Annotated in this window: 43 protein-coding genes, 5 pseudogenes and 1 other annotated feature (1 of these 49 cut by a window edge); of the genes and pseudogenes, 20 read left to right on the top strand and 28 right to left on the bottom strand. The window is 41.2% G+C overall.

Annotated elements, in window-relative coordinates:
- From F907_RS19520 to F907_RS19440, 6 genes and pseudogenes are all read right to left on the bottom strand, one after another.
- A pseudogene (locus tag F907_RS19520) lies at positions 1 to 2,999 on the bottom strand (hypothetical protein); the annotation flags it as partial.
- Positions 3,000 to 3,359: 360 nt separating this feature from the next.
- Positions 3,360 to 4,579, bottom strand: a protein-coding gene (locus F907_RS12220) for an IS3-like element ISAba19 family transposase (protein ID WP_087486619.1) whose coding sequence is annotated in 2 segments (ribosomal slippage) — positions 3,360 to 4,303 and positions 4,303 to 4,579 — 1,221 coding nt in all. Because the reading frame shifts where the segments join, the coding sequence is not laid out codon by codon here.
- Positions 4,188 to 4,304: a sequence feature (AL1L pseudoknot), on the bottom strand. (Overlaps the previous gene by 117 nt.)
- A gap of 47 nt (positions 4,580 to 4,626) precedes the next feature.
- The gene (locus tag F907_RS0117920) at positions 4,627 to 4,731 is read right to left on the bottom strand and encodes an ESPR domain-containing protein (RefSeq protein ID WP_032861902.1); all 105 of its coding nucleotides are present in this window, start codon (positions 4,729 to 4,731) and stop codon (positions 4,627 to 4,629) included.
- 411 nt (positions 4,732 to 5,142) lie between these two features.
- Positions 5,143 to 5,934 (bottom strand): trimeric autotransporter adhesin/peptidogylcan-associated protein TpgA, encoded by a 792-nt coding sequence (gene tpgA / locus F907_RS12230; protein ID WP_016651715.1) that lies wholly within the window; start codon positions 5,932 to 5,934, stop codon positions 5,143 to 5,145.
- Between the two features lie 60 nt (positions 5,935 to 5,994).
- A pseudogene (locus tag F907_RS12235) lies at positions 5,995 to 9,477 on the bottom strand (YadA-like family protein); the annotation flags it as partial.
- Between the two features lie 7 nt (positions 9,478 to 9,484).
- Positions 9,485 to 9,967: pseudogene (locus F907_RS19440) on the bottom strand (ESPR-type extended signal peptide-containing protein); the annotation flags it as partial.
- 481 nt (positions 9,968 to 10,448) lie between these two features.
- On the opposite strand from F907_RS19440, the gene F907_RS12245 reads away from it, so the two are divergent.
- The 5 genes and pseudogenes from F907_RS12245 (at position 10,449) to F907_RS12270 (ending at position 16,571) form a co-directional block, all read left to right on the top strand.
- Positions 10,449 to 11,036, top strand: a complete 588-nt coding sequence (locus F907_RS12245; protein ID WP_032861984.1) for a 5-formyltetrahydrofolate cyclo-ligase — start codon at positions 10,449 to 10,451, stop codon at positions 11,034 to 11,036.
- A gap of 144 nt (positions 11,037 to 11,180) precedes the next feature.
- Positions 11,181 to 13,610 carry an endopeptidase La gene (gene lon, locus F907_RS12250; protein ID WP_016651711.1) on the top strand — a complete coding sequence of 810 codons (2,430 nt, stop codon included), beginning with the start codon at positions 11,181 to 11,183 and terminating at the stop codon, positions 13,608 to 13,610.
- Between the two features lie 318 nt (positions 13,611 to 13,928).
- Entirely contained in the window at positions 13,929 to 14,408 is a 480-nt protein-coding gene (gene rlmH, locus F907_RS12255; protein ID WP_005243309.1) for a 23S rRNA (pseudouridine(1915)-N(3))-methyltransferase RlmH, read from the top strand.
- Between the two features lie 99 nt (positions 14,409 to 14,507).
- Positions 14,508 to 15,281: a DODA-type extradiol aromatic ring-opening family dioxygenase gene (locus F907_RS12260; protein ID WP_005243310.1), complete on the top strand. Its 774-nt coding sequence runs from the start codon at positions 14,508 to 14,510 to the stop codon at positions 15,279 to 15,281.
- A 190-nt stretch (positions 15,282 to 15,471) separates the two neighbouring features.
- Positions 15,472 to 16,571 (top strand): annotated as a pseudogene (locus F907_RS12270) (META domain-containing protein).
- A gap of 88 nt (positions 16,572 to 16,659) precedes the next feature.
- Here the strand turns inward: F907_RS12270 and gdhA are convergent.
- Positions 16,660 to 18,006: an NADP-specific glutamate dehydrogenase gene (gene gdhA / locus F907_RS12275; RefSeq protein WP_016651708.1), complete on the bottom strand. Its 1,347-nt coding sequence runs from the start codon at positions 18,004 to 18,006 to the stop codon at positions 16,660 to 16,662.
- A 388-nt stretch (positions 18,007 to 18,394) separates the two neighbouring features.
- On the opposite strand from gdhA, the gene F907_RS12280 reads away from it, so the two are divergent.
- Together F907_RS12280 and nth are read left to right on the top strand one after the other, a co-directional pair.
- The gene (locus tag F907_RS12280; RefSeq protein ID WP_005243313.1) at positions 18,395 to 19,192 is read left to right on the top strand and encodes an RnfABCDGE type electron transport complex subunit B; all 798 of its coding nucleotides are present in this window, start codon (positions 18,395 to 18,397) and stop codon (positions 19,190 to 19,192) included.
- Complete coding sequence (gene nth / locus F907_RS12285) at positions 19,193 to 19,879, top strand: endonuclease III (RefSeq protein WP_016651707.1); 687 nt, start codon at positions 19,193 to 19,195, stop codon at positions 19,877 to 19,879. It begins immediately after the preceding gene.
- Here the strand turns inward: nth and F907_RS12290 are convergent.
- From F907_RS12290 to F907_RS12305, 4 genes are all read right to left on the bottom strand, one after another.
- Positions 19,876 to 20,061 (bottom strand): hypothetical protein, encoded by a 186-nt coding sequence (locus F907_RS12290; RefSeq protein ID WP_016651706.1) that lies wholly within the window; start codon positions 20,059 to 20,061, stop codon positions 19,876 to 19,878. The two genes, nth and F907_RS12290, sit on opposite strands and share 4 nt — an antisense overlap.
- Before the next feature lie 61 nt (positions 20,062 to 20,122).
- Positions 20,123 to 20,776, bottom strand: a complete 654-nt coding sequence (gene adk / locus F907_RS12295) for an adenylate kinase (RefSeq protein ID WP_004801251.1) — start codon at positions 20,774 to 20,776, stop codon at positions 20,123 to 20,125.
- Between the two features lie 83 nt (positions 20,777 to 20,859).
- Positions 20,860 to 22,173 (bottom strand): DUF445 domain-containing protein, encoded by a 1,314-nt coding sequence (locus tag F907_RS12300; RefSeq protein WP_016651705.1) that lies wholly within the window; start codon positions 22,171 to 22,173, stop codon positions 20,860 to 20,862.
- Between the two features lie 61 nt (positions 22,174 to 22,234).
- On the bottom strand, positions 22,235 to 22,753 hold the full coding sequence (locus tag F907_RS12305; protein WP_005269984.1) for a hypothetical protein: 519 nt from the start codon (positions 22,751 to 22,753) through the stop codon (positions 22,235 to 22,237).
- A 239-nt stretch (positions 22,754 to 22,992) separates the two neighbouring features.
- On the opposite strand from F907_RS12305, the gene mrdA reads away from it, so the two are divergent.
- Both mrdA and rsmD read left to right on the top strand, forming a co-directional pair.
- Positions 22,993 to 25,029, top strand: coding sequence for a penicillin-binding protein 2 (gene mrdA / locus F907_RS12310; RefSeq protein WP_016651704.1), 2,037 nt, complete (start codon positions 22,993 to 22,995; stop codon positions 25,027 to 25,029).
- Entirely contained in the window at positions 25,029 to 25,577 is a 549-nt protein-coding gene (gene rsmD / locus F907_RS12315; protein ID WP_016651703.1) for a 16S rRNA (guanine(966)-N(2))-methyltransferase RsmD, read from the top strand. Before mrdA ends, rsmD begins: the two co-directional genes overlap by 1 nt.
- Here the strand turns inward: rsmD and F907_RS12320 are convergent.
- Entirely contained in the window at positions 25,574 to 25,978 is a 405-nt protein-coding gene (locus F907_RS12320; protein ID WP_016651702.1) for a hypothetical protein, read from the bottom strand. The genes rsmD and F907_RS12320 overlap by 4 nt on opposite strands.
- Before the next feature lie 221 nt (positions 25,979 to 26,199).
- On the opposite strand from F907_RS12320, the gene F907_RS12325 reads away from it, so the two are divergent.
- Entirely contained in the window at positions 26,200 to 26,550 is a 351-nt protein-coding gene (locus tag F907_RS12325; protein ID WP_016651701.1) for a hypothetical protein, read from the top strand.
- Positions 26,551 to 26,588: 38 nt separating this feature from the next.
- A complete protein-coding gene (locus tag F907_RS12330; protein WP_016651700.1) occupies positions 26,589 to 27,227 on the top strand; it encodes a DUF2238 domain-containing protein in 639 nt (212 codons plus the stop codon).
- A gap of 21 nt (positions 27,228 to 27,248) precedes the next feature.
- Here F907_RS12330 and blp2 read toward each other — a convergent pair whose 3' ends face one another.
- The 6 genes from blp2 to F907_RS12360 form a co-directional block, all read right to left on the bottom strand.
- On the bottom strand, positions 27,249 to 29,381 hold the full coding sequence (gene blp2 / locus F907_RS12335) for an Ig-like repeat protein Blp2 (protein WP_016651699.1): 2,133 nt from the start codon (positions 29,379 to 29,381) through the stop codon (positions 27,249 to 27,251).
- A 240-nt stretch (positions 29,382 to 29,621) separates the two neighbouring features.
- Positions 29,622 to 30,584 carry a protease SohB gene (gene sohB / locus F907_RS12340; protein WP_016651698.1) on the bottom strand — a complete coding sequence of 321 codons (963 nt, stop codon included), beginning with the start codon at positions 30,582 to 30,584 and terminating at the stop codon, positions 29,622 to 29,624.
- Positions 30,585 to 30,744: 160 nt separating this feature from the next.
- Positions 30,745 to 31,659: a phosphate ABC transporter ATP-binding protein PstB gene (pstB, locus tag F907_RS12345; protein ID WP_005243335.1), complete on the bottom strand. Its 915-nt coding sequence runs from the start codon at positions 31,657 to 31,659 to the stop codon at positions 30,745 to 30,747.
- A 14-nt stretch (positions 31,660 to 31,673) separates the two neighbouring features.
- The gene (pstA, locus tag F907_RS12350) at positions 31,674 to 33,068 is read right to left on the bottom strand and encodes a phosphate ABC transporter permease PstA (protein WP_016651697.1); all 1,395 of its coding nucleotides are present in this window, start codon (positions 33,066 to 33,068) and stop codon (positions 31,674 to 31,676) included.
- Entirely contained in the window at positions 33,065 to 34,444 is a 1,380-nt protein-coding gene (gene pstC, locus F907_RS12355) for a phosphate ABC transporter permease subunit PstC (RefSeq protein ID WP_016651696.1), read from the bottom strand. Before pstC ends, pstA begins: the two co-directional genes overlap by 4 nt.
- Positions 34,445 to 34,543: 99 nt before the next feature.
- Positions 34,544 to 35,575 carry a substrate-binding domain-containing protein gene (locus F907_RS12360; RefSeq protein ID WP_005269964.1) on the bottom strand — a complete coding sequence of 344 codons (1,032 nt, stop codon included), beginning with the start codon at positions 35,573 to 35,575 and terminating at the stop codon, positions 34,544 to 34,546.
- A gap of 357 nt (positions 35,576 to 35,932) precedes the next feature.
- Here F907_RS12360 and F907_RS12365 point away from each other — a divergent pair, with 357 nt between their 5' ends.
- A complete protein-coding gene (locus tag F907_RS12365; RefSeq protein ID WP_016651695.1) occupies positions 35,933 to 36,382 on the top strand; it encodes an SRPBCC family protein in 450 nt (149 codons plus the stop codon).
- A gap of 51 nt (positions 36,383 to 36,433) precedes the next feature.
- Here the strand turns inward: F907_RS12365 and F907_RS12370 are convergent, their stop codons facing one another.
- Positions 36,434 to 37,816, bottom strand: a complete 1,383-nt coding sequence (locus F907_RS12370; RefSeq protein WP_016651694.1) for an amino acid permease — start codon at positions 37,814 to 37,816, stop codon at positions 36,434 to 36,436.
- A 138-nt stretch (positions 37,817 to 37,954) separates the two neighbouring features.
- A complete protein-coding gene (locus F907_RS12375; protein WP_016651693.1) occupies positions 37,955 to 39,676 on the bottom strand; it encodes an alpha-keto acid decarboxylase family protein in 1,722 nt (573 codons plus the stop codon).
- A gap of 135 nt (positions 39,677 to 39,811) precedes the next feature.
- Here F907_RS12375 and F907_RS12380 point away from each other — a divergent pair, with 135 nt between their 5' ends.
- Positions 39,812 to 40,297: an Lrp/AsnC family transcriptional regulator gene (locus F907_RS12380; RefSeq protein ID WP_016651692.1), complete on the top strand. Its 486-nt coding sequence runs from the start codon at positions 39,812 to 39,814 to the stop codon at positions 40,295 to 40,297.
- A 61-nt stretch (positions 40,298 to 40,358) separates the two neighbouring features.
- On the opposite strand, the gene F907_RS12385 is transcribed toward F907_RS12380, so the two are convergent.
- Entirely contained in the window at positions 40,359 to 41,789 is a 1,431-nt protein-coding gene (locus F907_RS12385; RefSeq protein WP_016651691.1) for an aldehyde dehydrogenase family protein, read from the bottom strand.
- Positions 41,790 to 42,205: 416 nt separating this feature from the next.
- Between F907_RS12385 and F907_RS12390 the strand changes: the two genes are divergently transcribed.
- Positions 42,206 to 43,261 carry an aromatic ring-hydroxylating oxygenase subunit alpha gene (locus tag F907_RS12390; protein WP_016651690.1) on the top strand — a complete coding sequence of 352 codons (1,056 nt, stop codon included), beginning with the start codon at positions 42,206 to 42,208 and terminating at the stop codon, positions 43,259 to 43,261.
- Between the two features lie 89 nt (positions 43,262 to 43,350).
- On the opposite strand, the gene F907_RS12395 is transcribed toward F907_RS12390, so the two are convergent.
- Complete coding sequence (locus F907_RS12395) at positions 43,351 to 44,883, bottom strand: pyridoxal phosphate-dependent decarboxylase family protein (protein WP_005269954.1); 1,533 nt, start codon at positions 44,881 to 44,883, stop codon at positions 43,351 to 43,353.
- A 3-nt stretch (positions 44,884 to 44,886) separates the two neighbouring features.
- The gene (locus F907_RS12400) at positions 44,887 to 46,257 is read right to left on the bottom strand and encodes a diaminobutyrate--2-oxoglutarate transaminase (RefSeq protein ID WP_004652118.1); all 1,371 of its coding nucleotides are present in this window, start codon (positions 46,255 to 46,257) and stop codon (positions 44,887 to 44,889) included.
- 465 nt (positions 46,258 to 46,722) lie between these two features.
- Between F907_RS12400 and F907_RS12405 the strand changes: the two genes are divergently transcribed.
- Positions 46,723 to 47,424, top strand: a complete 702-nt coding sequence (locus F907_RS12405; RefSeq protein ID WP_005269944.1) for an SIMPL domain-containing protein — start codon at positions 46,723 to 46,725, stop codon at positions 47,422 to 47,424.
- A 166-nt stretch (positions 47,425 to 47,590) separates the two neighbouring features.
- Positions 47,591 to 49,768, top strand: a complete 2,178-nt coding sequence (locus F907_RS12410; RefSeq protein WP_016651689.1) for a TonB-dependent receptor family protein — start codon at positions 47,591 to 47,593, stop codon at positions 49,766 to 49,768.
- Between the two features lie 50 nt (positions 49,769 to 49,818).
- Here F907_RS12410 and F907_RS19205 read toward each other — a convergent pair.
- Positions 49,819 to 49,969: pseudogene (locus F907_RS19205) on the bottom strand (GFA family protein); the annotation flags it as partial.
- Positions 49,970 to 50,629: a TetR/AcrR family transcriptional regulator gene (locus tag F907_RS12415; RefSeq protein ID WP_016651687.1), complete on the bottom strand. Its 660-nt coding sequence runs from the start codon at positions 50,627 to 50,629 to the stop codon at positions 49,970 to 49,972.
- 111 nt (positions 50,630 to 50,740) lie between these two features.
- Between F907_RS12415 and F907_RS12420 the strand changes: the two genes are divergently transcribed.
- Entirely contained in the window at positions 50,741 to 51,208 is a 468-nt protein-coding gene (locus F907_RS12420) for a hotdog fold domain-containing protein (RefSeq protein ID WP_016651686.1), read from the top strand.
- A gap of 52 nt (positions 51,209 to 51,260) precedes the next feature.
- Here the strand turns inward: F907_RS12420 and F907_RS12425 are convergent, their stop codons facing one another.
- Together F907_RS12425 and F907_RS12430 are read right to left on the bottom strand one after the other, a co-directional pair.
- Complete coding sequence (locus F907_RS12425) at positions 51,261 to 52,355, bottom strand: fatty acid desaturase family protein (protein WP_005269936.1); 1,095 nt, start codon at positions 52,353 to 52,355, stop codon at positions 51,261 to 51,263.
- 14 nt (positions 52,356 to 52,369) lie between these two features.
- Positions 52,370 to 53,437: a ferredoxin reductase gene (locus F907_RS12430; protein ID WP_016651685.1), complete on the bottom strand. Its 1,068-nt coding sequence runs from the start codon at positions 53,435 to 53,437 to the stop codon at positions 52,370 to 52,372.
- A 140-nt stretch (positions 53,438 to 53,577) separates the two neighbouring features.
- Here F907_RS12430 and fabR point away from each other — a divergent pair, with 140 nt between their 5' ends.
- The 3 genes from fabR (at position 53,578) to dps (ending at position 56,091) form a co-directional block, all read left to right on the top strand.
- Entirely contained in the window at positions 53,578 to 54,273 is a 696-nt protein-coding gene (fabR, locus tag F907_RS12435; RefSeq protein WP_005269933.1) for an HTH-type transcriptional repressor FabR, read from the top strand.
- A 90-nt stretch (positions 54,274 to 54,363) separates the two neighbouring features.
- Positions 54,364 to 55,380: an AI-2E family transporter gene (locus F907_RS12440; protein WP_005269931.1), complete on the top strand. Its 1,017-nt coding sequence runs from the start codon at positions 54,364 to 54,366 to the stop codon at positions 55,378 to 55,380.
- A gap of 216 nt (positions 55,381 to 55,596) precedes the next feature.
- Positions 55,597 to 56,091, top strand: coding sequence for a DNA starvation/stationary phase protection protein Dps (gene dps, locus F907_RS12445; protein WP_005269930.1), 495 nt, complete (start codon positions 55,597 to 55,599; stop codon positions 56,089 to 56,091).
- A gap of 62 nt (positions 56,092 to 56,153) precedes the next feature.
- Here dps and rapA read toward each other — a convergent pair whose 3' ends face one another.
- Positions 56,154 to 57,219: the 3' portion of an RNA polymerase-associated protein RapA gene (rapA, locus tag F907_RS12450; RefSeq protein ID WP_016651684.1), read on the bottom strand. 1,772 nt of this gene lie beyond the right edge of the window; only the last 1,066 of its 2,838 coding nucleotides appear in the window; its start codon lies beyond the right edge, outside the window; its stop codon occupies positions 56,154 to 56,156.

The following is a 57,219-nucleotide window of genomic DNA, read 5'->3' as shown; positions in this document are numbered from 1 at the left end:
GCACCATCAATGGTGTTCGATCCGGTGCCACCAATGTTACTTGTGGTGATCGCACCTGTGGTTGCATCAATCGTAGTTGAACCACCAATTGCATTCTTCACGCTGTCCGCGACACCGTGTAACTGGCTACCATTGATTGCATCGGTTGAAGTTGAATTGACTGCACCCGCTTTCACATTAGTCAAAGTTACTGGTGTGGTTGAACCTGCTCCACCTAAAGTCACTTTGTCTTTGGTCAATGGGTCATCGTATTTAACCGCTGCATCATCTGTTGCTTTTTGTGCATCGCTGACTGCTTGCAATTGATCTTCTGTCGCTGCTTGACCTGAGACTGCTGTACCGTTCCAAGTCTTGTTACTTAAACCGTTGATCGTATTGGTCGCTTTATCAACCACCACACTGCCTACAGTCACTTTATCGAAGTTCACGTCTTTTGCAGTCGCGACTTGATAGTTGCTTGAACCATCAGCATTGGTTGTTGGGGTGACAACCACGTTATCACCTGCTGTAACGGTTGTTTTCGCTTTGGTTGCGGCATCTTTAACGCTGGTGATTGCACCATCAATGGTGTTCGATCCGGTACCACCAATGTTGCTGGTGGTGATCGCACCTGTAGTTGCATCAATCGTGGTTGAGCCACCAATCGCATTCTTGACGCTATCCGCGACACCGTGTAACTGGCTGCCGTTGATTGCATCGGTTGAAGTAGCATTCACCGCACCCGCTTTAACATTAGTCAAGGTCACTGGTGTGGTAGAGCCTGCTCCACCCAAGGTTACTTTGTCTTTGGTTAATGGGTTGTCGTATTTAACTGCTGCATCATCTGTTGCTTTTTGTGCATCGCTGACTGCTTGCAATTGATCTTCTGTCGCTGCCTGACCTGAGACTGCTGTACCGTTCCAAGTCTTGTTACTTAAACCGTTGATCGTATTGGTCGCTTTATCAACCACCACACTGCCTACAGTGACTTTATCGAAGTTCACGTCTTTTGCAGTCGCGACTTGATAGTTGCTTGAACCATCAGCATTGGTTGTTGGGGTTACAACCACGTTGTCTCCAGCTGTAACAGTTGTTTTCGCTTTGGTTGCGGCATCTTTAACACTGGTGATCGCACCATCAATGGTGTTCGAGCTTGTGCCACCAATGTTACTTGTGGTGATTGCACCCGTCGTTGCATCAATGGTCGTGTTGCCGCCAATTGCGGTCTTAACACTATCCGCTACGCCTTGTAACTGACCACCATTCACCGCATCTTTAGAACCAGATGTTATCGCGCCATTCGCAACATTACTGATCTTATTGTTACCCGCATTGATGCCTGTCTTACTGATACTTGGACTATTGGTAACAGGTGTTGTTCCATCTGCCTGTACAAAACTCAAACCATTGTTGTTAATAACTGTACCACCAGCATTAACACTATCAAATTTTACAGAGTCTGCTGTTGCAACAGTAATGCTAGTTCCTGTCCGAGAAAGCTTAATATTTTTGCCATCAATAAATTTAACTTCTGCGTCTTTACCTACGACTGCAGCAGTATCCGAATTGGTGTTTAACTTCCATGTCTGATTTTCTAAGCTAGTTGTACGATTATCAATATTCGTAATAGCATCACCAACATTCGTTTTTGTAGTACCACCTACATTATAAGTTGGGGTTGTAACTGCCCCCGTCGTTGAATTATAAGTTGAACCACCACCTAAAGCAGCAGCAGTATCAGCACCTTGCTTATCTGTTATTACTTTGAATTGTTTTAATTGCGCAACTGTTACGCCATCAGAGTCTACGGCACCATCTGCCAAATTAGTTAGACGACGTTTAACATTGTTAGTGCCATCACCAACTGAAATTGTTCCTTGTGTTGTTGCCCCTACATTTGTTAAAAATGAAGAGCCTGTTTGTGCGGAAGCAACTGATTTTTGCCCTAATGCAATACTATTATCACCTGTGACTTTTGCCTCTGCTCCAATAGCAACACCTGACGTAACACTACTACCAGCTCCTCGCCCAATAGATACAGCATCCGTTTTTGTTGCAATAGAACCACTACCAATTGCAACAGAACCTTCTCCACTTGCTAACGATGTACTACCTATAGCCAAGGCATTATTTGCTAGTGCAGCTGTTGCAGTACCAATAGCAATCGCACGCTGTCCTAATGTGACTGACCCGCCGTGTCCTAAAGATTGATATAATGCATTCGCTTGTTCAGCGGTTAAAGTTTGTCCGTTGTATGATCCACCAGTAATCGCACCAACTGTACCTGTCGTTGCATTACCAGTTCCAGCAGCCTGATTAATTGTTATTGCAACACCATCCACTGTTCCAGTTAGCGTACCGGCAGTCCCTCCTAGGGTATCTTTTACTGTATTAGAACCATTAAAAACTCGAGAACCGACCGTTTTATTAGTTATTGTACCTTGCCCTAAAGACGTTGCTAATTGAATAGGTGCATTTGTACCGCTTGTAACATTCGTTGCACCATTACCAATAGATAAACTTTGTTGTCCCAATGCGGCACCACGGACACCAACCACTGCTGCACCTTGTTCTGTTGCACCAGAGAAGGCCCCTATAGTCATCCCTTCATCTTTTAACGATTGAGAACCACCACCAAAAGCAATTGCGTCCCGCCCAGATGCTTTCGTTTGCCCAACAGTTTGATATGCTGCCCCAGCTTGGCCAGCAACTACAGAAGCATTATCAATATCAGGTGAACCAATCGCAATACCACGATAACCTGTAGCTGTTGCTGAATGGCCAATAGCAAGAGCACCAGTTCCTGTTGCTGCAGCTACATTACCTATAGCTTGAGCATAATCTGCAGTTGCAGCAGATTGACGACCAATTGATAAAGATGTATTTCCTGTCGATAAAGCCGCGGCACCTATTGCTACTGCAGCAACATTATTTGCAGTTGCGTATGTCCCTATAGCAGTAGCTAATCCCTGATTTGCATTTCCAGCAGAAGCACCTGTACCAATCGCAGTATTACCACCAGATGTAGTATCAAAAGTTACTCTGCTGTTACTAGTACTAGTATTATATGGATTGGATCTATCCGCAATTACAGAGTCCTTTGCTCCAGCAATACTAGAACATCCTATTGCTACTCCATTTGTAGTAGTCGCAGATGCTGTACAAGTATTAATATTGGTAATATTAGACCCACTTTTAGTCGGGGTTCCACTAACCTCAGTACCTGCATAAACCCAATTAGGGGCAACAATAGTAATTACTGCTAATGATAAAGTCTTTAAATTTATTGTTTCGGAATGACTCTTCTCATTAGACTCTTCTACAGTCGAAATTCCCCCAACTGAACCGTACCGGGTTTGTCGGAGACTTTTTTATTTAAGTTAAGCCACCTGACCTAACGGGTTAATCTTATCATAGTACATTGCTTCAAACTCAAAAGGCGATACATAACCCAGTGCACTGTGTACACGCTTTTTATTGAACCAATCTACCCAGTTTAGTGTCGCAAGTTGTACATCTGCTAAACCTTGCCAATCTGCTTTTAAATATTCAATCACCTCTGTTTTGTATAAGCCATTCACCGTTTCAGCCAGAGCATTATCGTATGAATCACCCGTTGTACCGACTGATGCTCGTAAATTTGCTGCTTCTAAACGATTGGTATAGCGAATGGAAAGATATTGCACACCTCTGTCGGAATGATGAATCACATTCTTTGGCATGCCTCGATCATGCAATGCTTGCTCTAATGCATCAAGCACCATATCTGTATTCATCCGTGTAGATACTTTCCATCCAACAATTGCTCGTGAGAACACATCAATAACAAATGCGGTATATACCCAGCCTGAATGAGTTTGAATATACGTAAAGTCACCCACCCATAGTTGGTTTGGATGATCAGCATTAAAATTACGTTTCACTAAATCATCTGCCCGTTTTTGGTCATCTCGGTTACGGGTGGTTTGTTTATTCTTACCACGCCAAACACCTTGTATACCTAGCTTTTGCATCAATCGAGCAACTGTACAACGTGCAATAACATAACCCTCACGTTTCAATTTTTGCCAAACTTTACGTACACCATATCGACCTGAACTTTCTTTCCAAATTCGTTTAATTTGTTCAGCATGATACTCATCATGTAGATCTCGTTTCGCTCGATGTTCTGGATTGTCAGTGAGATCTAAAGTTCGGTAATAGGTTGAAGGTGCAATCGGTAAAATTCTACAAATCGCTTCAACACCATATCGATCTTTATTGTTATGGATAAAATCCACCATTATTTGTGTGGGCGGTCGAGCTCCGCCTGGGCGAAAAAAGCGGCTGCTTTACGTAGAATTTCATTGGCACGTTTTAATTCTTTAATTTCACGTTCCATTTGCTTCATTTTTTCTTGGTCAGATATCTGTTGTACTTTGGCAGGATTTAGTTGATCCAGATGCTTTAAATACCAAACACGCAATGTTTCAGGAGTACAACCGATTTTAGGAGCAATAGCTGTGATTGCTGCCCAAGTAGAAGGATAATCTTTTTCAGATTCAATTAGTAATTGAACCGCTCTTTCTCTAATTTCGGGGGTATAGTTTGGTTTTGTCATCGGGATAGTCTCTCAGAATATTGACTCTCCGACAAACCCGGTACGGTTCAAACCTTCCCGTTACTACCTTTTACTTTTCCCTTAGCAAGTTCCGAAACCGCTACCCAAGCACCCAATGAGGCGTTCCATACAACCTTATAAACCTTATTCATAATATTTTTCCAAACGCAGATAAAAGTTACAACGTGTTCACTTATGTGTACAAGTCTGTCTATTAAATAAAGAAATGTAATTTATTACTATTAAAATAACTTTTTTAAAATGAGATGTAAATCACATTAGTACATGTTGTACATCTATCAATTCACCAATTTAAATTAAAATTTTAATTTTTATTTCTAAAATTAAATATTACAAATCAATAGTTAATTTTTAACTACAAGTAAAAAGTAAATCGCATAATCTTCACATTATGCAAATTTATATACAAAAAAAGTCGATACATGACGTAAATTGACATTCTCCTCCTAAATTTATGTTCAAATTTCGCATTAATATTTGTATCTAAATGTCAAAAATAAAAAAAGCCAGCATAAATGCTGGCTTTTCTGATTTGAAAAATTTTACCAAGTCACATTAACGCGTCTATTCGGAGCTAAACAGCCAACCAATTGTGCATTTGCCTTATTACCTGTACATTGCTGATATATATCAGTTTGGCTATTGGCTTGAATTTGAATACGATTTGCATCAATACCTTCATTCACCAATAATTTTGCCACTGTATTGGCACGTTGTGATGAAAGTTGCTGATTATAAGCAAACTTACCTAATGGGTCAGCAAAACCTGCAACTAAAATTGGTCCAGTTGAATTACTTTGTTTGATACGCTGTGCAATTGAAGTTACAGAACTAGAACCTTGTTCGATCGCAGCAGTATTAAAACGGTCAAAAGCAAAGAATACACTTCCAGAACGTGTACCATTTACATTTGCATCATTTGGAACTTGGTTATTCGCACCCCAAGCCATTAAGCCCTCACATGCTTCACCTTTCCAAGACAATCTTTCCGAAAGATACTTCTTATCGAAATCGACACGTAATTGGCAACGTAAATAGTCTTGGCTATTTGGCTGACGAATATCTAAAACATAGTTCCAAGTTTTTACAAAGAATACGCCTTCGCTAAATTGAGGATGGCCCAAAATGTGACGAATTTGATCTTTGGTCAGACCTGTGTCTAAACGTGCAACATTATCATATTCATAACGCTGTACTTGTTTTAAATAACTTTTCTCAACCGCTGGAAATTTAATTTCTTCTTGCTGAGCCACAACTTCTTCTTGTGCAAAAGTAGTGGTTGTTGTTAAACCGACAAAAGTTGCCATCATCAAAATTTGAATATTCTTGTTCATTTCTTTACTCACAATATCTGTTGGATAAGGAGAGTCTAGGACTCTCCTTATTGAGGGCAATTAGTCAATAATTGTACTTACACCAATACGTACCAATGGGCTACCTTGGCTGCCTAAAGCAGCACCCGTTGTCAATGACCAGCGACCATTATCTGCAGTACGACGGAACGTCACACCCACTGCATTTTGATCGTTATAGTAAGCCGCGCCGACTGCCATAGTTAACTTACCTGGCACATAAGGTGCTTGCTCAAGTGCAGCTGTCGCAGCAATACCCGCAGACATTTTGTCTTCCAAATTGTCGATACGTTTGTTGGTGTCGTAGAACACTTGTTGTAACTGATCACCAAGGTTGTTGATCTTGTTACCCAACTCTTGATTTGATTGATTCAAAGTTCCAATCGCATCATTGATATTGTTCTTACCTGTACCACCGATATTGTTGGTCGTAATACTGCCATCTTGATTAACAACAGTCTCTCCACCAATGCTGTTCTTTATACTGTTCGAGATGTTATGGATCTGGCCACCATTCACGGCTTGGTTAGAACCCGCTTTGATTTCACCGTCCTTAACACCTTGCACCACACGATCACCATCTTTACCGGCCATATTGATACTTGTACCGCCTGTATCTTTACCAACGGTAATTTCACCATTTGGCGTCTGTTGCTGAACTAGGCCAGACTTACCATTGTTGATGTTATTGATGTTGTTATTGATGTTCTGAATATCATTTGAGTTTTTATCAACTTGCTTCTGAACATCCCATAACTGACCACCATTTACAGCATCTTTAGAGCCTTCTTCAACCTTACCATCAGCAACATTTTTCAGGTTTGTGCCTTTATCACCACCACCTAAAGTCACAGAGTTTTTATCAACATTGCCATCTTTGTCTTTGTCATACTTCACAGCGTTGTCTGACAAGTCACCGATTTCTTTGCCAATTTGATCTTTAACATCATTGATTTGCTTATCAAGCTGACCTTTATTGACCGCATCTTTTGCATCAACACCATCAGCGACATTGATAATTTTCTTACCACCTGCATCAATACCGTTAATTGTGATACTTGGACCACCCTTAATCGTTAAACCATTGTTATTAATAACGGTGTTGCCAGTCGTGATACTGTCGAACTTCGCATCTTTCAACAATTCAACTTTGATACCATCTGCTGTGGTACGGGTAATCACGTTTTCACCGCTGGTTTTGTCTTCTGCTGTTGCAGCATCAGCGCCACCAACAATGTTTAACTTCTCACCCAACTTACGATGAACATCTGCACCTGCATTACCTGCAAAGTTCAGACCTTTATTGGTCAGATCATTAACACCTGTAGTAACTTTGTCATCTACCGACTTGATTGCATCATTGATGTTGTCTTTACCAGTTCCACCAATGTTATTGGTCGTGATGCTACCGTCTTTATTAACAGTCGTATCACCACCAATGCTGTTCTTGATGCTGTCAGAAATATTCTGAATCTGACCGCCATTCACTGCATCTTTAGAACCTTTGGCAATTGAACCATCAGCAACATTGCTAATGACTTTATTACCTGCATCGATACCATCTTTGGTAATGCTCGGACCATCTTTAATGGTCAAACCATTATTGTTGATGACTGTATCACCAGTGGTGATGCTGTCTAACGTTAAGTCTTTTTTGGTCGAAACTTCGTAGTTGGTACTACCATCTTTATTGGTCGTTTCTTTAACGACAATGTTATCGCCTTCAGTTACTGTTGTTTTTGCTTTGGTTGCAGCATCTTTAACATCACTAATTGCATCATTGATGTTATTTTTACCCGTACCACCAATGTTATTGGTCGTAATGCTGCCATCTGGGTTTACAACCGTGTTTCCACCAATACTGTTCTTGATGCTGTCAGAGATATTTTGAATCTGACCACCATTCACTGCATCTTTAGAGCCTTTGGCAATTGAACCATCAGCAACATTGCTAATGACTTTATTACCTGCATCGATACCATCTTTGGTGATGCTTGGACCATCTTTAATGGTCACACCCTTGTCGTTTAATACCGTGTCGCCAGTGCTAATGCTGTCAAACTTCGCATCTTTCAACAATTCGATCTTGATACCATCTGCTGTAGTACGTGTGATCACGTTCTCACCGCTGGTCTTGTCTGCTGCTGTTGCAGCATCAGCACCACCCACGATGTTTAACTTCTCACCCAACTTACGATGAACATCTGCACCCGCATTACCTGCAAAGTTCAGACCTTTGTTTTCCAACTCAGTTTTGGTGTTGTCAATTTTGCTATTGAGTTCAGTTTTAGTGTTGTTGATCGTATTATTTAACTCAGTTTTCGTATCCGTAATCTGAGTTGTTAACTGATCTTTAGTGTCGTTTAACTTGTTGTTGGTATCCGTAATTTGGTTACCTAAGTCTTTCTTCGCATCGTCCAACTTAGTATTGGTATCAGTAATCTTGCCATCTAAACCGTCTTTTACTTTAGTTAACTGGTCAACATTAACTGCATCTTTACCATTTTTACCATCAGCAACATTGCTAACAACTTTATTACCCGCATCAATACCATCTTTAGTGATACTTGGACCATCTTTAATGGTCACACCCTTGTCGTTTAATACCGTATCGCCAGTGCTAATGCTGTCAAACTTCGCATCTTTCAACAATTCGATCTTGATACCATCTGCTGTAGTACGTGTGATCACGTTCTCACCGCTGGTTTTGTCTGCTGCTGTTGCAGCATCAGCACCACCCACGATATTTAACTTCTCACCCAACTTACGATGAACATCTGCACCCGCATTACCTGCAAAGTTCAGACCTTTATTTTCCAACTCAGTTTTGGTGTTGTCAATTTTGCTATTGAGTTCAGTTTTGGTGTTATTGATCGTGTTGTTGAGCTCAGTCTTGGTATCTGTGATCTGATTACCTAAGTCTTTCTTTGCATCGTCTAACTTGTTGTTGGTATCCGTGATTTGGTTACCCAAGTCTTTCTTCGCATCGTCTAACTTAGTATTGGTATCAGTAATCTTGCCATCTAAACCGTCTTTTACTTTAGTTAACTGGTCAACATTAACTGCATCTTTACCATTTTTACCATCAGCAACATTGCTAACAACTTTATTACCCGCATCAATACCATCTTTAGTGATACTTGGACCATCTTTAATGCTTAAGCCATTATTGTTGATGACTGTATCGCCAGTCGTGATGCTGTCTAACGTTAAGTCTTTTTTGGTCGACACTTCGTAGTTGCTACTACCGTCTTTATTAGTCGTTTCTTTAACAACAATGTTATCGCCTTCAGTTACTGTTGTTTTTGCTTTGGTTGCAGCATCTTTAACATCACTAATTGCATCATTAACGTTATTTTTTCCAGTCCCGCCAATATTGTTTGTTGTAATACTACCATCTGGATTAACAACAGTATTTCCACCAACCACATTTTTAATATTCTGCGTGTTCTGAGTGACACGACGATCAACATGCTTAAGCTGGCGTACAGTAACAGCATCTGAGTCAGCAGAACCATCTTCAACATTGGTAAGCCGCTGTACCAATGGCAACACCTGCAATATCTGTAGTTGTTGCATATGAACCAATCGCTGTACCAAAATTATTTTGAGTCGTAGCACCAGTGCCTAAACTAATCGAACCACCTTGTTTCTGCGCACCTTCAAATGCGCCCGTCGAATTGTTGTATGGGTTTTGACGATTCGCAATATTTGAAATCCCGGTACCTTGAGTCTGTGCACCACAACCAATTGCGATATCACGATTTCCAGATGTACTTGCTACGCCTTCACGACATTGCGTATTTGTTCCCGAAATTGACGTTCCAGATCCTGTCCCTCCATCTGTACCCTGCGCAGCAAATGCAGCAGAAGAAAAAGTGACTGCCCCAACCAAAACCGCAGCAGATAAATTGAGAACTTTTGATTTGGTTTTTGTTTTACTTTTTGCCAGTTCAGATGTTGCAACCCATGCGCCAATTGATGCATTCCAAACCACTTTATAGACTTTATTCATAAAAATTCTCAGATCATTACTACAGTTATTGATGGTCTAAAAATGCCAGAGAGCATTTTTAGTTTCGGTGCCAAAAAAAGAGTCGCGGATGCTAATAAAATCGAGTAAATTGGTAAAGATTCTGTAAATATTGATATTAAAAATATGAGACATATTTCTCATATTTGCAAAAAAATACATTTAACAAATATATGATTTAAATCACAAAAACCTAAAAATGTTTTATTTTGTTTTCGTTTTGTTTTATTTTATAAAGAATGTGAAAAATAGAGTAATAGCTCCATAAGTCATAATAAAATAGTAATCAATACCCAAAATTCTCATTAATTATTGGAATAAATCATTGAATGTTTATTTGTTAGAAAAAATATAAATAATACTGCGAATTTAAAATTTTACTTATAAATAACAGATTCTTTACTTTTAGAATTTACTGTGTAAATCAAGTATGATGGCTTTATCAAAACTAGTTTTTATCCTTATGAGCCATACATTAAACTCATTAAGAAAACAACTTCGCTCAGCAAGAAAGCAAGTTTCTCATTACCAACAAAAACAGGCTGAACAACAAGTTCTATTTCTACTTAGACAATCACCTAAATTTAAAGCCGCATCAAAAATTGGACTTTATTTACATGCCTTTGGAGAGCTACATACTGATAAATTGATAAAGCTTTGTTTTAAAAATAATAAACAGGTGTTTTTGCCCATGATTTGTAATATGAATCAGCATTTAGTTTGGGTAAGAGTGAGTTCTAGCCAATACTTAAATAGACGGTTTTCTCATCACCCATTCGGGATGAAAGAACCGATGGCGAGTCGCGGAAAAAATGTCTCTCATTTAGATCTACTCATCCTGCCGCTCTTGGCCTGTGACCATCTGGGAACGCGAATCGGTATGGGTGGAGGTTATTATGATCGAACGTTGGCGACGGCCAAACATCGCCCCTATCGACTCGGTCTTGCCCATGCCTTTCAATATGTAGATCAACCTTTATTAAGACAAAAATGGGATCAACCACTCAATGCTTTGCTTACCCCTAAAAAATTTCATTATTTCAAGCCTTAGCAGGTTATTTTTTCTTATTTCCGCAATGAATCTTGAGTAATTTAGTCTTTTTTTTATATTTTCTAACCCCACCCCCTTGTATTTTTTGAAATGCACATCACTATAAAAACATGGCAACACCGTTGTCACTCATTAGGAGTGCCCATGTCTGAATATATTTTAAATAATGAAACAAGCTTAGAGCCACAGGTTCCAAGTGTATTACCACTATTAGCGTTACGTGATGTTGTGGTGTATCCACACATGCAAATCGCGCTATTCGTGGGTCGTGAAAAATCGATCAATGCAGTGGATGTGGCTCGTAACAGTGACAATTTAGTATTTGTAGTTGCGCAAAAAGATTCGCTCACAGAAGAAATTGATCACGATAATCTCTATCAATATGGAACTGTGGCCAAAATCGTACAGGTTGTAAATCATGAAAATGATGAAAACTGCATTAAAGTACTGATTGAAGGTCTGCATCGTTCTAAACTTGAACGTATTATTGATGGCGAAGAATACCTAACAGCTGAACATCGTTTAAGCCCAATGACATTACCTTTGGATCAAGAGACCCAAGAGACTCGCTTAAATGAATTGCGTACCCTATTCGCTCAATATGCAGAAGCGAAACTACGTAATGCACGTGAACTCGTTGCAGCAGCAAATAAAATCGAAGACTTATTACAACTCATGTTCTTCGTTGCAACGCGTGTGCCTTTAAATATCGAAGTGAAACAAAAGTTTTTAGAACACGACGAATTTGAAGACCACTTGCAAGAGTTAATGAGCTATTTGATGAATCAATCTGCTGAACAGCAAATTGAGCAAACGCTGCATGACAGTGTAAAACGCCAAATGGAAAAGAACCAACGCGAATACTTTCTAAATGAAAAGATGAAAGTCATTCAACGTGAGCTTTCCGATATGAATGGCGGTGCTGAAGATGACGTTGCCGAAATTGAAAAACGTCTTGCTGAAGCTGATTTACCTGAACACGTCCGCAAAAAAGCTGAAGCTGAGTTTCGTAAACTGAAAGCGATGCAACCTGCGTCCAGTGAAGCGGCGGTGGTACGTAACTATCTAGAAGTGATTTTAGATACACCTTGGAACAAAGCCAGCAAAGTCAGTATTAACCTTGCGAAAGCCCAGGAAATTCTGGATACAGATCACTACGGCTTAGATGACGTTAAAGATCGTATTGTTGAATACTTGGCGGTTCAGTCTCGCGTTAAGAAACTCAAAGGCCCGATCTTATGCTTGGTCGGCCCTCCAGGGGTTGGTAAGACTTCTCTGGGTGAATCCGTTGCCAAAGCAACTGGTCGTGAGTTTGTTCGGATGGCACTCGGTGGTGTTCGTGACGAAGCTGAAATTCGTGGTCACCGTCGTACTTATATAGGTGCGATGCCAGGTAAAATCGTACAGTCATTGACCAAGGTTGGGGTGAAGAACCCATTATTCTTGCTCGACGAAATCGACAAGATGGCTCAAGACTACCGTGGTGATCCAGCTTCTGCATTGCTTGAAGTCCTTGATCCATCACAGAACAGTAAGTTCAATGATCATTACTTAGATCTTGATCTTGACCTTTCAGAAGTGATGTTCATCTGTACAGCGAACAGTATGAATATTCCTGAAGCCTTACTGGATCGTATGGAAGTGATTCGTCTACCGGGTTATACCGAAGATGAAAAAGTGAATATTGCTGAACGTTACCTTGTTCCAAAAGCAATCAAGAACAATGGCCTACGTACAAAAGAGCTAACTGTTCATGAAGAAGCAATCCGCGATATCGTACAACGTTATACACGTGAAGCCGGTGTCCGTAGCTTAGAACGTGAAGTCTCTAAAATTGCCCGTAAAGTCGTGAAAGAGGCCGTCAGCAAAAAGTCTAAAAACTTACAGATTGACGTCACTTCTGCCAATCTTCCTGAATACCTAGGTCCACATAAGTTTGACTTCGGTATTGCAGAAGATGAAGCACAAGTGGGTCGTGTCAATGGCTTGGCTTGGACTTCAGTCGGTGGTGAGTTACTCACTATCGAAGTAGCAGCAGTAAAAGGTAAAGGTAAATTCATTACTACCGGTTCACTCGGTGATGTCATGAAAGAATCGATTACCGCTGCGATGACTGTGGTACGTACCCGTGCCGATGAATTGGGAATTGAAGCATCACGTTTTGAAGAAACAGATGTCCACGTTCACTTACCTGAAGGTGCAACACCAAAAGATGGTCCATCTGCTGGTTTGGCACTGACCACTGCCCTTGTTTCGGCATTTACAGGTATTCCAATTCGTCCAGATATTGCGATGACAGGTGAAACGAGTCTTGGTGGTCGTGCGATGCGTATTGGTGGCTTGAAAGAGAAACTTCTTGCAGCTCACCGAGGTGGAATTAAACTGGTGTTTATTCCACAAGATAACATCCGCGATTTAGCCGAGATTCCTGACAATGTGAAAGAAGGACTAGAAATCAAAGCAGTGAAAAGCATTGATGAAATCCTACCTTTAGCTTTGACAGACACGCCAAAACCTTTACCGAAGACACCTATTGTGAAACCGGTAGAAGATGCGAAAGCTGCACGTCACTAAGTAAATGATTGTAAATAAAAGAGAGCTTCGGCTCTCTTTTTTTGTTACACAATGCGGTTGAAAAATAACCAATATCTTGCATAATAAAATAGAGTCGATAAAAATAAAGGCTAAATTTGACTCTGAACTCATTTTAGCGTCATCCGAACTCCAGACGGATGACACTTTGATCGCAGCTCATACGCATTTTGAGCTGCGTTTTTTATGAGTCATTTATTTGAGTCTTTTGTATTATTTATGACTAGATAAACCACGCCCTTCCGCCATAAACCAGTAACAGCGTTATAATAGCTGTCATTTCTTTAATCAAACGCGCTTATGAAAATTCGCATTCTCACCATTGGTCAAAAAATGCCGGCTTGGGTGTTAACTGGGTTTGAAGACTATTTCAAACGTATTCAACCCTTCGTGCAAACGCAAGTCATTGAGCTCCCAATGGCAAAGCGTGGGAAAAATGACTCTGCAGCCGATATTTTAAAATATTGCCAAATTGAGGGTGACAGCATTTTAAATGCACTTAAGCCCAATGAGACTTTGATCGCTTTAGAGGTGGGTGGTCGCGAACTGAGTACAGAAAAACTAGCTGACACGATGAAGCAATGGATGCTCGAAGGCAACGATATTGCGCTTGCGATTGGTGGACCTGATGGTCATTCCGAAGCTGTCCGTAAAACTGCAGCTTGGCATTGGTCACTGTCAAAACTCACCATGCCACATCCAATGGTTCGAATTCTTCTCATTGAACAGCTTTATCGTGCCATGAGTATCAATCATAACCACCCTTATCATCGGGCTTAAACTGTTCTGATTTTAGAACAATATGTTGAATTTTAAGGGATATCATTGCTGTACAGAATTTGTCAGGATAATCATATATTCCCTTTCAGGTGTTTATTTATGGACTTGCAGACTTTACCCGGATTATTTATTTCTCATGGTTCGCCCATGCTAGCACTTGATCCCGAACAAGTGGGTCCTGCACTGTATCGCCTGAGTAGCAACTTACCCAAGCCTCAAGCAATTATCGTCATGTCAGCACATTGGGAAAGCCAAGCTTTAGAAGTCAATACCTCAACACGCCCAGAAACCTGGCATGACTTCCGCGGCTTCCCACCTGAGCTCTACAATATCCGCTATCCTGCAGCGGGTGCACCCAAACTGGCAGAAGAAATATTAGCTTTATTTGCCGAAGCGGGTATTCCAGCTCATGCAAATAGTACTCGTCCACGAGATCACGGCGTTTGGATGCCGCTTTTACACATGTATCCAAATGCGGATATTCCCGTGATTGAAATTTCACTGCCTCTTTATATGAGTGCTGATGATATCTACCGTATTGGAGAAGTGCTTTCACCTTTACGAGCACGACAAATTCTGTTGATTGGTTCAGGCAGCATCACGCACAATCTAGCTGAGTTATCATGGCATGCTGATGCCGATGTACCCACATGGGCCAGTACGTTTCGCAATACTGTCGTCAGTAAACTTAGTCACCAAGATTTTGATGCTGTACTGAATTGGCCATCATTGCCTTATATTGAGCGTAATCACCCAAGCCTTGAGCATCTTGCACCACTATTCTTTGCAATGGGTACGGGTCATCGTTTCAATATTGTGCATAGTAGCTTCTCGATGGGTTCATTGGGAATGGACATTTATCGTTTTGACTAAATAACCAACTACATCACAAAATTACAAAATAGGCTTGAACCAAATAGCAGCAAGCCTATAAATCTTCTATATTTTCCAAAATTTTACAAATAGAAACATTTAACGAACTTAACTCCTAAACGGATACCATGTTCTCTTTTTAAGAATACTTTAAGCTTATGTCTGTTATTTACTTATCGTTGTTTTGAATATGAAAATCAAATATTTAGTTCTTGCATTACTTCCGCTTTCGTTAATGGCGTGCCAAACTGTGCAAAATGTGACTGATAATGTAATTTCTCAAATTAATACAACTGCTGCAAAAAACTTAGTTGAATATAACTGGACTTATCAAGGTTCTAAAGCATCAAAACCTTTGGATTTAATGCTGATCAACAACTTGCAATCCAAACAGGTTGTAATAACCAAGGTGGTACTTGGAAAATTGAAGGCAATAAAATTGTAACCTCTCCACTTGTATCTACCATGATGGCTTGTGCTGATGATTTAATGCAGCAAGAACGTTTATCTGCTGACATCTTTAGTGAGAAAAAAGTACCATTTGAAATCAGCACAGTGAATGGTCAAGCTATTTTGACTGTAACAGATAGCAAAGGTCAAAAACATGTATTTACAGGTGCAAAAGTGGCAAATAGCAATGTATTAACCAACTACACATGGTCATATCAACCTGCTGATACTAAACGCCCAATCGTATTAAGCTTCTTGGACAATGATCGTTTATCTGTAAACACAGGTTGTAACCGTCTCAACACATCATGGAAAGTTGAAAATGGTTTGATCGTTACAGGTGATGGCGCATCTACATTAATGGCATGTGAGCCAGCATTGATGAAGCAAGAACAATTTGCAGGTGAGCTTCTACAAAAACGTCAAATCGCGTTTGAAGTCAATGCAGCGAATCCAGAGCAACCAACCTTAGTGATTGCTGATGCCAAAGGTCAAAAATATACTTTTGTAGGTAAAATGACACCTGAAGCAAAATACCAGTCTGAAGGTAAAACAGTTTTCCTCGAAATTTCACCAGAAACTAAATCATGCACAGGTGTTGCACCACAAACCTGTATGCAAGTTCGTGAAATTAAATATGATGACAAAGGTTTAAAAACTTACGCAGACAAAAACTGGTCATTGTATTACGGTCAAATCGAAGGTTTTGAGCACAATCCACAACAACGTGTGATTGTACGTGTTAAACGTTTTGACATTAAAAACCCTGCTGCTGACCAATCAAGTATTGCAGACGTACTCGATATGGTTGTTGAACAAGAAATTGTGAAAAAACCATAATTTAATCGTATATATAAAAAATCCGATGCTTTGTCATCGGATTTTTTATGGCAATCCCTCTTTAATAAAGAAGGATTGAGAGAGATTTTTAATAAATTCCCTGCGCGAGAATGGCATCGGCAACTTTTACAAAACCCGCAATATTCGCACCATCGACATAGTTGATCGTACCATCTTGCTGAGTCCCATATTTGACACAGTTGCGGTGAATCTCTTTCATAATCGCATGCAAGCGTTCGTCGACCTGTTCAAATGACCAGCCCAAACGATTCGCATTTTGCGACATTTCCAGACCCGAGGTTGCAACACCACCCGCATTCGAGGCTTTCCCTGGCGCATACAAAATCTTTGCTGCAATAAATTTTTCAACGGCAGCAAGCGTTGATGGCATATTGGCACCCTCTGCAACACAGATAACACCATTTGCCAATAAAGTTAGAGCATCCTCAGCACCCAACTCATTTTGAGTTGCACAAGGTAACGCGATATCAGCAGGAATATGCCACGGTGTTTTTCCTTCAAAATATTCAAAACCATGTTTCGAAGCAAATTCGGAAATACGACCACGTTGGATATTTTTCAGATCCATGACTTCTTCCAGCAACGCTTTCGTAAAGCCATTTTTTAAATAAACCGTGCCATTTGAATCCGATAGCGTAATGACTTTAGCCCCTAAGAACATCGCCTTTTCAGCAGCATACTGTGCAACATTGCCTGAACCTGAAATCGATACTGTTTTATTGGCAAAGCTCTCACCACGGGTTTTCAGCATTTCCTCTGCAAAATATACTGTGCCATAGCCTGTCGCTTCTGGTCGTGCCAATGACCCCCCAAATGAAATCCCTTTGCCTGTGAATACGCATGAGGTGTCGTTGCTGAGTTTCTTCATCATGCCTGTCATATAGCCGACTTCACGGCCACCGACGCCAATATCTCCTGCCGGGATATCTGTATTCGAACCTAGATGTCGATATAACTCAAGCATCAAGGCTTGGCAAAAACGCATAATCTCAGCTTCAGATTTGCCTTTAGGGTCAAAATCTGCCCCTCCTTTGCCACCGCCCATAGGTAAAGTTGTTAGTGAATTTTTAAAGGTTTGCTCAAAACCTAAAAACTTTAAAATAGATAAATTAACAGAAGGATGGAAACGCATCCCGCCTTTATATGGTCCAATCGCTGAATTGTATTGCACACGAAAACCACGATTGACATGAGTCTTGCCTTGATCATCCATCCATGACACGCGGAATTGAATCACCCGCTCAGGTTCAACCAATCGCTCTAACAAACCATACTGAGCATATTTAGGGTTCTTCTCAATAAATGGCCACAAGCTGGTCATGACCTCTTCAACCGCCTGTAAAAATTCAGGCTGATAAGGATCTCTCGCTTTAACATAATCCAGAAAGTCATTTAAGCTATTGTATTTCAACATTCACCCCCGAGTGCATGAATTATCTTGGTGCGAAAAATGCACCAAAACAGGATTCTGTCCCTATTAAATACAGATTACTATTTCATCACAATATTTTTTTTACATTTAACTTTTTTATCAATTAAAATCATAAACTTGAATCAGAAAATGTTCGTTATTTATATAATAAATATAAGTAAATTTAGTTTAAAAAAATACCAATATTTTCATCCCACCTCTCAAGAAACTCCATTTATACATAAAAATGCACCAAAAATTTTCACTATTAGCACCATTGTTAAGCATTCCATTTTTTCTATTTTTCATTTTGATATTTGAGATTGCGTCGCCGTGCTAAAGCATTATTTGCTATACTAAGCTCCCTATTTTTTTGCTTCATTCTTGATACATGTCACCTTCTGCACAACACGCACTTATTGTCCAAATTGACCAGCTTTTACCACAGACACAATGTGGTTTATGTGGACATCGTGACGGCTGTTTACCTTATGCAAAATCAATTGCTGAAGGTGAAGAAGCAAATAAATGTGTGCCTGGTGGACAGCCCGTTGCAGATGCACTCGCAGCGTTATTAAAACGTGCTCCCCTAACAGCTGAACCGAGTGTTTGGGATATTCAAGCTGATGGTCGACCACAACGGATCAAGGCAGTCATTCGTGAAGATGAATGCATTGGCTGTACCAAATGTATTAGTGCCTGTCCTGTCGATGCGATTATTGGTAGCGGCAAATTAATGCACAGCATTTTGACTGACCTGTGTACTGGTTGTGAATTATGTATTCCACCTTGTCCTGTGGATTGTATTGATCTGGTTGCAGATACCAAGCCATTACCAACCACAGACCAACGTACAGCTGAACAGGATGATTTAAGACAGCGTTATTACGCCCATATCCAACGCGAAGAAGCACGCCGTCTCAGCCGTAAAGGGCCAATTGTTCGTGCAGAAATTGATGTTGAATTCTTTGCTCAGTTCTCTCAAGCATTGAACAATGTTCCTGTGATTACCCTGACGGAGAAACCCAAAGAAAGCACGACGTTGGATGCAAAAACAACCATTGAACTGGCTAAACTACGCACCCAAGTTAAAAAACTGGAAAAGCAGCTCAGTGTTCGTGCCGATGAGTCAAAGCAAGCACAATTGCTTGCTTTACAACAACGTTTAAATGAATTGCAGGACATCTAAATGCCCGTAAAAAATATGACCAAAAAGCAGATTCAGACTTTTTTTGAACGTTTGCGTGAACAACGACCTCATCCACAGACTGAGCTGAACTATTCCTCTCCTTTTGAGTTACTGATCGCTGTGTTGCTGTCTGCCCAAGCAACCGATGTTAGTGTCAATAAAGCAACGGATAAACTCTATCCTGTTGCCAATACCGCTCAGGCTATATTGAATCTTGGGGTCGATGGGCTAAAACAATATATCAAGACCATTGGCTTATATAACTCCAAAGCCGAAAATGTGATTAAAACCTGTCAGATCCTGGTCGATCAATATCAAGGGCAAATCCCAGAAACACGCAAAGAGCTGGAAGCCCTGCCCGGTGTTGGGCGTAAAACAGCAAACGTAGTGCTCAATACCGCCTTTGGTCAACCGACCATGGCAGTTGATACCCATATTTTCCGTGTAGGCAATCGTACCGGACTCGCGGTTGGAAAAAATGTTTTAGAAGTCGAAGATCGCTTGATTAAAGTGATTGCGAAAGAATTTATCATCGATGCACATCACTGGCTGATCTTGCATGGACGTTATTGTTGTATTGCACGTAAACCCAAATGTGGTGAATGTATCGTTTCCGATGTTTGCAACTGGCCTGATCGATTTGAATTTGGTGCCAATAAAACCATTGCAATAAAAAACCTCAGTTAATCCTGAGGTTTTTTATGCTGTTGCAGTTTTGGATGCAGTTGGCGTGCTTTGCCATTTTTCTTATTTTCTAAAGCTTGCTGCTGTTGTACATGGCGCAGCATTTTTTGGCTTTGATACAATAAAAACAACAGTAAAACGATGCTGAAAATTACAACTAAAATCAAAACAACTTTTAGTAGCATAAGCCTTCTCCAAATAAAAAGAGCCCTATCTTCAGAGCTCTTTTATAATCAGCAACTTAGATTATTTATCTAAGATTGCAAATAAATCAGCTTGAACGTTTTCGATTGCACGCAAACCATCTAACTTGTCATAGGTCGGGGCATTTTCACCAGAAGCAGCACGACCTTGATAGAAGCCAACCAATTGCTCAGTTTCACTGTGGTAAGACCCTAAACGCTTGCGAATCGTTTCTTCTTGATCATCTGGACGTTGAACAAGGTCTTCACCTGTTTCGTCATCTTTACCTTCCACTTTTGGTGGATTGTAAACGATGTGATAAACACGGCCAGATGCAGGGTGCTGACGACGGCCAGAAAGACGTTGCACAATCTCTTCGTCAGGTACAGCAATCTCAATCACGTGATCAATGCTAATTCCAGCTGTTTCTAATGCTTCAGCTTGTGGAATCGTGCGTGGGAAACCGTCAAAGATACAACCATTTTCACAATCAGGCTGAGCAATACGTTCTTTAACTAAGCCAATAATCAGCTCATCAGAGACTAAACCACCTGACTCCATGACGCTTTTCGCTTTTAAGCCAAGTTCAGTACCTTCACGAATTGCAGCACGGAGCATATCACCGGTTGAAATTTGTGGGATATTGTAGCGCTTACAGATCAACTGAGCTTGAGTACCTTTGCCTGCCCCAGGTGGTCCGAGTAAAATAATGCGCATAAAAGAACATCCTCATTTAAAAACAGTAAATCTTAAATTGAGCAATATCATACAGACTTATCACTCAACCAACATCAAATTAATTATAAGAAAGCAACAAATAAGTGAATTAAACCAGCAAAGAAACCAGTCACTCCACCCAGTACAATCAAGATCCACTCATCTTCTTGGAACGCAGGACGCAATAGGTTCTGGAACTCTTTCGGTGTTAGTTCACGGATGCGGTCTCTAAACATTTGAAAGATCTTCTGCGCACGACTTGCATTCAGAGCTGGGTCACATACTGGTCCCATGGTAATTTCAATTGAGCGATCAATCAAGTCGGTCTTGAGTCTAGCATACTCTCTTGGCCCTAATGAAAGCTGCAATGAGGTTCTGACCAATGGAGTTTCCATGATTTCATTGATATGGCGCTTGACAATACGGCGAGTTTTGTCTTTTTTACTGCCATACATCATTTCGGTCATGATCGATTTTAAAGTAACTAAATCTTCAGTCACGACACTGGCAAACACATCTGAAACCTCTTCCTGACGCTTCATAAATGCACCTTGAACATTATAAGTACCAATCTTCAAGACAGGCACAATCCAAGGAAATTTACGATCTTTAGTCAAACGGAAAATCTGTGGGTAACGAATATAGTGCGGCTCAATTGGATTAAATACCATCCAGATGGCAATCCAGTTGGTTAAAAAGCCCCAGATCGCGGCCCAAAATGGTACGGTCCAGTGCCAAGGCACCACAAACCACACGATCATTTGGAAAATACCAAAGAACATCCCGATTAAGGCACTGATATGCCAAATAAAATTGATCTCTTTCTGACCCACTTTCAGGAACATTCGCACCATTAAACGGCGGTCACCTTCCATTTGACTGACCACCATTTCACGCATATCCACCAGTGACTCAACGTTCATGGTCAGCTCAGTCACAAGTTCCCTTAAGGTATTTGGTAATTGTTTATGGGCTTGTGCATAGATACGGCGTTTAATTGAATAAGGCAGGTTTTCCCAGAGCACTGCATTGCGATCAATCATCACCTCATCAATCAGATGCTCAAGCTCAAAACCCACTTGCTCACCAATGATCATCGCCATATCTTCTGGGTCCATGGCTTCTAAAAATTCACGCAAGGAACCCAGTTTAGATAAAGTGTTGTCAGTAATGATGCCTGAAATACGTCCAGCTTTACGTGGCACAATCCCTTGCCAACCGACAGGTAATGGTCCTAAATGGAATCCCCAAAAGTTGATTGGGTAAAATACCATTTTCAATGCCATCCACACGTGCGCCCATGTTACAAAGGCGGTCACAGGGATGATACTCAAGACTGCCAGATGGTCAGGTCGATTTAGGAAAATCTGCCACAATTCATTGACGTAATCAAACATGCATGACTCTCTGAATTATTGATACATGATGGCCTATAAAAGGATGAACGTTAATTTCCTCTTATAAACCAAAACTTAAGGTATAAGAAAACTGGAGGACAGGCTCTGATTTTTTCACAGTATTGCCATTGCCATCTTCTATTTTTTCTCGTACCCCTGCGCCCACACTGAATGTACTAATACGTTCACTATTCAACCAAACATAAGCAATATCAGCACCTACACCTAAATTGCCCTTTTGCTTGCCGCCGTAGTTCTTACTGTCGAGATGTCCCGCATAGACTCCCAGATAATAACCATTTTTATCTGTTCCCGTTAAATAGTATGGATAACGGAAGCCAACTTGCCCACCAGGCTCATTGTCATCATTTAAAAATGCGCCTGCTTTGGCATAAGCAATACCATAGGGATTTACCCATTCAAGGTTGGCATGTAATAACTTTTTGGTAAAACCAGCACCCACATTCCATGTTGAAACGTTTGCATCTTTTAATTTAGGCTCAGGCTTAAACGGATTTTCGTCAGCATGGGCTAAGCCTGTAAGTGTTAAAACCGATAATAAAAGGCAAATTTTTCTCATTATTTTCTCCATTTTCCCTAAGAGTGTATTGGAAAATCCTATTTCGAATAGTTTGTGACTTTAACAGAATTATTTTGCTTCTAATATACAAGACCATACAATTTTCATGTCTGCAAAGTCAAAAACTGTCGCAGCATCATTTGCATGATTTGTTGAAAATTCTACAGTATGATCATGCAACTTACGTTAAAATGCGTAGCCTTGATCCTCTCTCCATCTTGTAATTAAGTCGACACCCTATGAAACAGCACTTTCCTTTAAAAAATATGCAACAAGAAAAGCGCATTTATAAGGGTCGTATCTTTTTTGCAATCTTTCTGGTGGCGATTTTTCTACTTTTGCTCATCTGTCGTTATGCATATTTACAGATTGTTCATTACGATGACTTTACAACGGCCTCAGATAAAAACCGGATTCGTTTACAGCCTTTGGCACCCGCACGTGGTTATATCTACGATCGTAATGGCGTGTTACTTGCCGATAACTACCCAGTATTCACAGCAACACTTAGCCGTGCCGATGTAGTAGATATTGATGAAACCATTAACCGTTTAATTCCAGTTTTAAGTTTGACTCAGGATGATGTTGATCGTTTTAAAAGCCGTGTCAAAACCGCACGTAAAACAGAACGTCTTGCAATTAAGTTAAATTTGACAGAAGCGGATATTGCCAAATTCAGTGAAGTCAAATACGCCTTTCCTGGAGTCAAGATCGAAACCCAAATGACGCGTTACTATCCACATGGTGAACTGTTTGCACATGTGATTGGTTATGTAGGTCGTATCAATGATAAAGAACTAAAATCGATTGATAAGGACTTATACGCAGGCACCAACCTGATTGGTAAAATCGGGGTCGAAAAAAGTTATGAAGACTTGTTGCATGGGACGCCGGGCTATGAATCCGTCGAAGCCGATGCACACGGCAATGTATTGCGTAATTTAGGCCGCCAAAATCCAGCGCGTGGTAATGATCTGTATTTATCACTTGATTATGGTCTGCAAACCATTGCGGCAAAACAATTGGCAGATCGTCGTGGCGCAATTGTAGCAATGGACCCACGCACAGGTGAAATCCTAGCCCTCGTTTCTAGTCCAAGTTTCAATCCAAATCTCTTCGTGACGGGAATTAGCTCCAAAGACTATAGTGGCCTCCGTGACAACCTCGACCAGCCCCTCTATAACCGTGCGGTTCAAGGTGCTTATCCACCAGGTTCAACGATTAAACCGATGTTTGGTTTAGGGGGAATTCATTATGGTCTCGTCGATTGGAGTACTGCAATTTCCGATCCAGGTTATTTCTCACTGCCAGGTGACAGTCATCGTTTCCGTGACCACAAGAAGACAGGTCATGGTTCAGTGAACATGCATAAAGCTCAGATCGTTTCTTGTGATACCTATTTCTATGTCCTGTCTTATCGGATGGGTATTGAAAAAATGAATGACTGGATGCGTCAATTTGGTTTCGGTGAAAAAACAGGCGTCGACTTGCCAAGTGAAAGCACAGGTCTCTACCCAAGCCCAGAGTGGAAAATGCGAACACGCAAATCCAAATGGCTAAAAGGTGAAACCATCTCCGTCAGTATCGGGCAAGGCGCATTTACCTCCACGCCTCTACAACTGGCAATGGCAACCGCCATCACCGCCAATAAAGGTTCACATGTCACACCACATGTACTCAGAGAAACCAAAGGCGCCAAAAAATTTAACGTCCACAATGCCCCCGATGGCAAAATTAACTTCAATGGTACAGAACAAGACTGGATCAATATGCATGAAGCCATGGTCGATGTCATTCAATCGGGTACAGGTCGTGGTATCAAAGGCGGATTACAATATTCAATTGCAGGTAAAACAGGAACCGCACAGGTTAAAAGTATTGCCCAAGGTAAACGCTATAACGAAGCTGCGCTGTCTTCTCGACAATGGGACCATGGTTTATTTGTTGGCTTTGCTCCCGCTGATAACCCGGAAATCGCGATTGCCGTGGTATGGGAAAATGGTAAGCATGGTGGTTCAGCCGCTCAACTGGCACGTCCAATATTTGACTACTGGTTAGTAACACGTAAAAAGAACCCACTTCGCCCTGCAGGCCATCAAGTCAGTGGTGGTTTAATGACAGCGGGAATTAAACCTGGCGAGCTACCAAGTAGCAGTATTGCAACAACTGAACAAAATACACAGGCTGCGTCAACACCTGTAACGTCTGTATCTGCGGCGGCCTCTCCCCCTGCTGCGAATAATGCTCCTCAACCCGCAGATGGAATCACTGAATAATGAAAAATCAATTGCGTATTATTGGTGGTGAATGGAAACGTCGTAGCCTCCCTTTTGCGAGTATTGAAGGTCTACGTCCAACACCAGACCGTGTCCGTGAAACATTATTCAACTGGCTCATGTGGGATATTCAAAATGCACAGGTTTTAGACCTGTGTAGCGGTTCTGGTGCGCTCGGCTTTGAGGCGCTCTCTCGCGGTGCAGCAAAAGTCGTTATGATTGAGCCCAATCCAGCCCAAGCACGCTTTTTAAAAGACAATATTCAACTGCTAAAAGCGGAAAATTGCCAGTTGTTGGTCACAACAGCACAACAGGCATTAAATAAGTTAAAGAATAGCTTTGATGTCGTGTTTCTTGATCCACCTTATGACCTTGATTTGTGGCAAGAGCTTGCTGAACTTAGCAATCCGTTGATTAGCGATAAAGCCTTGATTTATGTCGAAGCTGATCGGGACTTAGCGCAACTGACGTTGCCTGCGACATGGCACAAAATCAAAGAAACCAAAGCGGGTATTGTCAGAGCGGGTTTGTATCAAAAAATCAGTTAAAAAATCCGTAACCAGAAAAACCGGATCAGTTGTCCTCGATCAAAAGGAAAACTGGACAAATATTCATAGCCTATCCGGTTAGTCTGATTCAGTTGATACATCATTCCGTAGCCCACCGAAATTGAGAAATCATCCAGAGAAAGGCTGCTGGTATCACCCGTCAGCATCTTATGATTAAAATGGTTGGTTTGATACGCGGTATAGTTATAAACACGCCAACGTTCATTTTGAAAGAACTGATTATGCAAAACGGAATATTCTGTTTTCATCTGAGGATAAGCTGAATCAAACATTTCTTCGGTATCATCATGATCCTCTGCAAAAAAATTGTAGTCATCTGCATAAGACCAAGTCGATAGGCTGCTCAATAGAGCAAATAAAAAAATGTACTTAAACTGCATAACCCATATATTGCTAACGACCCTGATCTAGCATAACGCTAAAAATTATTTTGTATCAATCAATTAAATCTATTTTTTATCTTTCTAGCTTGAACCGATTTAAATTTGGCTTAGATCGAGTAGCTGAGCATCAAAATTTTATCGTGTCAGACATAAATAATTAATTTATAAAATTCATCATATATACAATAATACCCCTTTAAAATTTCACTTGATCGATCATGAAGCTTTTGTACTTGCTCATTGCCACTGTGGGCTTAACCGGTTGTCTCTTTGGAAAATCAAACGAGGTAAAACGTGCAGAAAAAGTCCTACAGAGTTTTCAATGTAATAATATTGAATCCAGTGAGTTAGCAAACTCATCTATCTCAAATTTTTATCAGCAATCATTGGCTGCCAATAAGGAAAAAGCGGCGTCTTATATCGAACAATATAAAAATGGTGAAGATCTGTTTGACATTCCGCTCGATGAGGTTGTAGAACAAAAATATCAACTCTATAAACAAGCATGTCAGGCACTTGGTGGCGTCTCAACAAACAAGGAAACCGTCACTATAAGGACAACAGAGTAAGCACAATAAATTTGCCTGACTGTAACTTAGGATACAGCATGATCGAAAAACAACTGGGTTTAAAACATTATCTTGCACTTGTGATCATACTTCTGCTGGTTGCGGTTGCAAGTATTCAGCCCCTTGAATTTGAAGCCTATTTACTCCATCAGGCCGGTACCATTTTGATGCTGATCGCACTCATCATCGCGATGAAAAAGATTGGTCTCAACTTTTATTGTTTTTGTCTCTATCTCGGCTTTCTTGCGATACATATTTTAGGCGCACACTACTTATATTCTTATGTCCCCTATAATGAGTGGATTGAACGGATTTTTCATTTTGATTTGAATCAAAGTATGGGCTGGTCACGCAACATGTATGATCGGCTGGTTCATTTTGCTTATGGACTTCTGCTCTACCCCTTCTTTTACCGTGGCTTTCAAGTCTGGTTACCTTCAGCCAAGCCATTGACTCTGTTTTTACTTGTTATCCAGTTTGTCATGGCATCCAGCATGTTTTATGAATTGATTGAATGGTGGATTGCAATCAGTTTATCTCCTGAAGATGCTGAGAATTATAATGGTCAGCAAGGCGATATCTGGGATGCACATAAAGATATGTTGCTTGCAACCATCGGGGCAATCTTGATGGGTGGCATCCAGCTAATCAAAGATAAAACGCTTATTCAAAAATAAGCGTTTCTATACGGCGATCTGTTAAATAATGGAATGTTGCAGTACAGCCAGTTGATCCAGCGGATCCACCTTGACGGTTTGCGCATAATCAGGATGAACCAAATCAGCATTGCTTGTATTTGTTGTTGCAGGCGTCATATTCTGATTGCTAAGTAGTTGATCCAAAATGCTATCCAACTGATTCGATGTTTGAACAGAAGAAGGTAATAACTCATTCAAATTCACCTTTTCAGTATTCATCACTTCAGTTTCTGGCAGATTACCGTGAAGCGAATTCAGATCAACTGTATCGGCCAAAAATGCTTTAGCAACCGGTGCCACCACATTAAAACTAAATGCATCACTGACTTCACTAATATTTCCCGCAGCATCCGTCAATGTTAAAGTGATTTTATGTGCCCCTAAACCTAAATCCTGATTAACATTAAAGCTCCACTTGCCATTATCCCCAACCGTTACCGTTCCAATTGGCTGACCATTATCATAGATCGTCAATAGCGCTTTTGCTTCGCCTATCCCCGATAACGTTGGCTTTGTATCATCGGTATCACCACCAGCCACAATCGGGCCTTTTACTGGGCCAACGTCATCTGTCACCGTTTGTAGTACAGGTTTATTCGGTGCAATCGTGTCTTTTGTTCCAATAACATCAGTCGCATCAGAACGATTACCAGCGGCATCTATGATATAAATTTTGCCGATATTTTTATCGGTTAGCGCCGTTGATAACGTAATCGTGAATTTTCCATCTGCTCCGACCGTACCTGAACCATACAATGTTTTACCATCAGTACTTCTAATTTCAATCTTACTGTTTGCTTCTGCCGTTCCAGTCACCGTATCCCCAGCCGCATTGATTTCCGCAACAGCTTTATCTGGCGCAATGGTATCTTTACCTGCTGTTATTTCAAGTGGCTTAGACTGATTACCCGCAGCATCCTCAACAACAAGAGAAGCTTTTTTATCTGTCGTTAATGCAGGTGCAAGTGTGATCTGAAATTTACCTTGAGCATCTGCCGTTCCACTGCCGATAATTTTTCCATCTGCATCTTTAATTTGTATTTTACCATTGGCTTCTGTCCGCCCCTGAATAGAAGTTCCTTCTTTATTGACCTCAACTAGCGGTTGGTCTGGTGCTACAGTATCTTTTCCAGCAAAGACCTGAGAAGGTTTAGATTTATTTCCAGCGGCATCTTCTGCAATAACAGTTCCGCCTTTCTCGCTGGTTAATGCGGGTGACACATTGATTGAATACAAACCTTCTTTATTTGCGATGACAGAGCCAAGGAGTTTACCGTCAGCATCATAAATGGATACTTTGGCATTCGCTTCTGCCTTACCTGTGACAATGCTGCCATCTGCATTGAGTTGTGCGGTTGGTGCGTCTGGTGCAATGGTATCTTTATTACCTGTTACCACAGTTGCTTTTGAGACATTGCCAGCATTATCAACAGCAGTCACACTCACCTTTCCACCATTGACCAGAGGCTGATCCAATTTAACACTATATTTTCCTTCGGCATCGGCTTGGCCAGTTGCAATCACTTTACCTACAGCATCTCTAATTACAATTTTTGCTTGGGCTTCTGTTTGGCCTGTAATCGTTTGAGTATCTGTACCTAAGTTCGCAGTTGGTGTAACAGGTGGTGTAATGTCAATTGGTTGCGTACTTTTGTTCTTGCCGTCATCATCATCTTTTACAGCCCATAGATATACACCTTCAGCGGCTAAGGCTGCCAGACCAACTTTAAGCAACTGTGATTTACTAATCCCCGATTCATCAGCAGCACCCGAAGCAGATGTAGCTTGTGTCGTTATCTCCGTATGTGAAGGCTGAGTCGCTGGTGTCATCGCTGAATAACGAACAAACTTTCCTGAATCATCGAACTCCGCAACAGCATAAGTTCCATCACCTTTAGAAAGGGCCAAGCTGTGCTCTGTGAGATTGGCTTCGTTATAAAAACCACTGACAATAATTTTCTCACCACTTTTTAGCGTAATAACAAGATCATTACCCTGTTTGACAATTGATTTAATATCATCCTGATTTACACCAATTTGCACAATTGAGGGCTGGTCTAAGACCACTTTCTGCAATTGTGCGTCTTGTAAAACATTCGAGTTTTTCTTGGAAAAAACAACGACTCTTGTCATTATTATGCTCACTTATCAATTATATTTTTAAGTACTTTTTAAATTAATGAATAATTAAGTAATTCATCTTGCAGTTAAAATATCAAATGATCTGAATTGCCACAATCTCTTCGATCAAAAGTTTTGTCATGTTTGTTTAATTCACCAAACATTCAAATCCCAAGTATAAAATATGCAGAAATTGATTCTGAATAAATAAAAAAACCAGCCCGATAGGACTGGTTTTTTAGAAAACACTGATTAGAATTTTGGATCGCGCATTTGTACCAGCGCACTATTGGCTTTGGCTAAACCATCTGTAATTTTACTCATGACAGCAGGAATCAAGTTCTCAGCCATTTGAGCCGCCTGTAAACCCAGTTTCTCACCAAAAGTTGGACGTTTACGCGTATTAATCACATAAATATCATGCTTAGCAAGCAAGCTTAATAAATACTCATCTGAGGTTTGCAGTTTATCCACCAAGTTTAACTCACGTGCATCCTCACCATACCAGTGTTCACCAGTTGCAACTTTTGCAACGTCCAACTGCGGACGATATTTTTCAACGAAGTGTTTAAACAGTGAATGTGTCTGCTGTAACTCTTCTTCAAACTTCGCTTTACCTTCTGGGGTATTTTCACCGAACATGGTCACAGTACGCTTATACTCACCAGCTGTGTAAAGCTCAAAATCGACATTATGCTGCTTGAGCAAACGATTGAAGTTCGGCACTTGTGCAACCACGCCAATCGACCCAACAACTGCAAAAGGCGCAGAAATGATTTCATTGGCAATACACGCCATCATATAACCGCCACTTGCCGCCACTTTATCTACGCAAATCGTGACATGAAACCCTGCATCACGTAAGCGCACCAACTGCGCTGCAGCCAGACCATAGCCATGCACCATCCCCCCTGGGCTTTCCAAGCGAACCACAACACGGTCATGCCCTGCTTTCGCGGTTGCCAGAATCAAGGTAATTTCTTCACGAATGGTATCAACAGCTGAAGCCTGTACATCCCCCTTAAAATCGAGGACATAAATTTTTTGATCATTCTTTTTACGAACTTTCGCTTCTTTCGCTAATTGTTGAACCAGCTGTAATAACTCCAGACGAGATGCTGTAGTTTGCGCAATTTTTTTTCTTTGTTCATTCACACGCGCATTTAAATGACTAATACGAATTTCAGCAGGAAATTTAGGTAAATGGAATAACATAAAGTATGTGCTCTATAAGTTCGGCATTATCTAGCTAAGATGTGGTCTGCTCAATAAAAATTCAATAGCGATTTTGCAAAATAGATTCATTTTCATCGATATAACAAAAAAGAGCCCGTAGGCCCTTTGATTGATCTGATCGAAATTGATCTGATCGAAATTAACCGAAACGCCCTGTAATATAGGCTTCAGTTAACTGATGATCTGGTTGAGTAAATACTTTTTCAGTCGAGTTCACTTCAATCAAGTCACCCAAGTGGAAATAAGCAGTACGGTCAGAGACACGCGCCGCTTGTTGCATTGAGTGCGTAACAATAGCAATCGTGAATTGTTCTGACAACTCAGAAATCAACTCTTCAATTTTTGCTGTTGCAATTGGATCAAGTGCCGAACATGGTTCATCCATCAAGATCACTTCTGGGCTTACTGCAATGGTACGCGCAATACATAAACGTTGTTGCTGACCACCTGACAAACCTGTCCCCGGCTGGCTTAAACGATCTTTAACCTCGTCCCACAAACCTGCTTTACGCAAGCTATTTTCCACGATTTCTTCTAAATCATATTTATCACGTGCTAAGCCATGCAATTTAGGGCCATAAGCAACATTATCAAAAATAGACTTTGGAAATGGGTTTGGCTTTTGGAAGACCATGCCCACTTGAGCACGCAGCAACACCACATCTAGGTTTGGATCATAGATATCTTGATTATCTAAAGTCACCTTACCCGTCACGCGACAGCTATCAATGGTGTCATTCATACGATTCAAAGTACGCAAGAATGTCGATTTACCACAACCTGATGGACCAATGAAAGCAATGACTTCATTTTGGTAGACATCAAGATCAATCCCTTTGATCGCTTCAGAATCACCGTAGTAAACATGAACATCTTTGGTACTGATTTTCACTTCACTGGTTTTTGGCTTTTTATTCGAAGCAGCCGTTTCAAACTGAGAAACAAATGCAGTGTTCGATTGCTGAACTTGCCCTTCAGGTGAAGTAAATTCTGTTTGCTGTGGATTCACTGATTTATCCTTTTCTACGGCGTTCATAATATCAATCGTATTCATTGTACTCTCCTCAATTACCAACGCACTTCAAATTTCTTACGGAGCCAAATAGCAAGGCCGTTTAAACCGATCATGAGTGCAAGTAATACAATAATTGCTGCTGCGGTACGTCCTTCAAAGAAGTTACGTAATTCGTTACCTTGCCATAAATAAATCTGTACAGGTAAGGCCGTTGCTTGATCCAGCGGTGTTGCAGGGATATTGGCAACAAAGGCACTCATCCCAATTAACAGTAATGGTGCTGTTTCACCCAAAGCTTGAGCCACACCAATAATTGCCCCAGTTAAAATACCTGGCAATGCTAGCGGCAAGACATGATGGAAAATGGTTTGTACTTTTGATGCCCCAAGACCAAGAGCGGCTTGACGAATCGATGGCGGTACGGCCTTTAATGAGGCACGTGTGGTAATAATCACGGTTGGCAAGGTCATTAAGCTAAGCACCAGACCACCTACTAATGGTGCAGATAGCGGTAAATGCATCCAACCAATAAAGATGGCAGCACCTAACAAACCAAACACAATCGAAGGAACCGCAGCCAAGTTGTTAATGTTGACTTCAATGATATCGGTCATCATATTCTTGGGTGCAAACTCTTCAAGATAAATTGCACTCGCAACACCAATTGGAATCGAAATTACAATGACAATGAGCATCATGAATAACGAACCCATGAACGCACCAGCCAAACCACTTGTTGCTGGCGAACTTCGTGAGTCTGGACTAACAAATAAATTGGTATTAAAAGTACTCTTGATGATTCCTTCTGCTTTCAATTTATCTGCGAGTTGACGCACCTCAGGTTCAAGTTGCTGCTGATCATCTGGCAATGAACGATCAATATTGCCTGCTAACCAAACATCCACATTGGCATCGGCCAAGAATTTAATTTCTTGTTTGCTGCCAATCAAGGCTGGATTTTTCAACACCATGTCACGCAGGCGATAGGCCTCAGAACTGGTATATAAACTGCCCAAATAATCACGCTGAGATTCTAAAGTTTTATCTTTCGCAACCATGCCATTGACGATCAAGGCATCCCAGTCCACCATCCCCATCTCAGTTTGCCAAGCCACAAAACGCTCTTCGAAATGTGCAGGTGTTTCACCAGCCGTTGGTTTTGGTTTCGCGCCAACATTAATAATCGCAGGATCAAAATATACAGGCACTGTAATACTGTTTTGCCAAAAGGCAGGTAAACCTTTACTTAAAATACTACTGAATAGCAAAGCAACAAAGGCTAGACCAATAACAACTGCGGAAAAACCTGCAAAACGAAATGTTTTTTCACGGCGATGACGCTTTGCCAAAGAGCTTTGAATTTTTCTTTTGCGCTGTTCACGTTGTTCAGCAGCCACTTGTGGATCTAAGCTATTCGGATCCAGAGAAGATGTATTTGATGAACTCATTCGTATTGCTCACGATATTTACGCACGATGTACAGTGCAATAATGTTTAAACCCAACGTGATGACAAACAACGTCAGACCAAGGGCAAATGCCACCAGTGCTTGTGGGCTGGCAAAATCAGTATCACCAGTAAGCTGGTTCACAATCGTCACTGTAACGGTAGAAACTGCTTCTAATGGATTTACGTGTAGTAATGGGCTATTTCCGGCAGCAAGTACCACAATCATGGTCTCGCCAATCGCACGGGATGCAGCCAATAAAAATGCACCAACAATCCCCGGTAACGCGGCAGGTAAAACCACCTGACGAATCGTTTCTGATTTAGTTGCCCCTAAGCCCAGTGAACCATCACGTAAGGCACGAGGAACTTGCGTAATAATGTCGTCAGAAAGTGATGAAACGAACGGGATAATCATAATCCCCATCACAAAACCTGCGGTGAGTGCACTGGTTGCATTAATATGTAATCCAACGTGCTCACCCAGCATTTTGAAGAATGGACCAATAATCATCAGTGCAAATACACCATAGACGATGGTTGGAATCCCCGCCAATACCTCAATCGCAGGTTTAGCCCAAGAACGTAAACTTGATGATGCATATTCAGCCAGGTAGATTGCAATCATCAAGCCAATCGGCACTGCCACAAGTAAGGCAATACCACTCACCATCAAGGTGCCCCAGATTAAAGGCAAAATGCCATAACTGCCTTCTGCATTGCCTGATGTACTAAAACCCGGATTCCACTCAGTTCCGAAAAAGAAATCAAATGGACTGACAAAACGGAAAAAGTGCAAAGCTTCATTCAACATCGATAAAACGATACCGATCGTTGTCAAAATCGCAACCCCAGAACACAGAATCAAGCCAACATTAATGGCTTTTTCAACTTGATTACGTGCACGGAATTGCTGGCTAACATGACGTTTTGCCCAAACCAAACCTGCAAGGCCAGCACTGATCACCACTGCGATCTTTGCAAAAGAACCAATCGTTTGAAATTTAGCCAGCTGTTGTGCTGCTGCAATCTCATAAGCTGCAGGCTGGTCAGTCACCCCAAAACCAGATGCAATTGCCTGTACACGACTGCTCAAGACATCGCGCCCTGCACCATCCAAAGTCGAGCTTACCGAAGCTGGGATATTATTGAAAATAATATGTTGTAAAACACTCGGTTCTACCAAGTTCCAAATAATCAAAATTAAAAAAGCAGGAACACCACACCACAAAGCAACCAATGCCCCATAATAACCAGGGCGAGAATGTAGTGCTGCTGAGTTATTTCCCTTACCTGCTAGGTTACGGCTTTTGCTCAGCCCGATTTGATATGCAATTGCCACAAGGGCTAATAACACACCGATAAGTAGCAGATTCATGTAATCTCCACTGTTTTCTCAATTTTCATGATTTGAAAAAACTTAGCTAGACAAAAAGGCTGATGAACCTAAGTCTCACCAGCCTCCCTTTTAACAATATTACTTAACTGATTTACCCGCTTTGAAATCAGCAAGGATTTTTGCACGCTCTTTGTCGCTTAAAGGAATTAAACCAGCTTTTTCTAACTTAGAACCTTTACCAGAAATTTTCTTATTCAAGAAGAATTCTGTGTATTGAGATAAACCTTTGATTGATTTCAAGTGTTCGCCTTTTACGTAGAAGAATAATGGGCGAGAAACAAGGTAGCTACCATCCAGTACAGTTTTCTCAGACGGGGTTACACCGTTCACTGTTGCTACACGTAACTTATCACGGTTTGAATCATAGAAACCTAAACCAAACACACCAACTGCACTTGGAGAAGTCTTTAAGCGAGCAAGCGTTTCAGTATAGTCACCTGAAATTTCAATCACGCGGCCATCTTTACGGAAGTTAGAGCACGCTTTCTTTTGCTCTTCTTTATCTAGGTTTTTAAAGTAATCAAATGATTCACAACCCGCATCGATCATTTTTTCTTGGAATACTTCACGAGTACCGTGGTTTGATGCAGGAATAACCAAAGTAATTGGCTCATTTGGTAATGATTTGTCGATTTGGTTCCAAGTCGTATATGGGTTTGGAACTAATTTACCATTTGAAGGTAATTGTGCTGCCAATGCAGTGAATACATGAACAGGTTTTAATTTATATGCCGCTTTTTTTACATTTGAAGCGAATACAATCCCGTCGTAACCTACTTTGATTTCTTGTACTTGGTTTACGCCAGATTTTTTACATGCATCAAGCTCTGTATCTTTAATTTTACGAGAAGCATTTGCGATGTCGATGGTGTTATCGCCCACACCTTGACAGAATTGTTTCAAACCACCACCTGTACCGCCTGAACCAACAACAGGTGCTTTAAACTGAGGAAAAGTATTGCCAAACTCTTCAGCAACAATACTTGCAAAAGGTAATACAGTAGATGAACCAGCAATTTGAATCGTTTCACGAGCTGCATTTGCAGTCGTTACAACAGTTGCCCCAGATACAGCTAATGCAATTGCGATGTGACGTGGATTTAAGCGCATTCTATTTTCTCTCATTTATGCAATTTGGTTTACAACTCTTTTTAAGTTAAGTGTTGTACTTTGGTTAACTGCATTTTGAGCAGATAATATGACAATTAAGTGACAACTTTATGACGCTTTTGTGATAGCCATTTTTCACAATTAGCTTCTGGCAAGTTATTTGTCATAAATGCTCGCTTTTTACGCTACTTTTACAGTAAAGATGTTTTTAGCGTTATTAAAAATAGATGATTAACAATTGATTTTATTGATAAATATAAAACTCAACACGTATCTTTATTAACAAAAAGCACCTTAATTCATTTGACTAGTTTATATATGTTTTATGACAATTCTCTATAAAAAAGGACAGATACAATGCTAAATCCTGTCACAATTGAAACACAAATGCTGATTCGTAAACCTGCTACTCAAGTTTTTGCAGCCTTTATTGACCCTGAAATCACGTCAAAATTTTGGTTCAGTGCATCGACAGGGAAATTGGAACAAGGAAAAACTGTTGAATGGACATGGGAAAAATATCAAGTTTCGACAAACGTAAAGGTGACAAAAATCATTAGCAATGAATTGATTCAGATTCAGTGGGGTGAACCGAGCAGTACGGTTGATTTTATCTTTGAAGCGATCAATGACGATCAAACCTATCTACGGATTCAAAATTATAATATCCCCTTACAAGGTGATGAGCTGATTGCCTTTATTATTGATAATACTGGTGGCTTCACTACTGTCGTAGATAGCTTGAAAGCCTATTTAGAACATGGGATTCAACTCAATCTAGTTCAGGACAAGTTTCCCCCCTTCTAAGTCCGTACAGGATCTAAAAATCAAAAGGCACATAACTGTGCCTTTTATGATTTATAAATTGGATTGCACTTCAGGTAAAACGACTATTTTTTTACGGTATTTAAAGAAATACATCGCTGCCAGAATCGCGAGCCAGATCGGACCAAGAATCACAGCCAAACGCATATCAGGTGTCATAGCCATAATAATCAGAATGAAACAGACAAAGCCAATGGTGAGATAATTACTCCATGGACTCAAGATGCTTTTAAACTTGGTCTGATGCTGCTTGAGTCGCATGGCCTTGCTAAATTTTAAATGCGTGACAGAAATCATCAACCAGTTAATCACCAATGCCGCAACCACCAACATCATAAACAACTGGAATGCTTCGCCCGGAATGAGATAGTTCACGACCACACAGACTGCCGTAATCGAAGCAGAAACAAGGGCCGCGGGTACAGGAATACCACGCGCATTGACTTTTTTCAGTATGGCAGGCGCATTACCCTGCTCAGCCAAACCAAGCAGCATACGGCTATTACAATAAATACAGCTGTTATACACAGACACTGCCGCAATCAGCACCACAAAATTCAGCACATTGGCAACACCATTGCTGTTCAGCGACTGGAAGATCAACACAAATGGGCTACCCCCTTCCGCCACCATATTCCACGGATAAAGGCATAGGAGAATCCCGATTGCACCGATATAAAAGATCAAAATGCGGTACACGATCTGATTGACTGCTTTCGGAATGGTGGTTTCAGGTTTTTTGGTTTCTGCCGCTGCAATCCCAATCAGTTCAAGCCCACCAAAAGCAAACATGATCACCGCCAGTGCCATAATAAAGCCATGCGTACCATGTGGGAAAAAGCCACCGTGCTGCCACAAATTGGCAATACCTGCCTGCGGGCCTGCCGAGCCGGAAAGCAATAGATAAGCACCAAAGCCAATCATACTTAAAATCGCAACAATCTTGATACAGGAAAACAGAAACTCAGACTCACCAAAAAATCTGACATTGACCAGATTAATTCCGTTAATCAAGATAAAGAAAATCAAGGCCGTTAGCCATGTGGGTACCTCTGGCCACCAAAACTGAATAAAAGTACCGATGGCACTCAGTTCAGCCATACTGACCAACACATATAGCACCCAATAATTCCAGCCTGACATAAAACCAGCCATTCTGCCCCAGTACTTGTTGGCAAAATAACTAAAGGAACCACTGACAGGTTCTTCGACCACCATTTCGCCTAAATGGCGCATAATTAAAAATGCAATCACGCCTGCAATCGCATACCCTAATAAAATAGACGGTCCTGCCAGTTTGATGGTTTGGGAAAGACCTAGGAACAGCCCCGTCCCAATCGCACCGCCGAGCGCAATCAGTTGAATATGCCGATTGGACAGTCCTTGTTTTAACTCATGTGTATGATTTGCATCCATCAATTTATCTCCAATGTGTGTGTCACATCCTGTACACCTTTTTATGCAGCGCTGAATCCGAAGCTCAACATCGAACTTCGAATCAGATGCGCTCTCTTATGAATTTATAAATTTGAAGATTTTTCACTTTCCTTCAGATCAGAAGGAAATCGCTTTTTTACACGGCAATGCTTGGGCGCGTTGCTTTAATATTTCATAACCACGATCACCATAATCAAAACGGGCAATCACCGACGCAAATTTTTTCAAGCTGGATGGGGCATCCATGGCAGGTAGTTTGAGTTCAATAAAGCTCATTCCGTCGAACTGATGCATATTGTCCAAGACCTGCTTTAACTGCCCTACGGTTTCTACGACACAACTTTTATAGTCTTGACTGCCGTTAAATACCCGAGGAATCTCAGTATAATTCCAGTCTTGGATATCGTTATAAGCCGCATTTTCCCCCATGATTAAACGCTCAATGGTATAGCCACCATTATTGAGTAAGAAGATAATCGGCTTCAATCCATGACGAATAATGGTCGAAAGCTCCTGCACAGTGAGCTGAAATGAGCCATCCCCCATAAATAGAATTTGACGGCGTTCAGGTGCGGCCAACAAACTGCCTAATAAAGCAGGTAAGGTATAACCGATAGAGCCCCAAAGTGGTTGAGCAATATATTTTGCCGTTGCAGGTAACTTTAGCCCCGACAAGGCAGAGTTAGATGTCCCCACCTCACCAATAATCACATCATCTTCTTTTAGAAAACGTTCAACATAGTGCCAAAGGATGTCTTGACTGAGTTTTTGCTGTTCTGACACATCAGGGATCTGTTGCACTTGTTTCTCCAACATCGGCTGAGCTAACTTCCGTGGAGCAACTTTTTTATTCAGCTCAACCAGAAGTTGTCCGATTTCAATGCCGGGGAAATCCTGTCCAAAAATCGTCAATCCATAAGGTTTGATTTCAATATAGTTTTCAGTGGCGATTTGATGGGTGAATACCCCTGTTCCGACATCGCTAAAACGAACACCGACACCAATCAGACAGTCGGATTGCTCGATGGTATGACGCACATGCGGCTGACTTGCCCCACCGACATAAGTTCCTACATAACGCGGTGAACCTTCATCCATAATATTCTTAGCGGTCAGCATACTGGCAAAAGGGATCGCACATTTTTGTGATAAATCACTAAGTAACGAAGTCACCCCAAAAACCGAAGCTTCATTATCAATCAGTAGTGCTGGACGTTTGGCTTGTGCAATCAGCTCACACAGTTTGCTCACTGCACTGTGCAACAACTCTGGCTCAACTGTCGGATAAGATAAATCGAGTGAACGTTCTGTAAGCTCAATTTTGACGTGCGTAATATCTGATGCTAACTGGATATGTACAGGTCGACGTTCAAGAAAACATTGACGTAACACCCGATCAATTTCAGAGACAGCATTGGCTGGTGTCAGGCGCGTCTGGGCAACGGTAAACTCTTTCATGCAGTTCATGATGTTGTCATAGTTACCATCGATCAGTGTGTGATGGACTAAGGTCCCCTTTTGAACGACATGCAGAGGTGGAGTCCCTGAAATATGTACCACAGGCACATTCTCAGCATAAGCGCCTGCAATACCATTCATCGCACTTAAATCACCGACCCCATAGGTCGTGGTTAAAGCAGCAAAACCATTGATCCGTGCATAACCGTCAGCGGCATAAGCCGCATTTAATTCATTACAATTACCGATAAATTCAAGTTGGGCATCGGCCTCAACTTGTTCGAGATAAGAAAGGTTAAAATCACCAGGTACACCAAACAGATGCTGGATACCCATTTGTTTGAGACGAAGATTTAAAAAATCACCGATTTCTATGAACATTGCTCTACATCCTTTCAAGTCAATTTTTTATTCCATAGAAAAATAATATTTCATCTACCTGTTAAATTTCGTGCATAATAAAAACGCATTTTAATAAAAATACAATATTTGTGTATCATAAAAGGATTTTATGCAATGGATAAGTTCGACTGGCAAATCATTCAGGCCCTACAAAAGAATGGGCGGCTCACCAATCAGGAAGTTGGAGATTTAATCGGTTTATCAGCTTCACAATGCTCTAGAAGAAGACAACTGCTTGAACAAAAAGGCGTGATTTTGGGCTATGCAGCGCGCATTCATCAACAAGCCTTAGGCTTTGAGGTGACGGCTATGATTCATATTAACTTAAGGATCCACGAAGCAAAATCACAACAAGCTTTTCAGGATTTAATTGAAGCAGAAGACCATATCCAAGATGCTTTTTCAATCAGTGGCGATGCCGATTTTATCTTAAAAGTCGTCGCAGAAAATCTGGAACAACTGTCTCAATTCGTCACGGAACGGTTATTGTCTTATGGCTTTATCGGGCATATAAAATCTTACATTGTGTTAAAAAAAATCAAAGAACAGAATCACTTCCTCAGCAAATCCAAAAATCATAGCCATCATCCGGCCACTTAAACCAAGTAATTGAGCAAAATAAAAAAGGCGGATATCAAATCCGCCTTAAAAATAAGCTCAATTAAAGTTTATTGATGTGTCGTGTTTGCCCAACAGTATTCTCCAACAAGCCTTCAAGGCCAAACTCAGCACCAACGCCTGACATTTTCCAGCCTCCAAATGGTGCATGGGGAACAATTTCTGCATGGGTATTCACCCAAACTGTACCACACTGTAATTGTGAAGCATAAAACTGTGCAGCATCTAGATTAGAAGACCAAATTGAACCGCCCAACCCGAATTCACTGGCATTGGCGCGCGCAATCGCGTCATCAATCTCACGATATTTCAGAATTGGTAACACCGGCCCAAACTGCTCTTCCTGCACCACGCGGCAACTTTCATCCAGCCCCTTTAAAATCGTTGGTGCGATAAAATAGCCCTGCTCAGGCACCGCCTTTTGTCCTGACCATGCCTTTGCTCCTTGTGCAATTGCATCTGCAATCAAGGCTTTTACTTTTTGATATTGCAGCTGATTTTGCACAGGACCAAAAGTGGTCTCTGACACCATGCCATCGCCGACATTCTGGGCATTGGCAATATCTGCCAGTTTTTGTGCCAAAGCCTCATATTGGCTTTCATGTACATATAAACGTTTTAAGGCTGCGCAAGTCTGCCCAGCATTTAAAAATGCCACGTTAAAAATTCGATTGGCAATTTGGTCAAGATCGGCATCAGGTAAAACAATTCCTGCATCGTTGCCACCCAGTTCTAAAGTCAGGTGCTTTAAGGTTTTTACGGCTCCAGACATAATGTGCTGACCCGTCTTGGTCGAACCTGTAAAAACAACTTTCTGGACATCAGGATGGCTAGACAAAGCCTCACCAATATCACCTTTACCTACCACGATTGAAATCACGCCCGCGGGCACTTCTTGCTGGATGATTTCACACAGTTTCAAAGTCGCTAAAGGGGTAAATTCAGAGGGCTTATTAATCACCACATTACCCGCACGCAAAGCAGGCATAATATGCCATACCGCAATCATCAGCGGCCAGTTCCACGGCGTGATTGAAGCCACCACACCTAAGGGCTGATAATGACGTTCAATTCGTTTCTGTTCACTGTCTTCAATAATATCAACTGGCAATTCTAAACTTGCGCTATAACGTGTCCAGCCAATCGCACCCTGCACTTCCATTTGTGCCAATGCCAAGGGTTTGCCTTGCTCAAGTACAATCAACTCTGCCAAGGTTTCGGCATGTTGCTCAATCCCGTCCGCAATCTTATTCAGTATGGTTTTGCGTTCCTGATGGGAACTGTGTTGCCAAGATTTAAATGCTTGCTTTGCTGCATCGACGCTCTGATTCACTTGCGCAATCGAAGCCTGTGCACATTGCGCTGCAACTGCACCTGTCGCAGGATTGATAATCTCAAGTTCGCCTGCTTCACCCAGACAAGATTGACCGTTAATAATGAGTTTAAATTGGTTTTGCATATTCAATTGTTGCATGCCTTGTTCCTTCTGTTCATTGTAATCATGATTTTTGCCTTATCTAACCTACGCTACAGGTTGCAAGTACAAAATGGATGACATCTATCCATCAAAATATTGAGCATCTATCACTACAATATGGAATTTGTGCACCACAGTTTATGCATAATTATTTCTGATTGAGATTAAAAATGCACAGTTTGTGCATAACAGCGACAATTTTCTACCTTGTCATTATAAAAACATCCAATAGGCTCTGGACAGCAAGCCGAATGCACCTCTTTCTGTAATGTCATCTTAGCTTTGGCATCGCATCAAAAATTTCAGTCCAGATCCAGTGTTCTAAAAGCAGCAACACTTCATTCAATTAATTGAAATTTCTTAGAACAGCTGGCTTCGTTATATTCAATACAAATAAGCCAGAAGATAAGAAGATGAACAGCAAAGTGATCACAAGCTTTAATCCTATAGATTTGCCCGTACATATGACGTTTTCAGCGCATGATTGGCATCTCCTTATTCAACACTGGTACCCCATCGCGCTTGCCCGTGATATTTCGGAACAGCCGACAGCAGCCATGTTGCTGGATATGCCATTGGTGATTTACAAAATGGCAGATGAACTAATTGTTGCAAAAGATATTTGTCCGCATCGCGGTGTGCCCCTCAGCTTAGGCCATAACGACGGTCAGGGCATCGTGTGTCGCTATCACGGATTACGCTTTGGGCATGAAGGAAAATGCAACCGCATTCCAGCCCATCCACAGCATAAAATCTCTGAGCGCTTTCATCTCACTACCTATGCCGCCACTGAAAGGTATGGACTGATCTGGTGTTGCTTAGCCGCTCGCCCTGACGAGGAAGCGGTTATCCCCAACATGCCCTACTGGGAAGATTCAGACTACCAACAACTGGTATGTCCATTTGTCGATTTAAATTGCTTTGCGGGTCGTCAGTTAGAAGGGTTTATTGATGTCGCCCATTTTGCTTGGGTACATCCTGATACTTTTGGCGACCCTGACGATGTTGAAGTGCCAGACTATCGCACCACTGAAACCAGTTATGGATTCAGTGCGGATTATATCAGCAGTGTCGGTCGCTATCCGATCGGGACAGCGCAACGCGGGCAAGACAATTTTAACTGGCTCAGACATTTTGAAATCAGCCTGCCTTTTACGGCAACACTGACCATCCATTTCCCAAATCAAACTAAACAGGTCATCATGAATGCCGCTTCTCCCGTAAGTGCGCGACAAACTCGCCTGTTTGCACCCATCTGCCGTAATTATGATAAAGATTTACCTGTTGAGGATGCCTATGCATTCAATTTACAGATTTTTGAAGAAGATCGACTGATTGTTGAAACCCAGAAACCTGAATATCTCCCCCTGGATTTATCGATGGAAGCTCACTTCCCCGCTGACCGTAGCTCAAGTATGTATCGTCGACTGCTAAGAAAAATGGGATTCAATCCAATTTTTGCGGCCTAGTCTATGCTTAAATTTAATTTTAATACGCAATAAAAAAGAGGTCTATTCAAGACCTCTTTTTTTAGTTTGATGCGTCTGCCAGATTGAAATTAATCAATCGCTGGAACATAAGTTCCTGCAGCAATTGCATCTTTAATACGATCAGCTTCTGCAAGCACAAGTGCAAGCAAGTTTTGAACGTTTTCAAGCGTTGCAACTGGGCTTAAAGTGGTCATTTTCAATGATTGAACATTACCCACTTTAGTCACACCAATATTCGCTTCACCGCGTGCAAACAGTTCATCTGCAACGTTTTGGTTCAGGCTATCGATGAACTCAGCAGGATAAGCTTCTGGTACCACACGGAACAGAACTGATGCAAATTGTGGTTCAACCAACAATTCCAGACCTGCTGTTGCTTTAATATAATCCGCAACTTCACGTGTTAATTTCACACCATGGTCAATCATCGAACCATAAAGCTCTTCGCCTAATGCTTCAACTGTCATCCATAATTTCAATGCATCAAAACGACGTGTCGTTTGTAATGATTTAGAGACAAGGTTAGGTACACCGTGTTCTTCATCATAAGCAGAGTTTAAATATTCTGCTTCATAATGCATAAAGCGATAGTTTGCTTCGTCTTTCAACAAGAAAGCACCACAGCTAATGCTTTGGAAATAATGCTTATGGAAATCAAGCGTGATTGAGTCTGATAATTCAATACCATCCAGCATTGCACGATGGTCATTTGAAAGAATCAGTGCACCGCCCCAAGCTGCATCAATATGCATCCATGAACCATACTTCGTAGTAATTTCACGGATTTTCTTGAGTGGATCAATCGCACCAGCATCTGTCGTACCCGCGGTTGCAACAACACACGCCACAATTTTGCCTTCAGACTGAAGATGCGCCATGGTTTTTTCCAGTGCATCAACATCCATCTGTGCATTTTCATTCACAGGAACAGTCACTACTGACTGGAAGCCCATACCCATCATCGCCATGTTCTTTTGCACAGAGAAATGTGCATTTTCAGAACAAATGACTTTGACGTTCTTCATCGCTTCTGCTGGGATACCATCACGCTGAACCGACCATGGCTTGCCATTTTCGTCTTTCCAGTTTTTCGAGATACACCAGTCACGCGCCAGCAATACACCCATCAAGTTTGACTGTGTACCACCAGAAGTGAACACACCTGCTTGACCTGCACCATAACCCACTTTTTGACGAAGCCAATCAATGAGTTGTACTTCCATCAAAGAACCCGCTGGGCTTTGATCCCATGAGTCCATCGATTGGTTGGTTGCATTGATCAACACTTCCGCAATCTGGCTCATCACCATGGTTGGGCAGTGTAAGTGTGCAAGTGAATGTGGGTGATGTACTTTTAAGCTTTTGTTGAGAAAAAGCTCAACCATACGTTGTAATGATTGCTGTACACCTAAACCTTGTTTTGAAGGAGCAAAAGAAATTGCTTCGCGCAAATCTTTAATGCTGCCACCCGTGTACATTTTATCATTTTGCAACCATGCTGAAACGGCAGTTACCGCCTCGCCCATTGCTGACTGATAGTCAGCAATGGATTGAGCATCATTGCAGAGTAACGCTTTACGATGTTCTGCAAAATCAACCATGAATTAGCCTCGTACTGCTTTCAATGCTTCAGCAACAGCTTTCTTGAAGCGGGCAACCGCTTCTACGCACTCTTCTTGATTGATAATCAATGGGCAAAGTAAACGAATTACAGTACCGTTACGACCACCTTTTTCAAGCAATAATTTATTGTTGAAACAAGCCGTCTGGATCGCAGCAGCCAATTGAGCATCAGCTGGTAATGAACCCATATGGTCCGCAGGTTTACGCTCGTCAACGATCTCAACACCGATCATCAAACCACGACCACGTACGTTACCAATACATGGGAATTCTTGCGCAAGTTTCTTGAACTCAGCTTGTAAGAAATCACCACGCTCTTGCGCATTTTGAGCAAGGTTTTGTTCTTTGATCACTTGAAGTGATGCTAAACCTGTACCCATCGCAAGTTGGTTACCACGGAAAGTACCCGTGTGACCTGCAGGCTGCCAAGCATCAAACTTGCGTTTAATACCCAATACTGCAAGTGGTAAACTACCACCGACTGCTTTAGACATCACTACAACATCAGGCTCGATTCCTGCATGTTCAAAGGCAAACATTTTACCTGAACGTGCAAAACCAGCTTGAACTTCGTCCAAGATTAAAACGATGTTGTGCTTTTCAGTCACTTCACGGATTTTTTGCAACCATTTTACCGGCGCAGTAACAACACCACCTTCACCTTGAATCGCTTCAAGGATCACAGCTGCAGGCTTGGTAACACCACTTTCAACATCTTCAATGAAGTTTTCAAAGAAGTAAGTTAAAGCATCAACACCTGCTTCCCCACCTAAACCAAGTGGGCAACGATATTCATGTGGGTATGGCATAAATTGCACGCCTGGCATTAAGCCATTCACCGCATTCTTGGCTGACAAGTTACCTGTCATTGCAAGTGCGCCGTGCGTCATACCATGGTAGCCACCAGAGAAACTAATCACTGTGCTACGACCCGTATAAGTTTTCGCTAATTTAATCGCTGCTTCTGTACCATCTGCACCAGATGGACCACAGAACTGTAGGCAATATTCTTCTTGACCGCCTGGCAAATAAGCCAAAAGCGCTTCAGTAAACGCATCTTTTAAAGGAGTCGTTAAGTCTAAAGTATGCAATGGCAAACCACTTGCCAAGGTGTCTTGAATACTTTGAATCACCGCAGGATGATTATGGCCCAAAGCCAATGTTCCTGCCCCAGCTAAACAATCAAGGTACTCTGTACCTTCAACATCAGTAACCCAACAGCCTTGTGCTTTTGCTATCGCTAACGGTAATTTACGTGGATAACTACGAACATTCGATTCCATCTGACTTTGGCGAGTCAGATAATATTCGTTAGTTGCATTAGCGGCAGGATTTACGGAAGTAACGCTCATATCGAATTACCATCTCTGATATGGGTAAAAGAAATAAGTCTGGTGACTTGCGGTCGTTTGACTCGGTGCTTTTTAGAATCTAGTGCAGACACTTGTTTATATCTTTCAACTAGGAGCGAGATGATACCTAATTTTGAAATAAAATAAACACTTTTTGTGTCTTAGCTGCATCTAAACGTATTGAAAAGATGTCTCATTCCAATAGTTATGATGAATTATCATCATACTATGTGACAAGCTAAAGAAAGTAAGCTTTTTTTAATCCCGCCTGCGTTTTTAGATAAATGGTCAAATCAATACATATAATCCTTTAATTTATAAAAGTTTTTGTTTTATTTTTTAGTTGCAAAACACTGCTAATCCCTTACAAAGTCACCACAAAATATGCTGAAGTTCACCATCAGTTCTTTTTAATATCGGATGAGTAAAAATAATTTTTTGATACCCAATTCTAAGGACATTTTTATGCGTACTTTAGCACTTGCTACATTAATGATCGGGGCAGCATTAAGCCCAAGCCTTTTTGCTCATGAGACTGAGAACTTGAACTACAACATTGTCAATATCCAAGCGGATGCCTCACGCCAAGTCGCCAACGATGAAATGCGTGCAGTATTATTTATCGAGAAAAGTAACAAACAACCTGCAGAACTGTCTAGCCAGATCAACCAACTGATGAATCAGGCGCAAGCGATTGCCCGTAAATATCCACAAGTTAAAGTCGAAACAGGTGCACAAAGTACCTACCCTGTGTACGACAATGACAGCAATAAATTGAAAGAGTGGCGTGCTCGTGCTGAAATCCAACTGGAAAGTAAAGACTTTAAAGCAGCAAGTCAGTTGATCAGCGAGTTACAACAGAGTTTCCAAACTCAATCGGTTAACTTCACTGTCTCTGATGAACAACGTAAAAAAGTTGAAAATGAGCTGATGATCGAAGCATCGAAAAACTTCCAACAACGCGCACAAGCCATTACCCAAGCATGGAACAAAGGTCAATATAATCTGGTCAGTTTAAACCTGAACACCAGCAATTATTTCCCACAACCGATGATGCGTGGTGGTATGGCCAAGTTTGCCATGGCTGAGGCTGCACCTGCACAAGACATGGCCGCAGGTGAATCAAAAATCACGGTCAGTGCCAATGGTTCAATTCAATTTAAATAATAGCTCTGATAACAACAAAAAACCGTGCTCAAGCACGGTTTTTTTATCTGTACAGGAATATTTATATAGATAATATGAATTTTAAATTAAACTTAACTAAGCAATAGCTATAAACGAGAACAATAATCAATTAAGATAACGACTCAAAATAACTCCTCCAATTCAGATGCTCGGCAATCAACCTATGACGTGTTCGTTTTCTCATCCTGTTTCTTTTTCCAAATTTAAGCCCTCTGCCCTAAACTGTGCAATCACAGCCCTGATCAGCTGTGTTACTTCCACAACATTTGCAGCTGACAACCAAAGTAATACCACACAAACACTTGCCACCATTTCCATCCAAGCCGAAGGCAACTGGTTAGAACAAGCCAATGCGAAAAAAGTGCTCAACCACCCTGGTGCTCGTACTGTGGTTGATCAACAAAGTTTAGAAGCACGCGGTGCTACCTCGGTTAAAGAAGCGTTACGTACCGTTCCCGGTGTTCAGGTTTCTGAAAATTCGGGTACATCTGGCAGTGATGCATCTTTAAGTATTGGTGTTCGTGGCCTGACTTCAAGATTTTCACCCCGTTCGCAGTTGATGATTGATGGTGTACCTTTAGCGGTAGCACCCTATGGACAACCCCAACTTTCTTTAGCCCCAACGACTCTAGGCAATATGGAGTCGATTGATGTGGTTCGTGGTGCAGGCTCCGTCCGCTTTGGGCCGCAAAATGTCGGTGGGATTATCAATTTTAATACGCGCAGCATTCCAGAGAATTTTGCAGCCAGTGTCGGTATGACCACCGAAGTAGCTGAGAATGGCAACTTAAAAGTCAATCCAAATCTCTTTATCGGAACGACTTTAGACAATGGACTCGGTCTGGCTTTGCTCTATTCAGGCGTGAATGGTGATGGTTATCGTGACCAAAATGATTATGCCAATATCAATGATCTACGTTTAAAAGCCAGCTATGCCTTAGATGATTATTCAAGCATTGAAGCAAATCTACATCGTTATGAAGCCAAGGTGGATATGCCTGGCGGCTTAACCCCTGCGCAGTATGCGCAAAACCCCTATCAGTCTTTGCGCAACCATGACTATATGGAAGGCAACCGTAACGACATCTCACTCAAATATAATTATAAAAAAGACAATAATGCTTTTGAAGTTCTCACCTACCATCTTGATAGTTATCGTGATGCGGGTGTAGAACGTAGCGGCTCTAGCGTCTATCAAACTGCACCACGTGATTATAAAGTGACTGCAATTGAGCCACGCTATTCACATGCGTTTCAGCTCGGCGACACCCTAAATGAAGTGTCTGTCGGTTATCGCTATTTAAAGGAAACAAGCAGTGAATCCGTTGATCGCGCCAATTATAACCGTGACACAGGCCCAAGTGATTTTTATGGCTGGACCAAAGCCGATGGAGACACTGAAGCTCATGCTGTCTATGTCGATAACCGTACTGATTTAGGCGCATGGTCGATTACGCCAGGGATTCGTTTCGAGCGAATTAAAACCAATGAAAACATGTATAAGTTAAACCGCGATTATTCAGTTCTGAATGGGGTCAATGCCAGCAAGTCCTATGACGCTGTGCTGCCAAGCTTCGCGGTGATGTATAAAGCCAATGATCAGTGGAATATCTTTGCCAACTACGGCAAATCATTTGCACCACTGCAATATAGTCAAATGGCCAATACCAATGCCAGAGGTGCTTATCTGACCATGGATGGTTTAAATCCTGAAAAAGCAGATAATTATGAAATCGGTACGCATTATCTAGATGATTATTTATCACTTGAATTCACCCTGTTTTATATTGACTTCGCCGATCAGCTCAAGCGTGATGATGCAACACAAACCTATTCAAATTTGGGCGCAACCAAACATAAAGGTGCTGAACTCGGCTTTAAATATAATCTAGGGGCAATCAATGATGACCTAGCCAATATCTCGATGTATGCCAATACCACCTATACCAAAGCAACCGCGTCGGCAGGGCAAGACTCAGGCAATGAATTAGATTTCTATTCAAACTGGATCGGCAATGCTGGGATTGATTACAAACATGATCAATGGACCTTCAATACCAATCTCTATGCCCAGTCAAGTCAAACAGCCTCAGGTAACATCAATGATGGAACTGGTCGTTATGGCAATATTCCAGGTTACGGTATCGTTGGCGTTCGTGCAGCTTATGATTTTGCCAATACGCCCTTCTCAGGCTTAAAAGTTGGCTTGGGTGTAAAGAACTTATTTAATCATGACTACTACACCCGCTCAGCAGATCAGGTTGGTGGCATCTACGCAGGCCCTTCTCGTACCTATTATTTACAGACCTCGTTTGATTTCTAATTTAATACGGTCTACACCTAAAAGCAGAAAACACCTGTTTTCTGCTTTTTTTATTGATTCATCTCAAAATAACTCACCAACTCCAGCATATTAGGTAGCTCGTCAAATTCAGTAAGTTTTTGATGAATTTCGCCCCAACTCACTTTAGAGTTCATACAAATTTAACTCAAGTTCAGGGATAAAATCCTCCTGAACCCGTCCTTAATTATGACCCTGATGGTTTTGATCTAATGGAACTTTGCTTAAATGTTGTAAGGAATCCCAAGCCGCCTGTGCCAAGCTTTCTCTATACATTTTAGGGTTGGTCACCACTTTTCCAGACAACCAAGCGCGACAATAGCTTTCTGTTGCACCAATTACCAAAGACATCATTAACTCGGGTGGTACTGATTTTAATAAACTGGCATCTGCATAATTGGAAATATAGCCGACAATCTTTTGATTCCTAAGTTTATTTTTATCATTTAAGCTTTGCCCATACTCACCCTGCCGCACACTAAAATGAGCAAGTAATAAAAACTGTGCAAACTTGGGCTGATCAGAGACCCAATCCGTATAACTATAAATCAGCGCATCGAGCAGTTCTTTCAGCGACTTTGCTTGTTGTAAATATTGATCTCGCAACTGTGCCTGATCATCTAAAGCAGCAAATACCAATGCTGCAACGACCCCATCTTTATTCTTAAAATGATGATAAATAGCCCCCACACTACTGTCAGATTTTTCCCGAATCATTTCAATACTGGTGGTTTCCAAACCATGTTCAAGAAAACAAGACAATGCATCTAACAGAATTTGTCTTTTTAGCAACGATCGACGTTGTGGATATAAGCGTTCCAATAACTGCTGTGCCGTTTGCATAGTTCAATCAAATTTACCAATAGTCGGAACTATTGTGTATGACTTGACCGCAACTTGTAAACAGAATTATATTCTGTAAAAGAATTTAATTCTGTCACAGGAAATCTGACCATGGCTTCAACCTTAGAATTGTGGAATAAAGTCTCAGCCTTACCTGCAGGAAAGTGGACATTCACTCGAATGCTATGTGTTAAAGCACCTTATTTCAGTAGTATCTCGCCTTTGTTTGAAGAACTAAAACCCAATTCTTGTAGAATCAGCATCAAGAAAAAGCGTTCTGTGCTGAATCATATTGGTACGGTACACGCAATTGCGATGTGTAATATGGCCGAACTTGCGGGTGGCACCATGACTGAAGTCACGGTTCCCAACACACATCGCTGGATTCCGAAAGGTATGACGGTTGAATATTTAAAGAAGGCCGAATCTGATCTGGTTGCGATCGCCACCCCTGTTGATGACCATTACGATTGGGACAAAGCTGGAGAATACTTAGTCAATGTTGATGTCCTTGATCAGCACAACGAAAAAGTTTTCCATGCCACCATTAACATGTGGATTTCCAAAAAGAAGAAATAAAATAAAAAAGCCCTGAAGCAAATGCATTCAGGGCCTTTTAAGGCTTTATCGCCTACTTTTTAAAAGGCAGTGCATATTTAAAAATACGCCCAACGACTTCACCAAACTGTTTCACAAAACTGGCATTGTTATAATGCAGACCATATTTTTCACACACAGCTTGCACTTTTGGAGCAACCTGACGATAGCGACGCGCGGGAATATCCGGAAATAAATGATGCTCAATCTGATGACTCAAATGCCCTGTCAAAATATGAAAAGCTTCCGATCCCGTTAAATTTGATGAACCACGGATCTGGCGCATATACCAATGGCCACGGCTTTCATCTTTTAGAATTGTCTTCGGAAAAACCTCAACATCCTTGGTAAAGTGCCCACAGAAAATAATACTGAATGTCCAGACATTACGAATCCCATTCGCCACCAAGTTGCCGGCAAACACAGGAAGTGCTGCTGGGCCTGCAATCAATGGAAAGAACACATAGTCCTTGAACATTTGCTTCATGATTTTCTTTTGCGCAGGCTGCCATTCACGTTTGAATTCAGCCATGCTTTTACGCTTATACAGCACTTTACCCAATTCAAGGTTTTGGATTGCTACGCCCCATTGGAACAGCAAACTAAATGGCACAATGTACATGGGTTGGATCAAGGTAAATTTCGACCAACGCTGCTCAGGGAATAAGCGGAACACGCCATAACCGACATCATCGTCCATGCCTTTTACATTGGTATAGGTATGATGTTTATAATTATGGGTTTGACGCCAGTTATCTGAAGTTCCGACCGTATCCCATTCATAGGTTTGGCCATTGAACTTCGGATCATTCATCCAGTCATATTGACCATGCATGACATTATGACCCAACTCCATATTTTCCATGATTTTGGCAAAGCCAAGTAAGCCTGTCCCGAGTAACCATGCTGGTGGAAACCATCCCAAGAACAGGCAAGCACGCCCTGCTAAACTGCTATAGCGAATGGTAGAATAAACACGGCGGATATATTTTGCGTCTTTTTCACCCAAATCATCCAATACTTCTTGTTTGATTTGATCCAGTTCACGAGCAAAAGCATCTAGTTCTGCGGCAGTTAAATCACGATTTTTTGGATTTTTAAAAAATTCAATTTTAACAGGCATGTTCATAATCAATTACTCTCTTATAGATCAATCACAAGATCAGACTGGGCTGAATTAACACAAATTTTTAATAACTGCGTTGGTTCATTATTGGCAGCACCATTCAACAAGTTTTTGGTCGCACCCTGTGCCTTGTTACACGCACATTTATTACAAATGCCCATCCGACAACCATGTTTAGGCTTAATGCCTTGATGTTCCAAGCTTGCAAGAATTGACTGCCCTTTTGGAATGGCAATGGTTTTATTGGATTGCGTCAAAGTGACATTAATAAAACCGGTCTCGGATTGCTCTTGCTCAAATTGGCTTAAGCTAAATGCTTCTGTGTGCAGTGCGGCAGCATTCTGAAACAGACTTTCTGCTGTTGCAGCAAAACCTGAGGGACCACAGGCATACACGGTGGTTTCATTTAAAGATGTCAATTGATCTACATGACTTTGGTTTAAACGTGAGTCTTGCTCTTGGGTATAAAAAATTTGAGCGCTAAAATTTGAAAAATTTTCTGACACTTCTTTCAGATATTCAGCATAAGCTGCATCTGCATGGGTTTTTACCCAATACATCAATTGAACCACCGTGGTATTCAACTGTTTTGACTGACACAAAGCTTCAATCAAGCTCAACATCGGCGTGATGCCACTTCCTGCAGCCAGCAATAACAAGTGAGGAGTCACAACCAATTGTTGCATCTCACCGTAGGGTTGTCCCAAACGTAGCATGTCACCAGTTTGACTTTGTTCAACCAACCACGAACTCACCAAACCTTGATCCACTTTTTTCACGGTTAAACAAAGATGATCGGCATCGACTTGCATCAAGCTATAAGTTCGTTCGTAATGACGCCCTGCGATATCCACAGTCACTGGATGATGCTGCCCTGCAACCCCGCGAACGACATGTCGATTGCATTGCAACATTAGACTGACCGTATCTTTTGCCACAATTTGTTTTTTTACGATTTTAGCAAGAGGCTGATTAATGGACCACAATGGATTGATTTTCTGTAACCAAAAATTGGCGTCATGGCTATTCATGACACTTTGAGCCAACGAATTAAATAGAGAATTTCTCTTTTCAATTGCTTGCATGAGCAGTTTTACTCTGGTTGTTTGCTAATTATTATACATATGTATATATATTTGTATATACACTCGTATAAGAATTTACATTTCACAAGTCCACAGACAATCGTTATAATCCCGAGTAGCTTACTTATATATTGAAAACAATGGTTCATTCTTCTTTTTTACCGCTCGGCCATGACAACGTAAACGAACAAGATGTCATTCCCATGAAATCTCCTGTGCGCTCTGTAGGTAGAAAAGCAACCATTACCAAAGAAGAGTTGTTTCAAGCCACACTGAATCTCATCGGCCCACAAAAAAGTATTGCGTCTCTCAGCTTACGTGAAATTGCACGTGAAGCTGGTATTGCACCCAATAGTTTTTATCGCCATTTCAAGGACATTGATGAACTGGCTATTGCCTTGATTGATCAATCTGGCTTGGTGCTCCGCCGCATTATTCGGGAAGCACGCTTACAGGCCTCAAAACAGCAAAGTATTATCCGTAGTTCAGTCGAAGTGTTTATTCAACAATTGAATACCGATGAAGGCAACCTGAGTTTGTTATTACGCGAAGGTTATACGGGCTCGACTTCATATAAAGCAGCGGTTGATCGCCAACTCAACTTCTTTCAGCAAGAGCTTCAAGAAGACCTGATTCGTTTAGAACAAATGAATAACAGTAAAATCAGTCATGCTGATCTTGTCGCTAAAGCCATTACTCAATTGGTGTTCAATATGGGTGCAAAAGTGTTGGATTTGCCTGTTGAGCAGCGTACCGAAGTCGCTGAACAGACTATGGTGATGATTCGTATGATTCTAGAAGGTGCACGTCATATTGATAAAATGGAAATTGATTAAGCTTAATTATCGGCTTAAACTCTCCGAATGTAATCAAAATCATACTTTTGTCCTTTAGCATAACAACAACTCAAATCAGGCATATAGATCATGAATCTACTTAATGACCGTCAAAGCATCATCGCCAGTTTTATTCTGATGTCTTTATTTTTAATGATGGTCATTCCCTTGCATCTGCTGCCGAGTTTTTTTGCTGGTTTTTTAGTCTTTGAAATTATTAATAGCTTAAGTTCAATTGTTGAGAAGCATATTGATGGACAACGGGCACGAATCTTTATCAGTATTATCTTAGGCGTAGCCACTATCGTATTACTGGGTTTCTTTATTACCAGCCTGATTAGCTTTGTAATCTATGATCTAAAAGGAACTGGCCTCAATTCATTTAACTTTAAAATTGATCAAACCCTGATTAAGTTTCAGGCGGAGATGAGTCAATATTTGCCAGGCTATCTGCCGCATAGTGTTGCCGATATCAAAAACCAGATTCTATCCTTTATCAAAAATAATATCTCGATTGTCAAAAATACAGGCACAGATATTCTGCACAACCTTGCGACCATGGTCATTGGCCTGATTGTTGGTATTTTGGTATCGATTCAGAATTTTAAACAACATGCGCCACAACCTGCATTTAAAGCTGCAATTTTGCATCGCATTCAAAAGCTATCGATTTCGTTTAAGAATGTGGTATTTGCCCAAGTGAAGATCTCCCTGATCAATACAGGTCTGTTTATCATTTTCGTTTTTATCGTTTTACCGATCTTTAATATCCACTTGCCTTTTGCGAAGACGCTGACCATTCTGACTTTTATTTTTGGCTTACTCCCTATTATTGGTAACCTGATTTCAAATACCTTGATCATCATGGCGGGCTTAACCATTTCGCTGTCTGTGGCAGCCATTGCCCTAGCTTATCTGGTGATTATTCATAAGCTTGAATACTTCATCAATGCCAAGATTATTGGTACTAAAATTAATGCCAGTGCATGGGAAGTTTTATTGGCAATGCTAATTTTCGAGTCAATTTTTGGATTAAGTGGTTTAATCGTTGCCCCTATTTTCTATGCCTATATCAAATTGGAATGCAAAGATGCAGGACTAATCTAGGCGATGCTTAACACGTTAAAACATACTTTAACCCATGCAATAATCATTGAATCTGAATTAAAACAGACATGATCAAAAAGAGAATTGATGATAAGCAAACTTACAAAAGCCTAGACAACAAAAACACTCAAGCACCTATTCAAGCGATAAGCTACTAATGAAATGAATGGTTTTTCTTCACTATGTTTCATCACATTAGAATTGAATGAGGTAACTATGAGTTCTTCAACAGCAAAAGCTTTAAAAGTATATACACGCAATAATTTAGATGACTCGATCAAAGAGTCCACGATAAAAATCTTAAATCAAATCCTTGCCAACTTAATTGATCTTTCCTTGCTGACCAAGCAAGCACATTGGAACATGCGGGGGAGCAACTTTATTGCAGTGCATGAAATGTTAGACATGTTCCGAACATCTCTGATCACTCATTTGGACAATGTCGCAGAGCGTGCCGTACAGATCGGTGGGACAGCATTAGGAACGACCCAATCAGTCGCCAAAAGCTCACACCTCAAACCCTATCCTGTGGCGATTCATGCTGTACAGGATCATTTAAAAGAACTGGCTGATCGCTATGGTGTAGTCGCCAATCATTTGCGTGACACGATTGACGAAATCCAAGATCCCATTTCCGAAGATATTATTCATGCAGCATTAGAAGATCTGGATCAATATCTATGGTTCTTGGAAGCCAATATTGATCACTAAAAAGTATTGAAAATAAAAAAAGAGGACTGTAATGGTCCTCTTTTTTATTGCATTTCGTCGCGTTAAGGTTTAACGACAACCAAAACTTGAATTGCTTCTGGTGTTACAGAAAGACCATCTAGGAGACCTAGGCCCTCTTTCTGGAATTTCTGTAAACGCTCAATTTCATCTTGGCGAATACTTGGGTTAAATTGCTTGAGATAGCTTAAACGGTCAATTTCATACTGCCATTTACTGCCATAATGCTCTTTGGCTTGCTGCATTAATTCAGGTAATGAGGTCTTGGCAATTTCTAAAGCTTGCGCATAACGAGACTCAATCACTTCACGGCGCGCTTTTACCACTTGGCGGCAACTATTGCCATCAAGATGATGCAGGTACGGACGTAAAATACTTGGGTCAATCTTGGTCGATAAATCCTGACCATTTTCACTGAGCAATACACGAATCAATTGCTTCGGTAAGCTTGATGGCAAGTTCAATGCCTTCGGTGCAACCACATCGACCTTAAACCATACTTCCAACAAGACTGAACCTTGTTTCAAGGCATTGGATTTCAGCAAGGCCACATTGGTACTACCGAATGATTGTGTGCGGATCATTTCCATCACACTTTCAATAAACGGATGTTCCAAAGTCAAGTATTGCGCATCTTCACGGATCTGCGCCTGATCACGATAGAAGGTTGCGGTCATACCTTCTTCGTCCAACGTGAGACCTTGCACCTGCATTTGATCCGTTGGCTTGATGATCACCGTACCGTTGCTTTGCTCATCAAAGTCAATATTGGTGGATGACATGAAACGCTTCACAAACATTGGCAATGTGGTGTTGTCATCATAATCTTCAAGCGCTTGTACAATGCCCTGCGCCACTATTGGACGACAAGAGTTATACTCGAGCAAACGGTCACGACCTGCCTGTAGTTCAGCTTCCAAGGCTTGACGCTGTACATTGACTTCTTCCAGTAAATCTTCAAAAGTCTGGCCTTGATCTGCCAATAAACAATCCTTCAATTCAACAATGAAGTTCTCTTGTAGCGTTTGTGCAGTCGGAGAAATATTGCTGAAAATATTGAGTGCTTCGTTATACCAGCGGAACATACGCTCTTGTGCTGTACCCATCAGA

Origin of the sequence: Acinetobacter colistiniresistens (genome assembly GCF_000413935.1) — a bacterium.
GTDB lineage: Bacteria > Pseudomonadota > Gammaproteobacteria > Pseudomonadales > Moraxellaceae > Acinetobacter > Acinetobacter colistiniresistens.
Note: the sequence above shows the minus strand (reverse complement) of the source record. Positions and strands in the feature narration are given on the sequence as shown.

Coding starts and splice junctions, on each gene's coding strand:
- pstA (WP_016651697.1), bottom strand. CDS start 33,068: ATGAGTTCATCAAATACATCTTCTCTGGATCCGAATAGCTTAGATCCA.
- F907_RS12330 (WP_016651700.1), top strand. CDS start 26,589: ATGATCGAAAAACAACTGGGTTTAAAACATTATCTTGCACTTGTGATC.
- F907_RS12280 (WP_005243313.1), top strand. CDS start 18,395: ATGTCACCTTCTGCACAACACGCACTTATTGTCCAAATTGACCAGCTT.
- rsmD (WP_016651703.1), top strand. CDS start 25,029: ATGAAAAATCAATTGCGTATTATTGGTGGTGAATGGAAACGTCGTAGC.
- F907_RS12300 (WP_016651705.1), bottom strand. CDS start 22,173: ATGTTTGATTACGTCAATGAATTGTGGCAGATTTTCCTAAATCGACCT.
- F907_RS0117920 (WP_032861902.1), bottom strand. CDS start 4,731: ATGAATAAGGTTTATAAGGTTGTATGGAACGCCTCATTGGGTGCTTGG.
- fabR (WP_005269933.1), top strand. CDS start 53,578: ATGGTTCATTCTTCTTTTTTACCGCTCGGCCATGACAACGTAAACGAA.
- pstB (WP_005243335.1), bottom strand. CDS start 31,659: ATGAATACGATTGATATTATGAACGCCGTAGAAAAGGATAAATCAGTG.
- dps (WP_005269930.1), top strand. CDS start 55,597: ATGAGTTCTTCAACAGCAAAAGCTTTAAAAGTATATACACGCAATAAT.
- adk (WP_004801251.1), bottom strand. CDS start 20,776: ATGCGCATTATTTTACTCGGACCACCTGGGGCAGGCAAAGGTACTCAA.
- blp2 (WP_016651699.1), bottom strand. CDS start 29,381: ATGACAAGAGTCGTTGTTTTTTCCAAGAAAAACTCGAATGTTTTACAA.
- gdhA (WP_016651708.1), bottom strand. CDS start 18,006: ATGTTGAAATACAATAGCTTAAATGACTTTCTGGATTATGTTAAAGCG.
- F907_RS12420 (WP_016651686.1), top strand. CDS start 50,741: ATGGCTTCAACCTTAGAATTGTGGAATAAAGTCTCAGCCTTACCTGCA.
- F907_RS12325 (WP_016651701.1), top strand. CDS start 26,200: ATGAAGCTTTTGTACTTGCTCATTGCCACTGTGGGCTTAACCGGTTGT.
- sohB (WP_016651698.1), bottom strand. CDS start 30,584: ATGTTATTCCATTTACCTAAATTTCCTGCTGAAATTCGTATTAGTCAT.
- F907_RS12365 (WP_016651695.1), top strand. CDS start 35,933: ATGCTAAATCCTGTCACAATTGAAACACAAATGCTGATTCGTAAACCT.
- F907_RS12290 (WP_016651706.1), bottom strand. CDS start 20,061: ATGCTACTAAAAGTTGTTTTGATTTTAGTTGTAATTTTCAGCATCGTT.
- F907_RS12360 (WP_005269964.1), bottom strand. CDS start 35,575: ATGCGCTTAAATCCACGTCACATCGCAATTGCATTAGCTGTATCTGGG.
- F907_RS12405 (WP_005269944.1), top strand. CDS start 46,723: ATGCGTACTTTAGCACTTGCTACATTAATGATCGGGGCAGCATTAAGC.
- F907_RS12380 (WP_016651692.1), top strand. CDS start 39,812: ATGGATAAGTTCGACTGGCAAATCATTCAGGCCCTACAAAAGAATGGG.
- F907_RS12440 (WP_005269931.1), top strand. CDS start 54,364: ATGAATCTACTTAATGACCGTCAAAGCATCATCGCCAGTTTTATTCTG.
- lon (WP_016651711.1), top strand. CDS start 11,181: ATGTCTGAATATATTTTAAATAATGAAACAAGCTTAGAGCCACAGGTT.
- F907_RS12395 (WP_005269954.1), bottom strand. CDS start 44,883: ATGGTTGATTTTGCAGAACATCGTAAAGCGTTACTCTGCAATGATGCT.
- F907_RS12260 (WP_005243310.1), top strand. CDS start 14,508: ATGGACTTGCAGACTTTACCCGGATTATTTATTTCTCATGGTTCGCCC.
- F907_RS12385 (WP_016651691.1), bottom strand. CDS start 41,789: ATGCAACAATTGAATATGCAAAACCAATTTAAACTCATTATTAACGGT.
- mrdA (WP_016651704.1), top strand. CDS start 22,993: ATGAAACAGCACTTTCCTTTAAAAAATATGCAACAAGAAAAGCGCATT.
- F907_RS12390 (WP_016651690.1), top strand. CDS start 42,206: ATGAACAGCAAAGTGATCACAAGCTTTAATCCTATAGATTTGCCCGTA.
- F907_RS12425 (WP_005269936.1), bottom strand. CDS start 52,355: ATGAACATGCCTGTTAAAATTGAATTTTTTAAAAATCCAAAAAATCGT.
- nth (WP_016651707.1), top strand. CDS start 19,193: ATGCCCGTAAAAAATATGACCAAAAAGCAGATTCAGACTTTTTTTGAA.
- F907_RS12410 (WP_016651689.1), top strand. CDS start 47,591: ATGCTCGGCAATCAACCTATGACGTGTTCGTTTTCTCATCCTGTTTCT.
- F907_RS12400 (WP_004652118.1), bottom strand. CDS start 46,257: ATGAGCGTTACTTCCGTAAATCCTGCCGCTAATGCAACTAACGAATAT.
- F907_RS12305 (WP_005269984.1), bottom strand. CDS start 22,753: ATGAGAAAAATTTGCCTTTTATTATCGGTTTTAACACTTACAGGCTTA.
- F907_RS12375 (WP_016651693.1), bottom strand. CDS start 39,676: ATGTTCATAGAAATCGGTGATTTTTTAAATCTTCGTCTCAAACAAATG.
- F907_RS12370 (WP_016651694.1), bottom strand. CDS start 37,816: ATGGATGCAAATCATACACATGAGTTAAAACAAGGACTGTCCAATCGG.
- rlmH (WP_005243309.1), top strand. CDS start 13,929: ATGAAAATTCGCATTCTCACCATTGGTCAAAAAATGCCGGCTTGGGTG.
- F907_RS12415 (WP_016651687.1), bottom strand. CDS start 50,629: ATGCAAACGGCACAGCAGTTATTGGAACGCTTATATCCACAACGTCGA.
- F907_RS12245 (WP_032861984.1), top strand. CDS start 10,449: ATGAGCCATACATTAAACTCATTAAGAAAACAACTTCGCTCAGCAAGA.
- pstC (WP_016651696.1), bottom strand. CDS start 34,444: ATGAATCTGCTACTTATCGGTGTGTTATTAGCCCTTGTGGCAATTGCA.
- F907_RS12320 (WP_016651702.1), bottom strand. CDS start 25,978: ATGCAGTTTAAGTACATTTTTTTATTTGCTCTATTGAGCAGCCTATCG.
- tpgA (WP_016651715.1), bottom strand. CDS start 5,934: ATGAACAAGAATATTCAAATTTTGATGATGGCAACTTTTGTCGGTTTA.
- F907_RS12430 (WP_016651685.1), bottom strand. CDS start 53,437: ATGCAAGCAATTGAAAAGAGAAATTCTCTATTTAATTCGTTGGCTCAA.